Raw genomic sequence first — 57671 nt, forward strand, 5'->3', positions numbered from 1 at the left:
CCGGCGTGGTCATGTGGCTCATCATCAGGAAGCCGACGGTGTCCATGCCGAGTTCGCGCGCGTATTCGATGTGCTGCTTCGAAATGTCCGCTTCCGTGCAGTGCGTCGCCACGCGGACCACGCGTGCACCCGCGTTATACGCAGCCTTCAGGTCGTGAATCGTGCCAATGCCGGGCAGCAGCAGTGTCGCGATCTTCGCGTGCTCGACCACGTCGGCGACCGCTTCGATCCATTCGAGGTCGCTATGCGCGCCGAAGCCATAATTGAAGCTCGAACCTTGCAGTCCGTCGCCGTGCGCCACTTCAATCGAATCGACTTTCGCCTTGTCCAATGCGCGTGCGATGTCCTGCACGTTCTGGATCGAGTACTGATGACGAATGGCGTGACTGCCGTCGCGCAGCGTCACGTCGGAGATATAGAGTTTCTTACCGTTGCTCATGTTCTTTATCCTTTACCGCTTATGCCACAGCGACCATGCGTTCAGCCATACGCTCTGCCGTAGCGAGGGCTGCGCTGGTCATGATGTCCAGATTGCCTGCATATGCGGGCAGATAGTGGGCCGCCCCCTCGACTTCGATAAAGATCGAGGTCTTCAGGCCGCTGAACTTGCCGAGACCCGGCACGTTAATGGGCGCCGATTCCGGAATCACATCGAACTGCACCTTCTGCTTCAGACGGTATCCCGGCACATAAGCATTCACAGCCTTCGCCATCTCATCGATCGACGCCTCGATCTTCGCCTGATCTGCGAGATCCGAGAGCGTGTACACCGTATCGCGCATCATCACCGGAGGTTCAGCCGGGTTCAGAACGATGATCGCCTTACCCTTCGCGGCGCCGCCGACGGCTTCGATCGCCTTCGACGTCGTTTCAGTGAACTCGTCGATGTTCGCGCGCGTGCCCGGACCGGCCGATTTGCTGCTGATGGACGCGACGATTTCGCCATAGTGGACCTTGGTCACGCGGGACACGGCAGCCACCATCGGGATCGTTGCCTGTCCACCGCACGTGACCATGTTGACGTTCGGCGCATCGATTTGCGCATCGAGGTTCACCACGGGCACGCAGTACGGACCAATCGCAGCCGGCGTCAAATCGATGACGCGAATGTTCGGTTTGTGCTGACGCAGCAATGCGTCGTTCTTGATATGTGCACCCGCCGACGTGGCATCGAACACGACGTCAATGTTTTTGAAAACCGGCAGGTTCACCAGACCCTGGGCACCTTCGTGGGTCACTGCGACACCCAGACGCGCGGCGCGGGCCAAGCCGTCCGAATTCGGGTCGATGCCAACCATCGCCCCCATTTCCAGATGCTTGCCGTGCCGCATGATCTTGATCATGAGGTCCGTGCCGATATTGCCCGAGCCGATAATCGCGGCCTTGAGTTTTGCCGTCATGTGTACGTTCCTGAAATGCGTTATTCGAAGCGAGCCCGGACATTGCCCAAGCCCGAGATACTCACGGTGTATGTATCCGGCTCCGTGACGGCGGCCATGGGGCCCAAGGCTCCGGTCAACACGATGTCGCCCGCCTTCAGCGGTGTACCGAGTTGGGCCATGCGATCGGCCAGCCATACGGCAGCGTTCAGCGGATTGCCTAGGCAAGCAGACCCGGAACCCTGCGATACCGATACGCCGTCGCCACGCACCATCGTCATCGTCGCTGCACACAGGTCTACGTTGGCCAGTGAGACCGGACGTGAACCCAGAACAAAGGCTGCCGACGAGGCGTTATCTGCGACGGTGTCGACGAAGCGGATATCCCAGTTGCGAATACGGCTATCCACGATTTCGATGGCCGCCAGCGCGTAATCGGTTGCCCCGATGATGTCGGCATAGGTATGACGCGTCTGCGTCAGATCGCTCTTGAGCACGAGTGCGATTTCAGCTTCGACTTTCGGCTGAATGAATTTCGAAAGCGGAATTGGCTGAGCATCGCCATAGGACATCGAGGCAAACAGCGCCCCGAAGTCCGGTTGATCCACGCCGAGTTGCTTCTGCACCGCCAGCGACGTGAGGCCAATCTTGCGGCCCACGACGCGCTCACCGGCGGCAATACGGCGATCGACGTTGATCTGCTGAATTTCATAGGCACTTGCGATATCGTCAAGAGCGATTTCTTCCCGCACCGGTTCGATAACCTGACGGGTGACCTCGGCCTGGCTCAGACGCTGTGCAATCGCGTCCATCTTTTCCTTTGACATCATCTCTTTCGTCTCTTTCTTCCGGCTCAGTTCAAAGGTTTTGCGTGCATGCACGCAAAACCGGCAATCCACTCGGGAATCGGCTGATAGAAATCCAACTGCGCTTCATAGGCACCGAATGCCGACAGGGCACCGAACGCTGCGACCCACGTACGGATTTCGTGCGCCGACTTTCCGCCGTCGCGCGTTATCTCCTCGTTGCTCATCCGATCCACGGCCATCAGATCATTTTGCAAGCGGTTGAGGAACGCCAAATCCCACTCGGGATTCAACGCGCGCATGTTCGGTGCGTCTCCGGCAGTGAAAGCTTTGGCCGCGTTGATTACGCGTTCCTGGCGCGCGTTCCGTTGTTCCGGAGTCAGATTGCGTCCCGTGTGGATCAGGCGTTCTGCGATCTCCAGCGACGCCCCCGCCAGCTCGGGAACGGGAGGCTCATGGGAAATGCCGCCCGAACCCAAAATCAACACCCGTTTGCCGGTCTGCTTCAGGAACTCACCGATGGCCTTGCCCAACAGACGCGAACGCTTGAGGGTTGCCATCGGCGGTGCCACGGAATTGATAAACACCGGCACCACGGGATAAGAATCCAGTCCGCCCGTGACCTGTTCGAGCGCTTGCGCCGCACCGTGATCGACAAGCATCCGATACGAAATCGACACGTCCACTTCCGCCGCAAGCACACTATCCGCCATGCGCTTTGCCAGATCCGCATCGATCGGCAATTCGCCCGCAAGGCTCTTGTAGTCCCCAATCGCAGTTGCCGCAGCGCCAATGCAGAACGGCGGCATCATGTCGTAGAAGAAGCCGTTGTAGTGATCAGGAGCAAACACGACGACCAGTTCCGGGTCGAACGCACGTACACGCTCCCGTGAAGCCGCGTTGACCCGTTCGACTTCCATCACCACGTCCGGCGATGGGTCGAAGTAACCGTGAAGCGGTGTATGCGACAGACATTCGAGAAGAATCGGCATTTCCTGGTCCTGCTTAAACGTTGCTCTTGCGCTTGAACACCAAGCGTGCAACACGGGCTTCATCCGTTCCTGCTTCCAGCTTGTGCGTCGTCAGTTGAAGTACATCGCCGTTGAGTTCGGCAAAGCGCTTCTGTTCGCCTCCCACCCAATTCGGGAACAGGCTATGCCGGACCTTGTGCGTCACCACGTTGCCCTGAACTTCGTAATCACCCGCATACGTCAGGTACGTCATGTACGCCTGAGCTTTTTCCGCATCCGACGCATTCCACTGGCCGCCTGTCGTGAATGCTTCGCGGCCCTTCTTGCCGATCGCGCAAAACATGCCGTTCACCCCGTACTCCATGAAGCCTTCCAGTTCCTGGCCCATCGGATAGGTGACCCGGCCATCGTCATAGATTTGCTCCCAACGCTGGACTTCCCAGCGTCCCGCAATGTCCAGATTTTGGATTTCGCTCATAACACTTCTCTCAGTTGCATTTCAATTTGCTGCGATGGCCGAATCGACGAGGAAGTCCACAACCAGCTTCGCGAACGCCTGTGCCTTTTCGATTTGCACCCAATGGCCGCATTCGCCAAACACGTGAAGATCAGCGTGCGGAATGAGGCGCACCATACGCTCCGACCATTCAACCGGAATCACCTGGTCATCACGGCCATGGATCAGAAGCGTCTTGTGTTCGATCGATTTCAGCTTGCCTTCCGGCAGCGCGAGCATTTCCACGCCCTGTTGACGCGGGGCCGGGAATAGCCTGGAGAAACGATCCTGCACGTCCGCACGAATCGATGCCTCATAACGCATACGGACCAGATCGTCATTGATGATCGAATGGTCATATGCAAAGACCTCCATCAGACCGCGCATGGCTTCCAATGAGGGTTCATAGCCCCACACCTTTTCGAGGCCCGCGCTGATCGGCGCCGAGATGCCGGCTGCGCCCATCAGAACCAGGCGGTTGACGCGCTCCGGATGAGCCGTAGCCAGTGCCAGTGCGATAGCCCCGCCGAACGAATTGCCGACCACCGATACCTTGTCGATATTCAGTGCATCGAGAAGATCGATCAGCGATTTGACCCAGGCAGCCGGATCCAGCTTCAGATCCGACGGGCACTTCGTGTAACCGAAGCCGAGCATATCGGCGGCCACGACACGAGCCTTCTGACTCAGCGTCGGGATGATCCCTCGCCAATTAGCCCATGCAGTGACGCCGGGGCCCGATCCGTGAATCAGCAGAATGACATCGCCCTGTCCCTGGTCGTGATAGTTGAGCGTGTAGCCGTCCAATTCGATCTGGTTGGCAATTTCCGGACTAGCGGAGACATTCATTTACTGTTCCTTCTGCGTGTTAGGGAGAACGACAGGCGCACGCATACCTTCGGCAGCCAGCCGTTTGAGAATTTGTCGCGCTTCCTCGCGCTTTTCATCGGGGAGCCATGTGCGGTCATGGCCCCAAAGACTCATACCCTTGAGTTCTTCGACTTCCCAGTCCGGACCCACCGTGCGCGTGGCCCAACCGAGTTCGAACATCCAGCCATCCGGGTTCTTCAGATAGAACGAAGTGGCGTGATCATTGATATGACGACCCAGCGTGACACCGATGGACTCCGGGTTCATCAGCGCCGTATCGTAGGCACGACCCACGTCATCGAAGTCGTTGTATTCGAGCATCAAATGATAAATAGCCGACTTTCCACCGGTATGGGCGATACCAATCGTGTGGTGCCTTGGATTGCAATGGAGGAATTCAACCTTGAACGGCTTGTATGTGTAATCCGTGAGGCTCATGCCCAACACGTTTCGATAGAGATTCGAAGTCTCCTCGAAGTGCTCCGTAATGAACGCCACATGACCCAAGCCCATCTTGCCCATGCGGAATCCACCAATCGGCCGGCCGGGCGCGAATTCCGTATCAGCATCTTTCAAACCGTACGCGATCTCCAGCCGGACACCATCATGGTCGCGGAAGTGAATCATGTCCTGGACGCCTCGGAACTCGATTTCGTCCGGCGTCCCTTGCGTCGTTTTATAGCCGGCCGCTTCGAGAGCAGCCGCGCACGCGATCAATGTCTGCTCGTCAGCGACCTCGAAGCCCATACCCATCGTGGACTCGCCTTCAATAGCGGTGACAACGAAACGTTGAATCTTCTCGTCAGCGCGAAGTCGCATGGTCTTTCCGGCTTCGAGCACGTCCACCTGCAATCCGACATGTGTCGAAGCCTGTTCAGCCCATTCCCGCATACGCGGTGTTTCCACCACGATATAGCTGAGTGCATTGATCAATTTAGACTCCTCTTTTAAGGGCGAACGCGGCCAAAAACACTTTCCAGCAAGATGCCAATCGCTAACATGCGACGATCCGATCCCCGACGGCCATCGAATTCCATGCCTACCGGCATACCCGTACGGGAGCCACGGCCAATCGGTAGGTTGATGCCCGGAAGACCGGCACTCGCCATCGGTTCCGTGTTTTGGATCAGGTGACGGAAGTTCTCTTCTTCGTAGATGCTATCGTTCGCCAGCGGCGCAACACACGCCGTAGTGGGGAACATCATTGCATCCAGAGCGTGGGTGTCGAACATCTCGTTGTACCGCGCGCGCAGCTTGTCGCGTCCGCCGCCCACAGCCTGTGCGGAGTCATAGAGGGGCGCGACGTCGACCAGTTCGCCCTGTGCAACCGGAAACTTGCCGGGCAACACCCAGTTTTCATAAATCCACTTCACATCCGGGCTGTCAATCTTCGATGCGATCTGTTCGATGGTCATCCGATGCCCGTTTTCTTCCAGATATTCCGTCATGCTGGATCGGGACTCTCCGATCACCACCTGGAATCCAACTTCCGCATTCAATGCGGCGAGGCCCGATTCGCCGAGTTCCACGAAAGTGACACCCAGTGCCTTCAACTTTGCCTTTGCCTGCTCCGCGAGCTCTCGCGTGTCCTCGTCCAGATTCAGCCAAAACTCCGCGGGAATTCCGAAGCGAAGCTCATGCAAAGATAGGTTGGGCAGTTCGGTTTCGCCGGTAATCACTTCGTCCAGAAGCGCGACATCGGTCATTGCCAACGCCATCGGCCCCACCGTATCGCGCGATTTCGCAATCGGAATCACGCCCGCGCCGGAATAGCGGTCTTGCGTGGGTCGCAGTGAGGGCACGCCATTGAGCGACGGAGGAATGCGCATGGAGCCGCCCGTATCCGTACCCAAGGCTGCCAGTGCCATACGCGCGCCCAACGCCGTTCCGGAGCCCGAGGAGGAGCCGCCGGCAACGCGAGTGCTGTCGTACGCATTGCGCACGCCGCGATTCGGCCCCGTGTTGAACGCGCCGTTGTACCCCGTCGCCCCGTACGCCAATTCGTGCATATTGGTTTTTCCCAATACGATCGCGCCGGCCGCACGCAGTCGGGCAACCGTGGGAGCATCCGTGGCCGGTACAAATTCTGCAAATGCCGGAGTGCCCGCGGTGCAGCGAATACCTGCACTGTGGATGTTGTCCTTGATAACGATGGGGATGCCGCTCAAGGGGCCCAAACGGGCCCCGCTAGAACGCTGCGCATCGGCTGCAGCCGCAGCCGCCAATGCACCTTCAGCGTCAACGGTAACGAAGGCATTCAGATCCTTACCCTCGTCGATGCGTTCAAGGCAAGCCTGTACCAGTTGCGTACTCGTCATCCGGCCGTCTTTGAAGGCTATCTGAGCTTCCGCGATCGTCAGGTCAGTCACGTTCCGTTTGTTCTCTTGCATTGCCGGACTCCCCTGTGAATACTTAGCCGCCGAACGCAGCGAAGGCCACGTCCTTATTCGTTTCAGGGCTCGGGAACGCAGTCTTGCTGTGGCACAGGCCCAGGTCCAGAAGCATCTCGCAGTACTTGTATGCGACGACACCAGGATTCAGCACAGGCACGTTGAGATTCCTGGCCAGGAACTCGTGAGACTGGTGCATCGTCGTCGAACCGAGAACCAGAACGTCCGCGCCGTCTTCGGCGATCGCCTTCTTGCCCGCCTCCAGCAGAGCGGCGAATACCACGTCTTCCTTGCCTTGAAGGAGTTCCTGCGTATCGGGACGCACACCGATGTCACGAATCGAAGCCAGGCGACCTTCGAGGCCGTATTCTTTGGTCGTCTTCTTGTACAGCGCGTGCCACTGCGGCCACATCGTGAGCACGCTGAATTTATGGCCCAGCGAGCAAGCGAGGTGGAACGACGTAATGGCCGGGGCCATCACCGGGATCGAGAGGCGCGAACGCAGTGCATAGAGGCCGGAATCCGAAACCGTGTTGATACAGACAGCATCGAAGCCTTGTTCTTCAGCCTTGACGCCTGCTTCGATAACGGCCATTTCCATCACAGCCATGTCGAGATACGAATCAGCCAGCGTCATGACTTGACCGGCGCCGACGAACTCCACTTCGATGTCCGGACGCTTCATCGACGGCGGGAGTTGCGACTCCACCAGCGGGCGCGTGGCTTCGCTCATCGGAACCGGGAAAATCATCTTGATACGCTTCATTTCGTCTCCTGTGCTACCTGATTTGACGGGGCTCATTGGGCCCCGGTATCAAAGTCCTAAAGACCCAAATCTTGTCGCGAACGCGTGAGCGTATCGATCACCGCGTAAAGGATCTTTTCGGCGCACGGCATCAGATCGGGCACATAAGTCGCACCCATGCCACCCAATCCTTCGGCAACAGGAAGCGGAGCACCTTGAGCGGGCCACGGCCAGCCAATGCGGGCCGTCGGGATACCGTAGCGACGCAGAGCTGCTCCGTCCGTTTGTCCCGCCAGGTAATCCGGGGTACCGTGGGGGCGCCCCTCGATATGTTCCCAGCCACGCTTGGCCGATTGGATGATCCAGTTATCCGGATCGGTAGTGCCGCCGGGGACCGAACCGTACATTTCCCAGTCGAGTTCGATCTCGGGCTTACGAGCCTTCAGGTCATCGATAAACGCGGCGAATTGCGCCTTCACATCCGCAGGGCTGACGCGGGGGTTCACACGAACATCGAAAAAGATATCGGTTACCGCCGAAGGGAATGCCGGTCGTTCGATCTGGCCGCCACGAACACCCGCAATCCATCCGTGCGGCGCGATCACGCCCGACGTATTACGCTCGGTATAGCCGGGAAGCCAGGCTTGCAACTCCTGAATGACCGTTGCAGCGGGAACCACCGATGAACGGAAACCCGGGACATCATGCGGAATGCCCGCATAGCCCATGGTTCCACGCACACGAATCTTGAACCATGCCATGCCCGGTTCTTCGTGGTAGACCCAGTTCCACGGCTTCATGATGATTGCGAAGTCGGGATACATACCGCGATTCAGCAGTCCCAATACGCCATTGGACATGCCCGAATAGCGCTCCTTGATATCGACAGGCATGCCGCCATCGGCCATACCCAACAACAGATTGCCCTTTAGCGGAATGCCCGCTTCGAGGATCGCCGTGCAAACTTCGGTATGCGTGGCGATCATGCCCTTCGGATTCGAAGCACCAAGGCCAAAGACCCAGTCATCAACCTGCTGAGCGTACGGTTGCACATCGGCTTCTTGACCCTCGCCGGAGAGAATTTCTTCTTCGAGAGTACGGTCCAGATGCGTGTCCAGCGGTGCGTAGAGAAGCAGCGAAGCACCATTACCCTCACCCCGGATTTCGCCCATCACCGAACGACTAGCAGGAGACAGATCATGAGCCTTGGTTTTGAGGCCGATCGTTTCCATGTGATGCTGCAGATACAACGCAGCGTCCTTGGTCGCGCCCGTAGGGCTATGGATGTTGGTCAGTTCAAACAGGAGCTTTTGAAGACGCTTCGGGTTCAGACTCGCCTTCGCCTTCTCGTACCATTCGGCCTGCTGTGCCGAGAACGGCACCTGTTTCGTGCGTTTGAATTCCATGTCCGCGCTCCTTAGTTCGATGCGACAAATTGTTCGGCGAAGATGTTTTCTGGCTTCATGCCCAATTCGATCAGGCGCGTGGTCGCCGCATCAATCATCGGTTGCGGGCCGCACAGATAGGCAACCGAATTCGGATCCTTGACGTCGTCTTCCTTGAGGGCCGCGACCGGCGATCCCAAGTGCAGGCCGTCACCTTCCTGTGCGCCGCGGTCCACGCAGATGCGCGCTTCGAGCTTCGGGAGCCACTGTTGCCGAAGTTGAATATCGTCCAGCGAGAACAGCACTTCGGGCACAGCGCAACCGAAATTGAGCAGCATCGGTGGGCGTGCACTCGACTTGCGAATCGTGTCGATCATCGAGAGCATCGGAGCCAAACCCGTACCACCGGCCACGAAAATATGTGGAGCACGTTTCGACTCTTCACGCAGGAAGAACGCGCCATAGGGGCCCTTCAGCTGCAGAACCTGGTCGACCTGAATCTGCGTTTCCAGGAAGGAGGACATCGCGCCATTGCGCAGCAGACGGATCAGGAACTCCATTTTCGGAAGATCTGCCGCATTGGAGGATGGCGAGTAGGAGCGCAGAACGCCCAGGCCCGGAACCGTGATCTGGAAGAACTGACCCGGACGGAATTCCGCCCACGAACCTTCCGCGAGTTCCAGCGTGAGCTTGACGACGTTCGCAGCAATTCGCTCAACGCTGTTGACGAACGCATTGAGTTCCTGTGCGACCGATGACCCTACTTCGCTACCGTAAGCCACCGAAAACGTAGCGTCCGATTCGGCTTGGGTCACGCACAGAAGACGGCTACCGGATGCGAATTCGCTAGCCAGCAGCGTCGAACTTGCGCCCGGGATATTGCTTGCCTGACCCTCCTCCAGCTTGCAGGTGCAACTGGCACACGCGCCCGCGCGGCACTGATACAGCACGGGAACTTCCGCTTTGATAGCGGCATCCAGAACATTTTCGTTATGGTCAGCCGCGAAGGTTCGGCTCACGCCATCCGCAAAATTGATCGTAATCTGATGCGCTTGATTCATGACGATTCAAATACTATAGAGAGTCTGTCTTTATTCAGGGCGACTGAAACCGTTCCTCAGCAGATCACGGTCATTTAAAATTTGTCGGTGCCTGACGGTGCCAATCGGTCACTTTTTGAATAGCCATCCCGGCGCGGGCCACTGTCACCTCGCCATATTTGCGCCCAATGAATTGGCCACCAATGGGCATACCGTTTTCAGTAAAGCCGATCGGAAGTGCCATCGCAGGGTGACCACTGACATTGAATGGAGCCGTGAATTGAATCAGGCGTCGATTGGCTTCAGGATCTCCTGCCAAGTCAGCCAACCGCTCGAAAGTTGGAGCCGCATAGGGTTGCACCGGAGCCAAAATCAGATCCACTTCGCACAAGAGCGCGTCCATAGCTCCGTTAAAGCGGCGAGCTTCCAAAAGAATCCGTTGATAGTCCATTGCGGAGAGTTCGCGACCTTGATCAATCAGGCGACTCAAGGCAGGACCGTATTCCGATGCACGAACCGGATAGGTCGATTCGTGCGCCACCGCGGTCTGAACACCGCAATGGAGTTCCCAGTTTCTGCTGACATCGCGGGTATCCGGAACTTTGACACTGATGACCAAGCCGCCCGCGTCGATAATCATTGCGATGACGGTCTCGAGTTGACGATGGATAACCGGATCGACCCCTTCACTGATCCAGGACTCATCGACACCGATACGCAAGCCCTTGAAGTTCTCTTCGATCGGCGGGACGTTCAGCCCCAGATGAGGGAGCGACGTCGAATCCTTCGTGTCGTGTCCTGTTACAGCGGCGAGCAAAATCAGCGCATCACAAGCGGAACGCGCAATGGGTCCGACATGATCCAGCGATGAAGCCAGTTCAAATGCACCGAAACGGCTCACGCGACCCCACGTGGGCTTGATACCCGTCAACCCGTTTGCCGCCGCGGGAAATCGAATGGAACCCCCAGTGTCGGTTCCCAGAGAGCCATAGCAAAGTCGAGCAGCGGTCGCCACGCCACAGCCCGTGGAGGAAGCCCCCGCCCAGTGACCCGCACCCCACGGATTAACGGCATCCGGAATGGAGGGGTGATTGATGGCAAAAGCGCCTTCCGTCATCTGCAGCTTACCCAGCATCACAGCGCCGGCGTCATGCATCAACTGCACCGCGGTCGCGTTCTGCATGGGGATCCTTTGCCCGTGGATCGGCATACCGCCCGAAGTGATGATGCCAGCAGTATCGAACAGATCTTTATAGGCCAGAGGAATGCCGTGGATCGGCGAACGGATTTGACCACGCATCAATTCCTCTTCAGCCTCCTTCGCCTGCTGAAGCGCGAGATCCGGAGTAACCCGCGCATAACTGTGCAGAGTCCCGTCAAGGGCCTCGATGCGTTTCAACTGCGCCTGGGTAACTTCTACGGGACTGACTTTTCGACTGCGAATCAACAGCGACAGGTCGTGTAATTCAAGATTATGCAAATCGCTGGGCAGGCTCATAACACGGACTCTAGTTCGGATCTAATGCGTTATGCAGGTAGGTAGGTTCCGCTACCGATCGCAAGCTTAGATATTGAATAATTAAGACTGGCGCACTCAAAGCTCAGAGGTTCATTTCGGAGAAACTCACTGACCAAGCCTGAGGCGCCGGGGTATTACAAGCATTGCAGGACCGGGGAGTCCCACTCTAAAAGGAATCCCTGACCGATTTAGAACCAGACCTGATCGACAAAGTACGCCGGACGCTTTCCATCCGCCGTATCCTTGAAGCGCGTGCTGTGGGTCTTCACCGCACCGTAGACACCCTTGCCCGGCTTCGCGATGCCACGATTGTGGCGCGACGCGAGCTTGCGCCATGTGACCGGCGAAATATCGGTCGAGACCAACTGCTCGTTGTCCCAACCCGTGCCGTCAGCGTAGAAGTGCTGCATTGCTTCGCGAGCGTAGAGATCGCAGTCGTTGAAGCCGTGCAGGCACAGTTCCTTGTAAACGCGGTCGAAACGGTACTTGTACCTTTTGCGGTCTTCTTCAGTCGGGCAGATCTTGACCAGCACTTCCCAGTACTCGTGCGTGTCGTCCGTGATCGGAACGTACCATTCATACTGGACCACGTGCTCTTCCGGCCAATTTTCGACCATCAGTACGCCGGGGAGAACGACCGAGGTACGGTAGAAGCGACCCTTCAGGTTGTCGATCTTGAGGCCCAGTTCCTTGTTCTCCAGGACCGGCGCCCACTTTTCCGTGAAGAGCCATTGCATCATGCCCTTCGGACCCGTTTCGTCTTCAACGACCTGAATGCAGTCGTCGGTGACCGGAAGGATACCGAGCGGGAGCACCCAATCATTCACGTGGACAATCGAATTGTCCTTGTGAACCAGGATGTGAGCGTTATCGAAACCATTTTCGCAAGCAATACGCCAGTTGCCGAAGCCCGTGCGGTGCATGCCGTGCGCAACTGCGTCCTTGTCGAGAATCGACGGGGTATCCGGCCACAGCGGGTGCGGGAAGCGCTCGTTGTTCTCCGGGAAGCGGAACGGCAGGTCGTCCGACAGCGGCGGAACGTCTTCGAGCGGGAAGTCGTCTTCGCGAACGAACACGAACACCATGCCGGCGACTTCTTCAACAGGGTACGTGGTGATGCCGGTCGTGCCGATCAGTTTGTCGTCCGGGTTCGCAACGATGGTCGAGAGTTTGCCGTCGTCCAGATTGAACGTGAAGCCGTGGTACCAGCACGTGATGGTTTCCTTGTTGAAGCACATCGGCTTCTCGGAGAGACGAATACCACGGTGCACACACTGATCCTTGACGGCGAAAACCTTTCCGTTGACGCGACGCAGTACGATAGGAACCCCAGCGATTTGAATGCCCTTCACGCTCGGCACGAGATCTTCGTCGCTGTCGCCTTCGACTTCCACGAGTTCTTTGCTGAACACCGCCGGGTACCAGTGGTTGATGAAACCCCAAGCTGCATCCTTGTACGGCTGATACTGGCTCTGCGATTTCGCATCGTTGTAGCGCGAATCGCTGATACCGTGTTGAACGACACGGCGGCGAACAACCTGTTCTGTCATTTAAGTCTCCGAAACTTAGAGGGACGATCTCTACGGGGTATTGTCAGCACGGGCATTCTTTCGCGCCCGTTCATTGGTTGAACCATTCTCGAAAGACTGACCGTACGGATAGGTTATCGGGATGCCCGTTTCCAGGCACTCCGAGAACTACAGGACTATCCAAAGACCACAAGAAATAAGGGGCGGGGTTTCCCTAATTGGAAGACCACCGCCCCTCTATTCCTTCTCGTCGCCTCTCGAGCCATGGATGCGTAGGGACCTCGATGGAACAGTAACGGCCCGCATCAGCACGGCACGACGGATGTATCGGATGAAGAGTGGTGATCGCCGCTTCACACCTGATCTTGATGAGCAGGGGCGGACCGCAGCACCGCTATGAATTGCGCGAGATGTTCAACGCGCTGCGCCGAATCGTGTGCGCGCGTGCACCGTGGCGTTTTGCTGCCCAACGACGTTGCATCGGGGGAGATGGTTTACCAGCGAATACGACGCTGGATATAGGCGGATTGTTTGGAGGCCATCGTGAAGATAGGAGTGCGCGCGGGTCTCGGCGAGGTGGCGCGTCAGGTTCCGCGGGAAAGGCCCTGCAAAGTGCCGTCCGCCGAGCACGGCGATACTGGCGAGGAGCCTGCGCAGACGGCACCCGACGAAGGGATCGAGCTTCAGGTAATCAAGCTGCCGGAGGCGAAAAAAGAGGTCCGTTTGCCGCCGCGCCGTCGGGTGGTCGAGCGCAGCTTCGGTTGGCTCAATCGCTTCCGCCGATTTGCCAAAGACTACGAGTGGTCCCGAACCACTGGCTCGCCTGCCCTTCGTCTTTATTCGCGTGCGCTTCACAACCCTCAACGGAGGGCTTTTCTCATCGTGCGAGAGTCTCGCTCGGACTCTCACCAAATCGGCGCTTATAATCGGTTGCAAAATGCCCTAAGTGGGCAAATCCCCACTGATGGGCCACCGAGGTTACGGTTACCTGGCCCGCATTACAGGATAGCAATTGCTCCCTGACTCGCTGAAGTCGAACCTCCTTCAGAAATATCATGGGTGAGCTATTGCGATACTTCCTGAATCCCGTGTACAACGAACTCGTGCTAACGCCCACGTGCTCTGCAATATCGGATACTGCAATCGGCTTGTGGGCGTTCTCTTCAATGAAGGCTTCGGCTCGGCGAACAAACGCCGGGGCCACCATGCGCTCGTCGCCGATGCGTCCTTCCGATAAATTGCTATGCTGGCTCGCGAGCAATAGAGAAACCATCATTTGCTCTATCTGAGCATCTATCAACGGAGAGTTAGGAATGTTCTCACCGCCCAGATAATCTATCAACCATGAAACCGTGCGTGCCCATCTTTGCCCTACGGCAGTATCAAGCGGCATCGCCGTGTCGAATTCAACCTGTTTCGGCCCGCGGTGGCCCAGATATTGCGCGGCTTGACGCTCCAACAAATCACGCTCGATTCGCAGAATCAGCTTTTCAGTGTTCTCCCCATGCACAAGCTGGATCTGTTGACCCGCGTTGAGAACGGAACCGACACTCGATGACGTGTAAGTCACCTCGGAACCTCGCACGATGCACTCACTGCCGCACAGAGGGATCTGAATCAGGTAAAAACCATCGAATTGACTTGGATTAATCGTAATTTCGCCGCCATAACTCATGAAACCCACGCCCAGGCCGCCTATCTTTCGATAGTACATTTGGGCATTGATTTCATCTTTCCGCTGCAAACTGATAATCTCATTGTCGCAAAAAACGCGTTGCCCCCAGAGTCGTGCCTGTTCTATGTCTCGTGTGTGGAAATCTTCGAAGTTGGGAAGCAGTAAGCCACTCCTCTTATTGCCGGGCATATCCATATAACCTCTCTCATCTTCCCGGAATTTTCCAAATAATACCGACATAGTGTCAATACGTACTTGTCCCAACTGGTTCCCTACATTCTCCGCGGAGTGCAGGGAATCCTCTTACTTTTACGAACGACTAAGACTGAGATTGCGAAATAGCAGCCGCAGAACCAATCTGTTGCCGGTGCGCGAATTTTTGAATTTTTCCCGTGGACGTTTTAGGCAATTCGCAGAATTTAACAGCCTTCGGCACGTTCAAACCGGCCAGGACCGGCTTGCAGTGGGCAGTAATATCGGATTCCGATGCTTGTTGACCGGGCCTGAGCTCCACAAAGGCGCAGGGAACTTCGCCCCATTTCGCGTCCGGTTGTGCAACAACTGCCACCACTGCCACTGCTGTGTGACTATGGATCGCGTCTTCAACCTCAATACTGGAAATATTCTCGCCGCCAGAAATGATAATGTCCTTCGACCGGTCTTTGGGTTTTACATATCCATCAGGGAACGGAAGCAGGTGTTCGAAATTCGAGTCACCACTGGCAATGAAGTCTTCATATTCGATATCATTTGGCATTGCGCCGTGATCAATGTCCGACTCGAAATCCTGAACACAGATAATTTTTATTTCCGGGAAACACTCCCGAACCCGATCAGCTATTGCCGCGAATTCGGTATCTACGATTAAAACTTTCGCCTCACCGTGCTCGATCATGTATAGGATCGAGGCTTCCAGGCGCGTATTGAGAGCATTCAAAACTGCGCCCGCCATAGGAACGCCGAAGTGGATCTCAACCATGGCCGGGATATTTGGCAGCATCACTGCCACCGTGTCGCCGCGTTTGATACCCAACGAGGCCAGGGCGCTAGCCAGCCCAACACAACGCTCGAATGTCTCACCCCAAGTACGATTTACTCGCCCGTAGACGACAGCCGGGAGCCCTCCATAGACCTCGGATGCGCGGACCAGGAAATCGATAGGGCTCAGCGCCACATGGTTGGCGTCCCGGCGCTGCAACCCTCTTTCGTAGATGCTCATCCTGTCTCCTCGGAATTGATTTCTCTCCTGGCCGCCCGGACGGCCAGGAGGATAAACCTCCTTCAAGGGGTCGGGTTTGTTGATGGCAGGGTACCGTTCGAGGGCTCAGTGGCGCTATCCGATGCGTGCATTGACTATCCGAAAACCGCAGCATTTTCGGTCCAATGGCAACAGAAAGGCTGCGCAGCGAAATTGAGGCTGCCAGCGCGATTCTGCGATCCGGGAGTAATCGTCCTTTTCGCTGAAAAACTGGCGGCCTGTCTTATTTTCACCTTTAAAATCAATGCCATGCACGTTCCCCGAATCTCCGGGCCTGATCTCTTTCGAGCAAGTTCTCGCGCTTTCACGCGCCCGCTGTTCACGTGCACGCCGTGTCCTGCCGGCATAAATCCTATTCCTGGTGACCTCTGAATCGCCCATAAATCCGCTTCTATACTGGGGCTTCATATTTCATGAGGAGACGCGCCGATGTTGATGGACGCCAAGGACTCGATTTATAGCCCGACGCAAGAGGGTCTGATTTTCCCGCGAGAACCGACATTTTCCAGTTCCGCCGAGGAGCGCCGCTATCGCAAGGAACACCTGGCGGCCGCGTGCCGGATCTTCGCCCGGCACGGGTTCAGTTTTGGCTTCGGCGGACATCTCACGGTCCGCGACCCCGAGCATCCGGAACTCTTCTGGACCAATCCAATGTGCGTGCCATGGTCGCGCACGAAGACCTCGCAACTCGTGCTCGTCGATCACTCAGGTACCGTGATCGAAGGCAAATATGCGGTAAATCGCGCAGGCTATGTGCTGCATTCTGCGATTCATGCCGAGAATCCGGACGTCATCGGTTCGTGCCACGCGCATACCGCCAACGGCGATGCATGGGCCGCGATGGGCAAACCGCTCGATTACGTGACGCAGGACGCCTGCATGTTCTACGGCAGTCATACGGTCGTGCGAGACGGGGCGGGCAAGGTGCCAGTGGCGAACGAATCGGGCAATCCGATCGCGCGCGCGTTCAACGATCACAAGGCGATCATTCACCAGAATCACGGCCTGCTGACTGCCAGCCGCCACAGCATCGATGACGCCGTATGGACTTTCATCGCGCTGGATCACTGCTGCAAGATGCAGTTACTCATGGACGCGACCGAATCTCGCCCCGTACCGATCGACCCGGGATTTGCAGAGTACTCGCACGAGCACCTCGGCAATTCGTTCATCAGTTGGCTGCACTTCCAGACCATGCTATACGAGATCAACGAGGAGGAGCCCGACTACCTCGACTGAGCCTGTCGCGTTCCCCCAGGACAACGGCGGCGTGCCGCGTTGGACAGAATGCATGCCGCCCCGAAAGCGCTAAAAAAATTTCCACATTGGAGACATGCATGGAAGCGCTATATGGCGACGATACCGTCAAGCAGACTGACGCAAGCCGAACCTATTACCGAGCCTATTGGAGGCTGTTGCCACTACTGTTGATTTGCTACCTCGTCGCTTATCTGGACCGTGTCAACGTCGGCTTCGCGAAGCTGGAGATGCTCGATGCCCTGCACTTCGATGACGCGATCTACGGGCTTGGTGCCGGTATTTTTTTTGCCGGATATTTCTTTTTCGAGGTACCGAGCAATCTGATCATGCGCAAGGTCGGCGCGCGCAAGTGGATCGCGCGCATCATGCTGACGTGGGGTGTGATCTCCGCGGCGACGGTGCTGGTCAAAACGCCAACGATGTTCTATATCGCGCGGTTTCTGCTCGGCGCGGCCGAAGCCGGTTTTGCGCCGGCGATCATGTATCTTCTCACGCTATGGTTTCCCGCGCGCTATCGCGGACGCGCGATGTCCATCTATGTCATGGGCGCGCCACTGGCGTTTGTCGTCGGCGGCCCGATATCGGGGTACATCCTGCACGCGGCCGCCGGCAGTAAGATGCTCGCCCCGTGGCAATGGCTGTTTCTGATCGAGGCGATTCCGGCGGTTGTGCTCGCCTTCATCGTTCTGGCCTTTCTCGATGACGATCCCGCCAGATCGCGCTGGATCACCGAGGAGGAGCGACATCTCGTGCTCGCCGAAGTCCGAGCGGAGAACGCGAGCAAAATCGATCATTCGAGCGTTAGGGCGTTTCTCGGCAACCGCAAGCTGTGGGAGTTCTGCGGAATCTTCTTCTGCCTGATCATGGGTCTGTACGCGCTCGGCTTCTGGATGCCGTCGCTGATCAAACGCAGCGGTGTGATCGATCCATTGTCGATCGGGCTCTATTCCGCGATACCGAACATATTTGCTGCTTTGGCGCTCTATTTGTCGAACCGCAGCGCTGACCGCACTGGCGCGCGACGCGTGCATTTCGCGTTGTTCATGGTTATCGGGGCCGCGGGACTTGCGACAAGCATGTGGCTTTCGGCCGGTCCGATCGTAACGGTGCTATTTCTGTCGGTTGCGGCGGCAGGTGTCTATTCCTGCATTGCCCTCTTCTGGGCGTTGCCGACGAGTATGTTCGTCGGTGCGTCGGTGGCGGCGGCGCTCGCCTTCATCAATTCAGTGGGCAATATTGCGGGCTTCGTATCGCCATATCTGGTCGGCATGCTCAACGTGATGCTCGGCCGCGCCGATGTGGGCATGTATGTCATCTCGGCCTTTCTGATTCTCGGGGCGGCGGCGGCCATGCGCTTGCCGAAATCTCTCGACGACCGCTAAGGCGGATGCTCAGGCGGCCCAAGGCGGCCGCTTGAGCTTTTCCGCCACATAGTCGATGAACGCCCGCACGCGCGGGTGCAGTGACGAATCGCGCGGATATAGCGCATAGATCGCGGTATCGTCACTCGGCTGAAAATCCGTCAACAACGGCACGAGCATGTTGCTGCGAATCGAAGGCAGCACCATATGTTCCGCCATGCGTGTGATACCGACGCCCGCGAGGCACATGTAGACGGAACTCACGCCGCTGCTCGTCTGGAAGTTGCCGTTGATGAGCATTGACGTGCGTTCACCGTCGATCACGAAAGGCCAATGGTTCAGATGATCCATCGGGGGCTCCCACATCAGGCAGTTGTGCCCCGCAAGATCGGCGGGCACGGTGGGCATGCCATGCCTTGCGATATAGGAAGGCGAAGCGGTCACCACACGTTGCAAATGGGACAGCTTGCGGCTCACGAGATTCGAGTCTTGCAGGCTACCCATCCGGATTGCTACATCGAAGCCCTCTCCAATCAGATCCGCGAGCGTGTCAGACAGGGATAGGCGCACGCGCAGTCTGGGGTATCGCTCGAGGAAACCGGGAATAAGCGGCACGATCTGATCCATGCCAAACGACGTCGCAACCGTTACGCGGATGGCGCCAGACATATGCTGGCCCGCGCGTGAGAGCTGGGCTTCAGCGGCGTCGATGTCGTCGAGGATGCGCTTGCACGATGCGAGATATTCATGACCTTCCTGCGTAAGCTGAAGGCGGCGCGTCGAGCGTCTTAGCAGCGATACGCCAAGGCGTTTCTCGAGACTCGATATGGCTCGGCTGACGTAAGGCTGCTGAAGTTGAAGCGCGAGGGCAGCATGGGTGAAGCCACCCGTCTCCGCGACGGCTTTGAAAATTCTCATCTCGACGAGACGTTCGTCCTTCATGTAGTCGGTGCGATGCAATGCGGGGAGAAGGCTGGGATCATAGCCAGCTATGTCGTTGCGTTCTACCAGGGGGTTGCACGGATACGGCTTTTCACTCATTGGCCGACACGGTCGCGCGAGATCCCGCGAGGCGTCGCGCGCGGGCCGTGGGCCGCGTTGACCCGGAATGGACGTGACGGGACTGAAAACGGCACTGGCGTCTTGCCATAACACCAGCGTCCCTGCTGCTCTCGTTATCGTTGTACTGGTCGAGCAGCCCATGCAGGGTTCGTCATTCCCTTGCCGCTGGCTTGACCATCCCCTCCAGCCGATAAAACTCGATCTTGCGATAGAGCGTGCTTCGCGAAACACCAAGGGCGCGTGCGGCCTGCGCAAGGTTGCCGTGCGTGTTGTGCACGGCGCGTGCAATGGCCAAACGTTCCGTCGCCTCCAGACTTGCGTCCTCGTCGCGCAGCGTAGGAATGGCCTCGGACACCGAGATGTCATCGAGCAACTCGGCAGGCAAATCGTCGAGCGACACAGCAGTTTGGCTGGACGTCAAAAGCATATTCTCGATTACGTTGCGCAGTTCCCTAACATTGCCGGGCCACGAATAGGCACGCAGCACCGCCATGATCTCCGCGCTCAGTTGTCGTTCGGGGACACCGTGGTGCAAAGCGAGCTTGCGGTTGAAGTGCTCGACTAGCAGATCGATATCAATGTCCCGCTCGCGCAGCGGCGGAATGCGTATGCGCGTAACACTGATCCGGTAATACAGATCGCGGCGGAAGCGACCGGATTCGACCTCTTCGCGCAGATTGCGGTTGGTCATCGCCAGCAGACGCACGTCGACGCGGCGTGGCTGCGTGTCGCCCAGCCGGTAGATGACGCCCTCTTCCAGCACACGTAACAACACGGGCTGAAGGTCGAGCGGCATCTCGCCGATCTCGTCGAGACACAGCGTCCCACCGTGAGCCAGCTCGAATCGGCCCGCACGCCCTTCCGTTGTCGCGCCAGTAAAAGCGCCACGCACGTGACCGAACAGCTCGCTGGCAATCAGCTCTTTCGACGCCGCCCCGCAGTTATAAGCGACGAATGGGCCGCCTCCGCCCTCTTCACCATGAATCGCGCGCGCGAACAGTTCCTTGCCAACCCCCGTCTCACCCTCGATCAGCACCGGTACTCGCCTTCTGGCAAGCTGACGCCCGCGATTGACTGCGGCCAGCATCGACGCACTTTGTCCCTGGATTTGCGCGAAGCAATTACGCTGCGGATCAGCCTCTCCGTTGCGCTCCGCGACTCGCACAGTGACGAGACGGGTTCTTGCGGGCACGACTAGCATCGCCCCAATCGTGTTGCCGTCAACGACGACAGGGTTGAACCATTCGGCGCTCAATCCCGCGGGTAAATGTTGCACCCAGTCCTCGACCGCAGAGGTCTCGCTCATCCCCGGGAACCGCTCGCCGATGCCGACCGGCAAGCTGACTCTGCCCGTGGTATGCACGAGCCGGCCACTGCGGTCGATAGCAACCATCCCGGTCACATCCGACGAAGACACGCGATGCAGGCAGAAGGCCAACAGACGCATATGCTCGCGAGCGGCCTGCTCGGCAAGCACCATTTCGATCTGCCGCGCGGCGGTCAACGCCAACGTGAGGTTATTGATCTGATAGGTGGAAGGCGGTCCGGATATATCGAGTACACCGATCACCGCGCCAGTGCCCGGCTCGCAGATCGGCGCTGCCGCGCAACTCCACGATTTGATGCCTTCGCAGAAATGCTCCGATGCATGGATATAAGTCGGCTCACGGGTTGCTAGCGCGGTGCCTATACCATTGGTGCCGGCCCTGCCCTCGCCCCAGTCGCCGCCTATCGTCAGGTGGATTTTTTCCCCGGCCGCCTGCGTGCGCAAATCGCCCGCCGCTTTAAGGATGACGCCGTCCTGATTCGTGAGCAGCAGGATTGAATGTGAGTCAGCGAAAAGGTCGGCCGTAACCGCGAACAAACGGTCAGCAGCTGCCAGCAAGTCGCGATGCCGCCACAGCAGCGCCGCGACTCCGTCGCCGTGTACCGCAATCGGCGCTGAGACCGCGGTCGGACTAACGCCGGACTGCAAGCTGCGTTGCCATGAGTCGATGAGCGCCGGCGGCGCAGAGGTCGACGGCTCGCCGGCCAGAAAACGCTCCCACGCGAGCATCGTGCGCCGGTCGGAATGGCGGAGGTTAGCGCGCTGCGCATTCGCCACGATGCCACGCATTGTGGCCTGATCGCCTAGACCCAACATGCTGCCAAGCTGATGTCTCCTCGCCACACTTTCCTCCAGGGCGATGGGTCAAACGCGGAACCAGGCTCTGCAACTGGCTTCGTCTTGACTAGCTAGAATGTTATGGTTGGATATATCGTGCGGACTTCGATTTTTCGAACGCAACAGCTAACGCGGCCCTAGTATATGCCTCGATTTTCAACGAGTCTTTTGGGGGAAACACGGTTCACACATCGGATCGCCTCCGATTACCGGCCTCGTTTGTTAATCCTTTAGCCAGCTAGTTGTCGGTTAAACGATAAGACCGCCAGCGTAGAGAACGTGGCGATCACCGTCATTGCTACGCAATCCGCGTAGCAGCCCCGAATGCAGGAACGACGTGCGAGGGACGCAATCAACCATCCGTGCTCTGCCCTTTCCTCCCGCAATTCGCAGGAGTGGCCGCTCGGGGAGGCACGGATAGCAATCACGCTATTGTTTTCATGATCGCGCCGGCGACGCCGTGCAAAAACGGAGCGATCGCTGCCCTCGCATCGTTCATCAAAATGGACATCCCCCATAGCGTGATGCTCCAGCCGAGTGCAATCTTGAGCAGGCGCTTCGAAGGTATCGCGCCAAGATGCCGGACTGTCATCGCGATCGCGTCGAAATGGCGACCCGTTTCTGTAGCCATCGTTCGTCTCCTTCAGCCCCCAGCGGCCCGGGTCGTACCCGGCGGCGGCCTTGCTGTGCGGGTCTCCGTGGCTCCGGAGACCCGCTATGTCAGTCTGATGGGTTATGGCCGGCCAAGTCGTTCGGCGCCAGCGCCCAGCGCCGGCCCGGCGGTCGGATCGATCGTCTCTGGCTTCCTGGCGATCAGCGTCTGCGTGGTGAGAATCAGCCCTGCTACCGAGGCCGCGTTGCGTACCGCGCTGTAACTGACCTTCACCGGATCGATGATGCCTGCTTCAGCGAGGTCGACGAAGGCGCCGCGACGTGCGTCCAGACCCATACCGGGTTTTGCCCGCACCGCTTCGCTTACGATGGCCGTGCCGTCGAGGCCGCAATTCGTCGCGATGTGAAAGAGCGGCTTCGCCAAGGCAGCCTGTAGCAGCCGTGCGCCTTGCTGCACGCTGCCATGGCTGCGTGCAATAACGCCCTCCAGTTCGGACGAGACCCGCAACAAGGCCATGCCACCACCCGGCACAACGCCTTCGGCAATCGCCGCGCGCGCCGCGTGAATCGCATCGTCGATCAGATGCAGCCGACGCTTCTGTTCGACCGGCGTTGCGCCACCCGCGAGAATCAGCGCGGTGCCGCCCGACAGTTTTGCAAGGCGTAGCTGAAACTTGTCGCGCTCGACGTTTTCCGGTGCCATTTCGTACTGGCGCGCCACTTGCTGACGGCGCGCCGCCACCGCCGCCGGATCGCCACCGCCAGCCGTGATGATGGTCTGGTTCGAGGAGACGCGTACCTGGCGCGCGCTTCCGAGGTCGCTCAATGCGGTGGCTTCCAGCTTCCCGCCCAGGTCGCGGGCAACGACCTTGCCACCTGTAACAATCGCGATGTCCTCGAGCATTGCCTTGCGCCAGTGTCCGTACTCCGGCGGATGAATCGCCGCCACGGGCATGCCGCCGTTGCCGCGCCATGCGAGCAGGGTCATCACGCAAGCTGGCGCTACCTCTTCAGCAATAATCAGCAGCGGCCGTTTGCTCTGAGTCGCGAGCGCCTGAAGCGCCGCGACTTCTTCCTGCGACTGCAGCCGCTGGTCGGTCATCAGAATGAGGGGGTTGTCCAGCACAACCTGCATTCTTTCGACGTCCGTCACCATGTGGTGGGACAGGTAGCCGCGATCGAAAGCCATCCCGTCCACCACTTCCAGACGGGTTTCGACGGTAGTGCCGTATTCGACATCAACAATCCCGTCGGCGCCCACCCGCTCCAATGCTTCAGCCACCAGCTTGCCGGTGAACTCGTCGTTGGCTGCCACCACCGCCACGGCTCGGACTTCTTCACTGCTGCGCAGCGGCGTCGCAATGCGTTTGAGCGCGTCGATTGCCTCGTTGACGGCCAGGTCCAGACCTTGCACCAGTTCAACGGGATTGGCGCCCTGCGCGAGGCAGGCGAGACCGTCCTGCACCAATGCGTCGGCAAGAACGGTCGCGGTGGTCGTACCGTCGCCGGCGACCTCGTTGGTCTGCCTCGACACTTCGCGCACGACTTGCGCGCCGATATTCTCGAAGGGATCTTCGAGTTCGATCTCACTGGCGATGCTGACCCCGTCGCGTGAGATGATCGGCGAGCCGATTGGCCGGTCGATGATTGCGTTCATTCCGCGAGGGCCGAGCGTGCCTCGCACCGCCTTTGCGAGTTTGGCGATGCCTCGACCTAGCGCCATGCGCGCGTCGTCGTCATGCAGCATGATATTCGGCATGATCCTGTCTCTCCTGATCCGGTTAACTTCGATCGCTGTTTTTTTACTCTGCCGCTCCGGACGCCTGTCGTGCTGGCGAGAACGTTCCTGCTGGCTTCGAACCGTCAATGCGGACGAAATGGACCGGTTTTATCTCGACCGCCGGCGCGGGGGCGCAGCTTTCGCCATAGCGCGCAGCCAGCAGACCGCGGCACAGTGCGCCGTTGAATTCCGCATTGACGCCGACCCTTCGCAAAGCACGCAGGTAGGCACCCAGTTCGTCTGCGTTCAGCGGACCACCTTCAGAGTCGACAAAAGCCGGTTCATCTCCCTGCGCTGCTTCGTCGGGACAGTGCCCCACTACGAAACGCCGCTCGCGATATCGCGTTACGAGGCGCCGGGTCTTTCCATCGTCCGCGCTCGCGAGCGCCAACGCCGAAAGCTGCGCCAGGCTCAGTTGCACTAGCATCGCCGGCTCACTGCCCTGTTTCAGCAGCCAGCTCAAAAGCGCTTCCTGTCGCCGCTGAAACGCCTTGACGAGAAATATGCGCCGCACGTCCTCCACCTCGCCATTGGCGTCGCTGCCAAAGGTCTGCTGGAACGTCCGTCCAGCGGCTACGCCTCGATTGATCTCGGTGGCATACATATGCTCGTCGAGCGTGATCACGAAGTTGGTCACCCACGGCAAGCCCACTATCGCCCGGCGCATGTCGTCCGCCATCAGGTAGGCGAAGTTGGCCGCACACCAGTAGGTCGGCAAGCGGAAGCCGATCGATACGCAGCCGCCATCGACCTCCACTGCGGTTACGAATCCCAGCTCGGTCACCGACTCATCGAGTTCAGGGTCAGCAACCGCTTCGAGTCGGGACCAGACCTCGGCGACCCGGCTCGAAGCGCCCTTCGACACGATTGCGGCCGGCGCCTCGCCCGCGTGCGGCGTGCTCATGCGCCAACCGCTGCCGGTTGCTGGACGACCTCCAGCAATCCCTTTTGCGCCTCGATATCGATGCCATACAAGCGCGCAGCGTTGAGCCCCAGGATCTTTTTCTTGGCCGTCAACGACAACTGCACACCGGTTTCCTTGCTAACCGACTCGGGCAATTCGAAGGCCATGAACTTTTCGATCAGCCATTTCGGCGACCAGATGCCATAGTCACTGCCGTAAAGGATCTTGTCCTCGCCGATCCAGAACAGCAGCTCGGAGATCACATGCGCGAAATACTCAGGCCGCAAATGGATGAACGGCAGCACCACGGCAAGACCTCCGTAGACGTTCGTCTCCTGGGTCGCGATCCAGCAGAAATCGTCGAGCCGCGGCAAACCACAGTGCTCGACAATGAAATTGAGGTTCTGAAAGCTGGTCGCGGCGTCGTCGATATCGGCCACGTCGAACGCGTCGCGATTCAGCGGCAGAATCGTCGGCCCCTTGTGGACATGGATGTTCTTGATCCCCAGCTTCTCGCAGCGCTCGAAATAGCGTTGCACACTGGGGTCCGACAGCTTGTAGCCCTTGCTGTCGCCACGCCATTCCGCCGTGTAAAGCTTGACGCCCTGAATCTTGTAGAGAGACGCAAGCTCCTCGAGGCGATCGAGTCCTGCCTCCCCATCGCGTGGATCGAACGCGCCGTTGACGATAAAGCGGTTCGGATACTTTTTCTTCAACACGTAGTTGGCCTCAGTCGTGTTGAAGCCATTCTTGTAGAAGTCCGTCAGATAGGTTGGCTGACAGATCGCCATGTCGTCGTAACCGTTGACGAACAGGTCGTTATACATTGCTTCTTCCCCGTACTTGTCGAACTTCTCTTTGGGCCACAAATACTCCTTGGGGCTCAGATTCGAGTGGTACGCGTAGAAGCAGTCAATGAATTGCTGGCCGTGCACGTTTTTAACGTTGGCCTTGCTGCCGTCCCATAGATGAACATGTCCGTCGATGATGAAGATTTCTTCACCGTCCGTGGTTCGATACATGGCATTCGTCTCCTTGATTGTGGGAGCGGCCCGTCGCCGTAGCGGGAAACCGGCCGCCTGTCTGGCTGGCGGTGTGTCCGCTCACTCGTAAGCCATCGCATCGTCCATATTGCCGAACAGTATGACTGTCTCGTCGTCGATCATCACCATTCGCCCATAGTGGGTGGAGGTGGAGATCTCGAACAGATGCGGCGTCATTTCGCGTCCTAGCACTTCGCTGATTTCCCCCATCTTGAACTCGATCTTGCCCTGCCCGTCGATGCGGATCATCGCCGGCAGATACGTCACCGTGATGCCCGGCTTGGCGGACATCAGTTCGGCAATCGCCCGGGCCTCGACGCTGTCGTTCATCGTCACGCCACATTGATGCGAGATCGTCTGTTCGAAGCGGACGTCCTTCATCGACTTGAAAATATTGTCGGTATGCACTGACATTGCTTACTCCTCCGCGGTTGGTTCGAATGGTTCGAGTAGCGCTCAGGCGCGGATCGACGAAGGAAAGTGAACGCCAATTTCTCTGGCGATCATTTCTGCCCGCTCTATCGCGCTGTTCAGACAGTCGTTGAACTGGGCGGTCTTCACATGCGGAATCGACCAGATCGGCTGCAGCTGCTTTGCTGCGTCCAGGGCCAGCGCGCCGTGCTTCTCGAGCCATTCGGCGAACAGCTTGCGATTGGCTTCGCCGTGCTGCGGGTCGTTCGCGAGCATATGGAACAGTTCGACCGCATTGGCCAGATTGCGCTCGTAGTCGCCTTCGGCCGCCGACACGACGGTCGGTGTCAGAAAATCGTTTTGCGCGGCCGCGACTTGCATGACGAATCCGCTGCGAAACAGATCCGCGACAAGCGGCTCGAATACGATGTTCACGGCAAAGTACTTCTCGAGAAAATCGGTGGCCCCGCCGATGGTCTCCACTGCCCGGCGCGTGTCTTGCCAGATTGGGTCGGTGAGCCAGTGCTGCTTGCCGGCATCGAGGTCGAGATTGGGCAGATCCAGTGCGATCTCGCCGAGGTAAAGCGTCAGGTCCTGAGCAAAGCGCAGCTTGTACGACGAGTTCGTCAGAATGGCGCTATTGATCATCTGCGTATAGCCGTAACGCTGCGCATGCATGGTGGCGGTGCCAAGACCGAACTCCGCATGCTTGTAGGCGCTCAGATGCGCTTCCAGCACCTTGATCCACGTCCTGTCGAAGCGCTTCACCGCCCCTGAGCGCCGCGCGTTCTGAATCGCGCCGGTGATCATGCCGATGATGGTCGACTGACGCTGGTAATGCGTGCGCTCCCACTCTTCGTCGACGGCGCGGAACTTGTGCCAGTCCGAGCTTTTGGCCGCCGTCCAGGTTTGCGAATACGTCGGAGTGCCGTCAGCGAATGACAGTATCCAGTCTTGCAGAAGATATCGATTCGGATCGGGCTGAACGTCCACCGTCATGTCTTCGTAGTGGCTCGCCTTGCGTCCCTTCGGCTCGAAGTAGTTGTACTTGCGGCTGTCCCAGCCTGCGAACTGGGCTGCGCCGGCCGCTCCCGACTTCACCGGCGACTGCTCTGCCAACGTACTCATGTCAATCCTCCTTCGTGTTTCGGTTATGGACACTTCAAACGGGCGTCGTGTCAGATTCGATTAGCGAACTGCCTGCGTAAACTTGTCGAAATAAAGTCGCTCGGGTGCAACACCGGCCATTTGAAGAACCGGCATTACCGCCTCGATCATCGGAGTCGGACCGCATGCGTAAGCGTCGATCTCGCCAGCGAGCCCTCCTTCGCGCAAGGTGCGGCCGACCACCTCGTGGATAAAACCTGTTTCGCCCGTCCAGCCGTCGTCCGGTTCGGCATTCGAGAGCGCCGGGATAAAGCGGAAATCCGGCAACGTCTGCTCGAGATCCGCGAATTCGTCGAGATAGAACAGATCGCGCCGACTGCGCGCGCCGTAGAAAAAACGGATCGGGCGTTCTTCCCCGCTTTGCACGTGATCGTTGAGAATCGACCACAGTGGCGACATCCCCGAGCCTCCGCCCACGAGCACCATCGGTCCGGGCTGGTCCTCGCGCCGGAAGCAGGTCCCGTACGGCCCCTTCGCGACCAGCCTGTCGCCTGGCTTCAGCCCCCCGTCCAATTGCGACGAGAACGCCCCGTTTGGATATTTCTTGATGATGAACTGCAGCGTCGATTGGCCGTCAGGCGTATTCGCCATCGAGAACGATCGCGTGATGCTCGTGCCTGGAATCGTCAGGTCCACATACTGTCCGGCCCAAAAGCGCAACGGCCTCGACAACTTCACTTCCAGCAGCCTGATGTCGTGCGTGAGCGCGGTGATCTTCGTGAGCGTCGCGTCATATTCGCTTACCGCGATCGAGCGGCGCATCAGGTCTTCGTCGTAATTCAGCAGTTCGACGGTCAGATCGCTGTAGGCGAGCGTCCGGCACAGCAGGATATGGCCGGATTCGCGTTCGTAGTCGGGCAATGCGAACGTCGAATAGTTCTTGAGTTCGACATCACCCTCGACCAGCAGCGACTTGCAACTGCTGCACTGCCCCTCCTTGCATCCATGCATCACCGCGATGCCCTGACGAAACGCGGCATCGAGCACGGTCTCGCCTTCTGCCACCGACATCTGCACACCGACCGGCTCGAAGTAAACGGTATGGAATATCTTGTCGTCGCCTGTGTCCGCCATTTAGTGCCTCGCCTCGCGCTTGTCGCTCGTCCTTTGCTCATGACCCAGTCCGGCGGCGCACTACGCGCCGCCGGACCAGACGCCTTGCTCAATTCACCGGATTGATCTTGAAGCCGGCGCGATACTCGGCAATGTGCTTCTCGCGCTGTTCCGGTGTCATGCCCCGTAGCAACACCAGCGGGCTTTGGATCGTGTAGCCGCGCACATGATCGAGCGTCCACATCTGCCTGTCGTCGAAGCGTAGATGCGGCTGCGGCACGAGCGTCTTGCCGTCGCTGCGCACAAAGCCAAGATCCTTGATGCAATCGGCCAGATCCCAGCCGTGGTAGCACTCTTCCCATTGACGGCGCCCGCTGAAGCGACCCATTGCCGGAGTCGGCCTGCCTTCGTATTCGTCCGCGAACGCGACCTTATGCGTCCAGCGGCACAACTCCGAGCAATATGTGTACAGTTGGCCGTCAACTTCGTCGACCACGAAGTCTTCGCGAATCAGGCAGGGCACGAGACAACTCCAGCAACGGTGCGGATACACGTAGCCGTTTTCCTGATCGAACAGCATGTTGGTTTCGCCCGGCACGCTCTTCTTCGCGTACCACTTCCAGTAGTCGCCGAATTCGGCGTACCAGCCGGGGTACTTGTGCTCGAACCATTCGAAGTCTTTCTCGGTCTGCGCTTCGATACGCCAGAAGTTGACGGGCCAGCCGACCGAGAAGAACTGCGCGACCTTGTGGACATAGTTCTGCTTGACGATGCGATCCCAGGCGGCGGCGACGTCGTCGTGATGAATCTTGATGCCGTACTTCTCCAGCGGCAGCATGTAGGTGCGGTAGTAATCCTCGTAGATCCAACGGTGCCACAGCTCGGCGTACGATTCCTTGTTCTTGTCGCGATTCGTCGTGCCGTACTCGATGAAGGTGCCGATAGCGGCATCGACAATCGCGTGGTTCTGCCAGAACGCATAGCGCAGGTCGCGCTCGAGCAGCAGATGGTTGTCCGGATCGTTGATGATCGACATCACCAGCGAGTGACCATTGCCGATATGCCGGCTCTCATCCGACTGCACTGACAGAAACACCGTCGGCAACGCATAGTCGCCGTTACGCGCGGCTTCTGATGGCATCGCGACGAATAGCGTATTCGTGAACGCCGTCTCGGCCACCACCTGCAGGAACACGTTAGCGGCAGTAACCGCATCACCGGTGAGGAACCCTTCCGCGAACTGACGGCCGATCGTCGTGGCGTAGCACTTGCCAAACGCGGCTTCAGTGATATCGAATCCGGCCGGATCGATGTAGTTTTCCATGTACCACTTCTTCAGGTTCATCTGAATCGTGGAGTGCCGGAACTCGTCGACCATCTGCATCGTAAAGCCGGTGCGCAGTTCTTCGCCCGGTGCGAGCCGCCCAAGCATCGCCATCGAACGCGCCGCCGAAATCTCGGGGAACGGAATGATCGCAAGGAACAGCTTCATCCATTCCACCCAGCGGGGCTCGACGTTGCGGAACATGTCACCGCGCAATGCTGCGTCGAGTGCACCGTATACGCGGTTATCCTTTTCCTCCTGCATCGGGAAATAAGAGCGCAGCACCTGTTTCATCGGGTCGCGAGGCGCCTTGCTGATCTTGTAGTCCGTCGGGAAGGTCATGGCCTCCTGGACGTAACTCGGAGTCCAGCCTAGATCGGCGACGCGGCGTGCCGCTTCGCCAATACTGATCCCGCGCTGGGACGTGATCTTGTTGAGCGTTAATCCATCAGACATTGAGCTCTCCTAGTTCCATTTCGGTAACTGTCGGAATGCGACGCTTCGGGCGGGGCCGGCTAGCGCCAGGACCAGTCAACAACACGGGCGGGCCGTCTCGTTGCCAAGCGAAAAGCTCGGGAGATGGAATCGAAGAACAGGTCTGCCGGACCCGTCTTCACGATCGTGTCTCCTGCTGTTTTTCGATTTGCGCTTCTTGACGTCAACGCTCTCGGATTGACCTGCGCTTATAGAGCGATATGCGTGCCAGAAGTATTTCTTTGCTCTACATCAAAGCCTGGTAACGCGCCGAGGCTTCCGCTAAAAAATCTCGCAGTGCGCCATGTTTTGTTCTGCGACAACCTCGCTTCCCGATGCTGTCCGATATTGGGACGTTTGGAGCCGGACGTCGGGTTCTCGATCTACCTTCTACCGGGCAATGCTGCCGTGGCTTTCAGCCGTAACAATCACGCTCTTGTCAGCATCGCCGGGACCTTTTCCTTCAGCGACAAAACGTGCAGTGAGAATGAGCGCTCCCAGCGCGAAATCCTTGCCATACGCTTCGATCATCTCGTCTGCCACGGCTCCAAGGCGCTCGAAAAACTGCTCTTTTGAAGGATGTGCGTCGTTCATGGTTATCTCGGTCTGGATATGTGGGGGACACGGCACGGCGCGTTCACCTGCGGCGTCCGAAGCGGAACAGTTCGTCCGGCAAAAACACCAGCGCCAGTTCGCCAGCCTCGGTTCCCAGCGCGAGCCGCCGACCGTCCGGCGACCAGGCCAGCGCGCTGACCGCACTGTTGCCAGATCCCTTGACGAACAGCATGTCGCTACTGCCTGGCTGACACAGCAACACTACGCCGCTGTAATAACCGACCGCGATCAGCGGATGAATCGGATGACAGACCACCACGCTCACCGGCGTTTTGCCCGCGATGCCGCTTTCATGCGGCCCGGCATCTGCACCGGGCGGATCGAAACGCCAGCACACCGCACGCATGCCGCCGCTCGTGGCAAGAAAGCGGCCGTCGGCGGAAAACGATAACGAGCGAGGCTGCCCGAGGTAGCCACCCATTTCGATGTCGGCGCCGTCAGCCAGCCGCCAGCCATGCAGCGCGTTCTCCTCCATGCCGCTCACGAGATAGCGGCCGTCAGGGCTCCACGCCACGTTACGGTGAAAGCCCCGCCACGCGAGTTCACGCTCGCGGAGCGTGTCGGCCGCCCAAACCGTGACGCCACCGTGATGCGAGATCGCCAACTGCGTACCGGACGGATCGAAAGCCATGGACGTTGCTGAACCGGACAGCATCAGGCAGGCAGGTTTCGGCCCCAGCCAATGGACCCTGCGGCCACACGCATAGGATCGGCCACCCACCGGGCTCGCGGCCACGCGATCGATCCATGCGCCGACCTCATGCGCGACGAGTGCGCTCGTGCCATCGAGACGCAGATGGACGAGACGGCCGTCGTCGCCACCGCTGAGGAAGCCGCCCGCGGGATCAGCGGCAAGCGCCAGGCAGGTGCCCTCGTGCACGCTGAAGCGTGCGAGCGGGGCCGGTGGCGCTTGCGCTTGCACGAACTCGACGCCGCCACCGCTCTCGCGTGGTTTGAGTCGAGGGCCGCCCTCCCAGACACCCGTAGCGAGCGCAAGCGTGCCGTCGCCGAGTGCGAACCCAGCGCATTGCCCCGAGTCGTCCCATACGACTTCGACGACGGACGCGTCGGTTTCCCAGCGCGCCCCGAGCAGATCGATCAGAACATGCGGCGCGTTCATGCGTCGATCTCGCAGTACCTGATGCTCTCGCGCAACTCGCGCCGGTCGAGATTGCGGCCGATAAACACCAGCCGGCTGTCACGCTGTTCGCCGTCTCGCCACGGCCGGTCGAAGTCGGTATCCATCGTCATATGCACGCCCTGAAACACGAAGCGCCGCTCCGATCCGGCGAGATCGACGATACCTTTCGCGCGCAGCAGGTCCTGGCCTTGTTCGACCACGAGTTGCTGCAGCCAGGAAAGGAAGCGCGTTCGTTCGAGCGGCCGCTCGACACGCAGCGAGACGCTATCTATACCGTGAGTGTGGTGACCTTGTTTGAAAGAGGCGCCGGCACGCAGCGGCACGTAGCGGTTAGTCCGCTCGCCGCGTGTCCCATTGCTGTCTTCCCCCTGCGATGCGGCAAGCTGCAAGCGCTTCAGATCGAACGCACCTCGATCGAGCAGCACGGCAAGCGGTATTTCACAGCGCACACTGGTCATCCGTTCGGCAGTCGGATTGATGCGCCGAATGGCGTCTTGAACCGCAACGAGATCGACCGCGTCGACGAGATCGGTCTTGTTGACCAGTACGATATCGGCCTGCGCGAGTTGCTCCGCCGCCTCACGGCTGTCCGCAATGCGCGCTTGCAGATGCGCGGCATCGGCCACGCAGATCACGCTGTCGAGTCGCGTGCGCTGCCGAATCTCATCATCGATAAAGAAGGTTTGCACCACCGGCGCGGGGTCGGCCAGACCGGACGTTTCGATCAGAATCCCGTCGAAACCATCTTTGCGCTTGACCAGAGCCGACACCACACGAATCAGATCGCCGCGCACCTTGCAGCAAACACAGCCATTGTTCAGTTCGATGACCTCGTCTTCCGCGCCGACGACGAGACCACCGTCAATGCCGATGGTGCCGAATTCGTTGACGATCACCGCATAGCGTCGGCCGTGCTGCTCGCGCAGAATCCGATTGAGCAGCGTGGTTTTGCCAGCGCCGAGAAAACCGGTGAGCACCGTAACCGGGGTCCGATTCATTGCCAGTCCCCTTGTGTGCCGGACGACGCTCGGCTGTCCAGTTGGGCCAGTTCGTTTTCAAGCCGGTCCCGAGCGGATTCGATTGCCCGCAACTCGCATTCGGCCTCGCCGAGGCGCTCGCGCAATTGCTCGATACAGGCCGCTCTTGCTGGCGAGACGCCATCGCGCTCTTCGCTGGCCAGTGCGCACGCCAGTTCGGTCTCCGCGCCCGCACGTCTGCTTTCTCCGCGCAAGTGGCGCGAATTGACTTCGGTCAATGCGATAACCAGGTGCATGCGCCTGAAAAGCGAGGCGGCGTCGCGCTCAAGAGTCACGGCAATCTCCCCACGCCAAGGTCGTTCTGTCGAGACGGTTACGGAATCAACACCGCGCGGCCCTTCACCTTTCCGTGATGCAGATCCTTGAGCGCCTGGTTCGCGTCGCTCAGACGGTACTCGCGTGTCGCCAGATGGACGAGGCCGCGGTCGGCGAGCGCCATCAGCTCGACGAGCTCGGGATAGGTGCCAACCAGATTGCCGACGATGGTCTTCTCGCTGGTGATCATGTCGATCGTCGGCAACTCGATCTTTCCGCCATAACCGACGATGTAGTAGAAGCCAGCGTTGCGCGTCATCGCGAGGCCCTTGGCGACCGCCTCGCCTTCGCCGACAAAATCGATGACCGCTTCCGCGCCGTTGCCACCCGTCAGTTCGAGCACGCTCTCGACTTCATTGCCGTCCCCCTTGACCGTATGGTGCGCGCCGCATTCCTTTGCGAGTTGCAGCGCAATGTCGGAGCGGTCAACCACGATGATTTCGGCCGCGCAAAGCGCGTTTAGAACCTGAATCCCGATATGCCCCAGACCGCCGGCGCCGATCACGACGACAAATTGTCCGGGCAGCAAATGGCGCGATGCTTTTTTCGCGGCTCGGTAGGCGGTCAAGCCAGCGTCGGTATACGGCGCGACGTCTTTCGGCGCCAGCGATTTCGGCAACTGGATCAGCGAACGTTCGCCAGTCGTCAGATATTGCGCGTAGCCACCGTTCGCGTTGATGCCGGGAAACTGGCTGTCTGTGGCGTGCATATCGTCACCGCGCCGGCAGGCGAGGCAATGTCCGCTCGTGACCAGCGGATGGCAGATGACCGGGTCGCCCACCTTGACGCTCTCCACACCGCGGCCCACCTCTTCGACCCAGCCGGCATTTTCATGGCCCATGATGTAGGGCAATGCCACATCGACCTTGCTGCGCCAGATGCCTTCCACGATGTGCAGATCGGTGCGGCACACGCCTGCACCGCCAATCCGGACGATGACATCGGTCGGCCGCACGATCTTCGGATCGTCGACATCTTCGTAGCGCACGAATTCTTCGCGAGTCAATGACTCGTCGTACTGATGCAGCACAGCAGCTTTCACTTTTTGTCTCCTCCGTTCATGTATGGCCAGGAAAATGCACGAAACATCGGACCGGTGTTTTTGCGCGCGGCGATACGACTAGGCAATGTCCATGCCAAAGGAGAAGAAAGTAACGGAGCGGTCCTCAGCGGGCGTTCAGGCAGGAAAGCGAGGGGGCAGCTGGAGCAGCGAAGTGTCGCAAAATCGGACGTTCACAGCGGATCGACGTTGGCGGGATGTCTGAAAATGGGACGCATCGAGTGTGAGGGGCTCGATTGCATTTGGGAGGACTGGTCGCTCAGAGAGCGAAGTGCGCGATGTCAGCTAGAAAGACTGACGCCTGGATAGATCCAAGGCTTGCGAGAGAGTGATGGCAGGGGAAGAAGGATTCGAACCTTCGAATGCCGGAATCAAAATCCGGTGCCTTAGGCCAGCTTGGCGACTCCCCTACGTAGGGGCGAGATCCTACCAGAGGATTCGAAAAGAGCAAAGGGTCGCGCGGATCGGGTGAGACGTTTTTGCTCAATGGTGATCCACCGGTCGCGGCCTGAGAGGCTCGCCTCCACGGCATTCGAGAGCCGCCCGGTCCCAGCCGCCGAGATCCGCGGCGGCTTGATACGTGCTATCGAGAAAAGCCATCAACGCTCGCTCGGGGTCGTCCGACGTGCGGACGTGTTCGTACGGAAGGATGAATTCGCCCAGCTTGTCGTCGAAATAGGCGCCGCTCGGCAGGGGTGTTGCCTTGGAAAAGCCGTCAGGCGACGGGTACGCGTAAGAGTAAAACGCCGGAAAAGGTACCGCCGGTCCCCCCGGCCAGAATCCGGCCGACGATACTTCGTGGCTGTAGGCTTCGCGCGTCACCTCATCGGGTAGCGCCGGAACGCCGCCGGGATGAAGAGGCGCGCGGCGTCCAGAAAAACGCGTAACGGCGAGATCGAAGCTGCCCCAGAAAAAATGGACCGGGCTAACCTTGCCGATATAACCGGTACGAAACCGCTCTAGCACACAACAGACCGTGACGAGCGCTCGAAAGAAGCGGGTCACGGCATCCGCGTCGTACGGGCGCGCTGCATGGTCGTCCTGGAACGGCACGGGGTTCGGGATCTCGTTGGGTCGGCCGTGAAACACGGGCTTGCCACCGAGTTGCGCAACCAGATCCAAAAAGTGCGCGTGGAATTGTGCAACCGACATGGGTGCGAGCGCGAAGTGCGCCTTGCGTCCGTCGGCAGCGCTGCCGACCACCCGATGCTCGAGCAGGTCGAACTCGATCTCCACGCCGCTCGCATCGGGGACAAGCGACGTCGTCAGGCCCCGCGCGCTGACGTACAACGTAGCGTGCCACGAATGATTCAGCCACGGGGTTCGGGCGAGCTTGTACTTGCCGGCGATTTGCGTGTAGAGGTGCAACGCAGCGCATGTGTCGCGCCAGCCGTCGTACGGAATATCAGTCCAGTTCGCGCTCATACCGGCTCCATCAACTGTCCGTCTGTGTCGTCGCCAAATGACGCGCGCCCCAGTCCTTCAAGGTGCGCTGGTCGCTGAATGACCTTACGCCAGACGCAAAGTCTTGTCACCTGTCGCGCAATCCGGCGGCTACCGGCTGCGCAGGGGTGCTCGCCCACAAGGTTCAGCCGAGCGCGGTCTGTGCGTGCACGGATAAAAAGTGTTTGACAGACTATCTTAAGATATATATCTTAAGATGCATCTTACGACATTCATGGGAGACTCCCAGATGCGTCATCCTCACCGTTTTTCCGGTCCGCACGGTGCGCAGAACCGTTATCACGCGGGCTTCGGTCATCCGTCGCCGCGTGCGGGCAATGTCGCCGGCCGCGGCACTTCCCCTGACCCTCGTCACCGCTTCCTGTTCCACGTGTTGCTTCACGGTTTCGGCCTTCATCACGAGCGGCGCTGCGGCGGCCGTGGCTCACGTTTCGGCGGTCATGGCGGCCCCGGCGGCATGGGTGGATATGGCGGTTTCGGCAGCGGCCCGGGCGGCTTCGGCGGCGACGGCGATGGCTTCCCGCGTGGCCGCAAATTCAGCTCCGACGATCTGCAACTGCTGCTGCTATCGCTGATCGACACGCAGCCGAGTCACGGCTACGAACTGATCAAGGCGCTCGAAACGCGCTCCAACGGTTTCTACAGCCCGAGCCCCGGCATGGTCTATCCGGCGCTGACCTATCTCGAAGAACTCGGCTACGTCACCGTGCAGCTCGAAGGCAACCGCAAGCGCTATGAGCTGGCGGATGCAGGCCGCGAATATCTGGCCGCGAACCGCGAGCGCGTCGAGCTGATGTTCGCGCGGCTCTCGCATATCGCCCGCAAGATGGATTCGGTGCGCCGCGCGTTGGCCGGCGAAGAGCCGGCCGACGTCAGCGAAGGCGGCTGGGTGCCGGAACTGAACGAAGCGCGTCGCACGCTGAAGAATGCGCTGCTGCGCCGAGACAACGCGCCGGCCGACGAGCAGCGCCGCATCGCCGCGATCCTGATGCGCGCGGCCAGGGAAATCGAAGGCGGCAGCAACGGCGACAAAGCAAAGACCGGCAACGACAGCGCGCCGACCGTCTGACAACGCGCGCTCGTCCACGAGACAACCCGCGCATCCTCCCAAACCGAACAGGAGCACCACCCTCATGCAGGAACAACTCACTCGCCCTGATCTCGCCGTGCATCGCGTGCGGCATCCGTTGAAGTTTCGTCTGCTGCAGGTCAAACAGGTGCGCGCGCTGACGCCCCACCTGATTCGCGTCACCTTCACCGGCGACGATCTGCACGACTTCGTGTCAGCGTCGTTCGACGACCACATCAAGGTCTTCTTCCCCGAACCGGGCGCCGACAAACCGACGCTGCCGCAAGCCGGCCCCGACGGCCCGGTGTTCCCCGAAGGCATGCGGCCGACCGCGCGCGATTTCACGCCACGCCGTTTCGATCGCGACGCGCGCGAACTCGACATCGAGTTCGCGATGCACGATGCGGGCCCCGCGGCGACGTGGGCCGCGCAGGCGCAGGTGGGCCAGTATCTGGGCGTCGGCGGCCCGCGCGGCTCAATGGTGATTCCGACCGGCTTCGACTGGCATCTGCTGATCGGCGACGACACCGCGCTGCCCGCAATCGCGCGCCGTCTCGAAGAGTTGCCGGCCGGCACGCGCGTCGCCGCGGTAATCGAGGTCGCCGATCCGTCGGCGCGCATCGAGTTCACGACCCAGGCCGAGCTGCATCTCGTCTGGTGCTATCGCAGTGAAGCCGACGCGCAAACCGGCACGCGCGGCGAAGCGCTGTTGCACGCGGTGCGCGGGACCTGGCTGCCGGAGAACGGCGAAGGCTACGTGTGGGCCGCCGGCGAAGCGGCGACGATCCGCGCGGTGCGCCAGCATCTGTGCGGCGAGCGCGGCGTCGACAAAGCGCGGATTCGCGCGGCCAGCTACTGGAAACAGGGCGCCGTCGCGGTCCACGAAACGATCGACGACTGAGCTCCTGCTCGCGTGGCGCGCGGCATCAGCGGCGTACTTCGAACAACAACAAAGGGAAATCAACCGATGTACTCAATCACTGCACGGCACGAACGCCATTTGCTGTGGGTGCTCGCGCTCACGCAGTTCACGATCATCATGGACTTCATGGTGATGATGCCGCTCGGCCCGCAGATCATGAGCGCGTTCCAGATCGCGCCGGCCGCGTTCGCGACCGCGGTGTCCGCGTATTCGTGGTGCTCTGGGCTGTCGGGCCTGTTCGCGGCAACCTATATCGACCGCTTCGACCGGCGCCGTCTGCTGCTCGCTATCTACGCGCTGTTCGTGCTGTCGAACCTCGCGTGCGCGCTCGCGTCGAGTTTCGCGCTGCTGCTCGCCGCGCGCGCATTCGCCGGCATCTCGGGCGGCGTGCTCGGCTCCGTGATCATGGCGATCGTCGGCGACGTGATCCCGCTGCAACGGCGCGGCGCCGCGACCGGCACGATCATGACCGCGTTCTCGCTCGCGGCGATCGCCGGCGTGCCGGCCGGCGTGACGCTCGGCGCGCAGTTCGGCTGGGCGGCGCCGTTCTTTCTGCTGGTCGCGTTGTCGCTGCTGGTGTGGTTCGCGGCCTCGCAACAGGTGCCGTCGCTGGCCGCGCATCTGAGCCGCAGGCAGCCGCCGCTCGCGGAAGTGCTGCCCGAGCTGTGGAGACTGCTGAGCAACCCGCGGCATCTGAACGCGTTCGCGCTGACGTTCGTGATGATGATCGCGCACATGCTGGTGATTCCATTCATCTCGCCGATGCTGGTCGCCAATCACGGCGTCGCGCCGCGTCAGCTGTCGTGGCTGTATATGGGCGGCGGTGCGGCGACCTTCTTCACGTCGCGGCTCGTCGGCAGGCTCGCCGACCGCTTCGGCGCGCAGCGCGTGTTCCGCTGCGCGGCGCTGCTGTCGTTCGTGCCGGTGCTGTTCGTCACGCATCTGCCGGACCTGCCGTTCTATGCGCTCGTGCTGTTTTTCCCGTGCTTCCTCGTGTTGATGAACGGCCGCATGGTGCCGATGCAGGCGCTGTTGACCACGGTTCCCGAGCCCGCCCGACGCGGTGCGTTCCTGAGCGCGAACAGTGCGCTGCAGGCGCTCGGCACGGGCACCGGCGCGTGGCTCGGCGGGCTGATGCTGAGCACGTCGGCCGATGGCCGCATCGCCGGATATGGAACCGTCGGCTGGACGGCGGTGGCGGTCGCGTGCGCAGCGGTGCTGTGGGTCTCGCGTGTGAAGGCTGCGCCGCGCGAAGCGGCGCCGGCCAGCGACGCTGGCGCGACGATGCCTCGTGCTGCTGGCATCGAGGCCCACATCGCCGGCGAAGGTTAGCGATGCCGCGCCGCGCGCTACATCTCGTCGTCGGTGCTGCCGGTCAGCGCGCGCCGCGCGGCTTCGCCCTGTTCGTGCGACGCCGCGTAAAACACCCGCGCCCGGCCAATCACGATTTTTAGCGTCGCGATCACGGGCACCGCGAGAAAGATCCCCGCGACGCCGCCAAGCTGGTCGCCGGCGAGCAGTCCGACGATCACCAGAAACGGACTGACCTCGACGCCTTCGCTCATCAGATACGGATTGAGCACGTAGTCTTGAAACAGCCGGTACAGGCCGATGAAAATCACCAGCCACAACAGGTGCGGATAGCCGCTGAACACCGCGACCACCAGCGTGATCGCGACTGCGGCCAGCGGCCCCGCGAACGGCACGAATTCGAGCAGCCCCGCGCTGACCGCGAGCAGAAACGCGTACGGCACGCCGAGCAGCGAGAACGCGACGCCATAGCCGAACAGCGTGGCGAGCGACAGAAACAGCAGCGCGCGCACGTACTTCGACAGCAGCACGTTCACATCGTCGACGATCTCGCTCCACAGCACGCGATGCCGCCTGTTCAGCAACGCGAGAAACGCGTCGCGCATCCGTTCGCCGTCCTTGATCAGCAGGAAGCTCAGGATCGGTATCAGCACCAGATAGATCAGGTTGCTCGCCGCATGGACCACTCCGAGCCCGAGACTGCGCGCCAACGGCACGGCCTTGTCGGAGCCGGTCTCGATCTGGCTGCGCACGAAATCGACGATCCGCTCGCGCAGCGGTTCGAGAAAATGCGGCAACGGGAAACGGTTCGGCACGTCGGTGCGCAGCAGTCCGGGCAATTGCGTGAAGAGGTGCGTCGCCTGATCCTGCAATTCCACGCCGAACAGCGAGCCGACCACCGCGAGCAGTGCGACCACGACGACGAACACGACCGCGATCGACATGACGCGAGGCACGCGGCGCGGCCTCACGCGTTCGACCAGCGCGACCATCGGGTAGATCAGGTAGCTGAAGAACACCGCGAACACGATGACTAGCACCGTCGTCGACGCGACATAGATGACGAAAAACAGCAGCGCGAGCAGAGACGCGGTCCAGACTTTCCTTGCCGCGCCGACGTCGAATCCCAGCATGAAGCGTCCTCGAATGAGCGATGCGGTACCGACGCAAAGACCGCGCCGGCTGACTCTGGACCGTAACAGAAATTTACACGATACGTGTGTCGAACGCCGCGCCGCGAGGGCGCGACGCGGCGAGCACCGACGGCGTGCGAGGCGCTATGCACGTGGTGCGTCAATGCACGGCTCGCGTGCCTGACTCTTGATGCGCCCGAAACCGGGCAGTCCGGCTAGATGAAGCTGGAATACACGAAACCGCGACGAAACCGCGACGCGCTAGCTTTTCACGCGCTCACGTTCCTCTTCAGCTTCTTCGGCGATTCTCGCCTGTATCCTGCCGGCGATTTTCTCAGCCGCTCCTTCGGCCTGCTTCGCGCGATTGCCGGTGACCTTGCCAATCGCTTCCTTGACCGAGCCCTTGAGCTCCTTCGCTTTACCTTCTACACGATTCCTGTCCATGATGCCTTCCTGCTGGGTTTGACTGTTGGAGTTGCCTGCTGGCGTTGCAACGAAACAGCCAACGTACGGCGCGACGCGCCTCGTGATGGCGCGAATCGCTTCTAACCACGCGATTCGCGTCGGAGCAACCTGAAAATTCCTAGCATGCAGCGTTCCCGACACCCACTGCGCCGCGCTTCGTCACCTCACAGTGACGGCGCCCTTCGCGGCGTCGTTGGCGGCATCCTTGCCGTGAGCCGGATCGGGATGACCATCTTTCGAGCCGTGAAAGATATGCTTGAAAAGTTCCTTGTTCTTTGCGCCATTCAAAAGGTTCCGCAGCGCGGCATCGTCATCCGCGGGCTTGAACGAAAGCACTCTCTTGCGGTAGCGCTCCCTGCGTTCGTCGAGCATGTAGTTCGCCGGTAACGGTAGTTCCCGGCTGCCCACGTCGAGATCGATGCCCTCGAAGGTCAACAGCCCCGCATCGTGATTGATGAAGCACGCGGGAGGCTTGGTCCGGTCGATCACATAGACGCACTGCCTCTGCAGATTGCCGGCGTCCGGCAGCTTGCCGCGGAAGATCTTGTCCCGCAGGAATGCGCACATTTCTTCCCAGCACACCTCGGTGGATTTTCCCGCCGCGCAAGACCGCAAGATTTCGGCCTTCAGAATGTCCTCTGGCACGGCATAGTAAATCGGATAACCGGCCCTCAGGTAAAGTTGTAGTTGCAACACTTCGTAACAGCGCCCCAACGCATGGATCGACGGTACGAGTAAAGACCTTTCATCCGACTCGTCACCTTCGCCGGGCCCGGTCGCCGTCTGGCTGCGAATCGACGGATGTGCCGGCAACCCGGCATTCTCCGGTTCCGGCTGTCCGCCGCCCCACAGGATCAGATCGCGAAACAGGATCATCGGCAAGAATGAATGGACGATCAGATCCGTCGACGCCCGGCGTTTGGCGCGCTCGTTCGCATCGGCTTCCACCGGCAACGTGGGCTGCCACTTGCGCGACGAGCGCACGATATCGCCGATCGCCTTCGCCACGCAGATGCCGTTCGGCAGTCCGCCGCCCTCCTCGTCGGCCCAGGTCTGCACCAGATCCCACGGCTCGCCGATCGGCACGCCGAGGAAGTACAGGCCGAGCGACACCGCGGTCAGCAACTCGACATAGAACTGATTCGCCTGATAAGGCGCTGCGGGAATGCCCCGCATCAACTGCCGGTCGGCGAGCAGCTTCCTGCCCGATCCGACCTTGCACAGCGCGCTGGCGCAGGCCTTGAGCCGGTCGACGAGAGCGCGCACGTCGCGATCGGCAAGCGGCGACTGTCCGCCGACCAGATGGTGCCTGACCATCAACGAAATCGGCGTCGTGAAATTCGAGCGGTCCGTGGTTTTCGTCGGCACCACGATGGACATCACCAGGTTGCTGATGATCTCCAGGTCGGCCAGCATCGCATCGATGGAAGCGCTCATCATTCGACCTCCGCTGCTATCTCTTTGATCGACGGATCGTGTTGGCCGTCGATCGTCGCCGTCTGCCTCGGCTCGGACGCGGCGATGATCGCCACGGCATACCGGATCAATCCCTTGCAGCGTGCCGCCAACACTTTCTTGCGAATGCCCGACGGCGCGTCTCCCTCGTTCGCCCACTCCTTGAAGCCGAGTCTTTCGAGTATGTGATCCTCGTTCTGACCGAAGGTGGCCGCGCCGTCCGCGGGTATGGCGTGATGGGCGTCGGTCAGGCAGGTGCAGATGTACTCCTCGGCGGTCGAGCCACGCGCCGCCAGCGTTTGAATTTCTCGCTTGGCCCAGCGTGCGAGCGATACCGAGATCTCATCCATGTCGTGCGTCAGGTTGCGCACCTTGACGTCTTTGCCGCGATCGTCGCCGAGGATCTGATAGACGGTCCGGTCGACCACGTGCAGCCACAGCGAGGTCTGCGCGATGCGGATCTTGTGCTCGCACACGACCTCTTTCGAGTCGCCTTGGAGCGCGCGCCGTACGTGCCACAACACGACGTAATGCCATACGAGGCCAATGAACTTGCCAAAGAAGAGTGCCTTGTCCTGCATCGATTCGCCGTCGAACTCGGGATATTCGAGCGGCGTAACCAGCGTCATCTTCGTGCGCGCGCCTTCTTTCAAGGTCCGATAGAGCGTCGCCGCGGGGCTGCTGCAATACTCGTCCCACGACTCGCGCGCCCACCATTGCTTGTCGATATCGAAGAAACGATAGATCGAGAAAATGCCCTTTTCCGACTCGTGAACGTTCGCCGCGCCGCCCCGAGCCTGCAGCGCCGCGCCAGGCTGCAAACGCTTTCGCTCGTCCGCGCGGGACTGGTCGCGATTCGGGTCGCGGTTCGGGTCGCGATAGGCGTCGTAAATCACGCGAAGACCGTAGCGCGTGCCCATCGCGTTATCGATGCTGGCCACCTTGTCGCTGAGTTCCTTGCGGATGGTCTCGAGCACCGCTTCCTGCTCATCGACGAGCTTGCGCTGCTGTTCGAGCGCGGAATAGTGTTCGGCGGCCACGTAGATGGCGGCGAGCGCCAACGCGAGTACGACCGCATCGGTATAGCCCTCCCATATTTCTCCGCCGAACAGCAATACCGCGGGGAAATAGCAGAACACGGGAATCCACCAGCGCGACACGAACCACTTTCGCAGGATGCCGATTACCCCCTTCAAACGGGAGATGCTTTCGGGCGCGGGTTCCCCTTCCTCTTCCGCGATACGTTTCCGCTCTTCGAATTCACGCTCGGCGATGGTCCGAGCCCGCTCTTCCTCGCCACGGCAAATGTGGACATAGAAGACCAGGAACGTGAAGGCCGTGACCAGCAACGCAAGCAGCCAGCTCTCGCCTATGCTGGTTGCGCGCTCCTCGTCGCTGACTTCCTTCATCACCGCGGCGATCTTTCTAAAGCACTCGATGCCGGGAGGAAAGCAATTCGCATCCGGCACGCGATGCGAAAACGTAAGTACCCAGTAGACAATGCTCCCAGCCACAACCGCAATGCCGCCTAGCGCAGTGAGGACGAGCTTTTTTGCACTGGGACCCTGCTCGACGCGGGAATCGGGCTTGTCGCCGAAGAGTTCGGAGCGGCGATTCTCATCTGACGGCTTTTCCATGCGCATTGCCTCCTGACCCGATCAAGAGCACGAGAATGCGGGAAACGGTGACGTGCGAACGCACCGTAGGTCGGAAGAGCGCCCGTGATGAGGGCTATGGGCAGGCTTTGCCAGTCGGGACGGGGCTGAACTCTCTATCTAAGATTGCGCCCGGGAGGATGTCAATTAACGCGCGTGGTCTGTGTGCGCCAAACAACAATCGGCACCGGGCGCCTGATGGGGGGGACGTTGGGAGCCGTGATGACAGGTAGAGCTAAGGGCGCTCGCGCTCCAGGCTGGCGCGCGGACGCCGGGCGACGCTCCTCGCGCACACCTTGCGGCATGCGCGATGCCGCGCAAGTCAGTCGCCACGCTCCGCGCCCAGCGCCGCCAGCGGATGCGCGTCGTCTTGCCACGGCGAACTCAGGAAATGCCGCACGCGCTCGGGTTGCACATCGGCGAGCGTTGCCGGCGACCAGCGCGGCCGGCGGTCCTTGTCGATCAGTTGCGCACGGACACCCTCGCGGAAATCGCCTTCCTCGATCGCGCGCTTCACGATGCCGAGCTCCATCCGGAAGCAGTCGGCGAGCGTCATCTGCCGGCCGCGCAGCAGCGCTTCGCGCGTCACGTGCAGCATCGTCGGCGAATGGGCGGTCAGTGCGTCGTAGGTCGCTTGCAGCCATTGCCGTACTTCGCGCGGCGGTTCGCGTTCGAGGTCCTGACGCAGCGTCGCGACGATGCGCTCGACGCCCGAGCGCCGGTCGAAGTGGCGCAGTATCAGCTGCGTCAGCGCGCCGAGCGGCGCGTGCGGCACGATATTGCACGGCGGCTCGAACACGGCGCGCAGCGCGTCGATGCGCCCGGTGTCCGACGTGTCGTGCGACATGCGCTGCAACCGCTCCTCGAAGCTCGCGAGCCAGTCCGCCGGCACGCACAGGTCGGCCAGTTGCAGGCGCATCGCATCGGCGCCCGCTAGCGTCGCGCCGGTCAACCCGACATACAGCGCAAGCTCGGCCGGCATCACGTTCAGAAAGCGGCTCGCGCCGACATCGGGCACGAAACCGATGCGCGTCTCCGGCATCGCGATGCGGCTGCGCTCGGTCACGATGCGCAGCCGCGCCGCCTGGCCGAGGCCCATGCCGCCGCCCATCGCAATGCCGTCGAGCAGCGCCACCACCGGCTTCGGAAACGTGTGCAACGCGTAGTCGAGCCGGTATTCGTCGACGAAAAATGCGAGCCAGCGCGGGTCGCCCTGGGTCGCGAGCCGATGCACTTCGCGCACGTCGCCGCCCGCGCAAAAGCCCTTGTCGCCGGCGCCCTTCAGCACCAGCGCGACGATCCCGGGATCGGTGCGGCAATGCTCGACCAGCACGGCGAGCTCGCGCACCATCGCGTGCGACAACGCGTTGAGCGCGGCGGGCCGGTTCAGCGTGATGATCGCCACGCGGTTGACGACGCGAAACAGCACGTCCGCTTCGGCCTGCGTATTCGACGCGTCGCGCGTTTCGACCGCAACGCTTTGCACAGTGCTCATCGCTGCGTCTCCCGTGGTGCATGGCCCGTCTGCCAGCGCGGCGCGCGTTTTTCGAGGAACGCGTTGACGCCCTCGCGCTGATCCGCGCCATCGAACAGATCGACGAAACGCTCGCGTTCGAGCGCGAGCGCGGCGGCGCGCGGCACGCCATGCCGCGCCTGATGGATCAGCTCCTTGCTGAAGCTGACTGCCTGCGGACTCAAACCGGTGACGCGCTGCGCCATCTTCAGCGCGGCTTCACGCGCGGCGCCGCGCTCCACCACTTCTTCGACCAGACCGATGCGCAGCGCGCTCGCCGCATCGACGCGCTCGCCGGTCAGGATCATCCGCTTGGCCCAGCCTTCGCCGACCAGCCACGGCAGCGTCTGCGTGCCGCAACCGCAAGGCAGCAGGCCGACCGCGGTCTCGGGCAGCGCCAGCACCGCATGCTGCTCGGCGATGCGGAAATCGCATGCGAGCGCGCATTCCAGACCGCCGCCCATCGCGAAGCCGTTGAGCGCAGCGATCACGACAGGCCGCGCATTCTGCAGCGTTTCGAACGCCGCGCCGAAACGCGCCGCCGCGGTGCGTGCGACTTCACGATCGCCGTCGGCGAACGTGTTCAGGTCGGCGCCCGCGCTGAAGAACTTCGGGCCGTCGCCGGTGATCACCAGCGCGCGCACGCGCGCATCGGCGTTCAACTGCTCGATGGTACGTTGCAATTGCAGCAGACCGTCGGGCGTGAAGGCGTTCGCGGGCGGCCGTTTCAACGTGATCAACGCAACGGCGCCGTCGTGCGCGTAATCGAGCTCGATCATTGCGTGCCTCCCTGGCCGTCGCCGCCGCGGTCTCGCGAGCGATACAGCTTGATCACCGCCGAAAAGTCCAGACGTCCGGCGCCGTTCGTGCTCATCGTTTGATAAAGCTGTTGCGCAAGCGCGCCGAGATAGACCGGTTGACGCACGCCGCGCGCGGCATCGGTGGCGAGGCCGAGGTCTTTCAGCATCAGGTCGGTGCCGAAGCCGCCGGTATAGCCGCGCGACGAAGGCGCGGTCTCGATCACGCCCGGCATCGGGTTATACGTGTCCGAACTCCAGCAACGCCCGGTCGACGTATTGATGATGCTGCCGAGCACCTTCGTGTCGATGCCGAGCGCCTCGCCGAGCGACATCGCCTCCGCGACGCCCGCCATCGAGATGCCGAGCACGAGGTTGTTGCAGATCTTCGCGACCTGGCCCGTGCCGGTATCGCCGCAATGCACGATGTTTTTTCCCATCGCCAGCAGAACGGGTTTCACCTGCTCGTACGCGCTCGCGCTGCCGCCGACCATGAAGGTCAGCGTGCCCGCCGCCGCGCCGCCCGTGCCGCCCGACACCGGCGCATCGACGAAGCTGTTGCCATGCGCCGCGGCGAGTTCGGCAAACGCCTTCACGCTGGTGGGATCGATCGTGCTCGAATCGATGATCGGCACGCCCGGCGCGATGCCGGCGAGGATGCCGTCAGCCGCGACGAGCACGCTGCGCACGTGAGCCGCGGCGGGCAGCATCGTGATCACGCATTCGACGTCGCTCGCGGCGGCCTTCGGCGAGGCCGCCGCCTGCGCGCCCGCGTCGACGAGCGTGCGCACGGCCTCCACGCTGAGGTCGAACACGTTGAGGGCGTGGCCCGCCTTCAGCAGGTTCAAAGCCATCGGCGCGCCCATATTGCCGAGTCCGATAAAGCCTATTTTCATGATGTCGTCTCCGTGTGTGCCTTTAGCGCAATTCAACGCAGGCGGATCGTCGTGTTGACGCCATCGTTGACGGTGTCGTCGTCGAACCAGCGCGCGGTGACCGTCTTCGTCTGCGTGTAGAACTGCACGACCTGCTTGCCGTACGGACCGAGATCGCCGAGCTTCGAGCCGCGCGAACCGGTGAAGCTGAAAAACGGCACCGGCACCGGAATCGGAATATTGATGCCGACCTGGCCGATATCGATCTCGCTCTGGAACTTGCGCGCCGCCGCGCCGCTTTGCGTGAACAGGCCCACGCCGTTGCCGAACGGGTTCGCGTTGACGAGCGCGATCGCATCGTCGAGCGTCGCGACGTTGACCACCGCGAGCACCGGCCCGAAGATTTCGGTGCGGTAGATTTCCATCTCGGTCGTGACGTCGTTGAATACCGTCGGGCCGATGAAGTTGCCCTGCTCATAGCCCCGCACGCTCACATCGCGGCCGTCGAGCGCGAGTGTCGCGCCCTCCTTCACGCCCGCGTCGATCAGACCGAGAATGCGTTGCTTCGCCGCGCGCGACACGACCGGCCCGACATCGGTGCCCGGCTCGTGCCCCGCGTTGACCTTCAGCGTCTTCGCCTTCGCGACGAGCTCGGGCAGCCACTCGCGCGCGGCGCCGACCAGCACCGCCACCGAAGTCGCCATGCAGCGCTGACCGGCCGCGCCGAACGCGGCGCCCGCGAGCGCGTTGAGCGTCTGTTCGCGATTCGCGTCGGGCAGCACGACCGCGTGGTTCTTCGCGCCCATCATCGCTTGCACGCGCTTGCCGTGTTCGCTGCCGAGGCGATACACGTGCGTGCCGACCGCCGTCGAGCCGACGAACGAAATCGCCTTCACCAGTTCATGTGTGCACAACGCATCGACCACTTCCTTGCCGCCGTGCACGACGTTCAGCACGCCCTTCGGCACGCCGGCTTCGAGCGCGAGTTCGACGAGCTGCATCGTCGACAGCGGGTCCTGCTCGGATGGCTTCAGCACGAAGGTGTTGCCGCACACGAGCGCCATCGGGAACATCCACAGCGGGATCATCGCGGGGAAATTGAACGGCGTGATGCCGGCACAGACGCCGAGCGGCTGACGCAGCGTGTAGGTGTCCACGCCACCCGCGACGTTCTCGGCGAACTCCCCCTGCTGCAAGGTGCCGATCGAACAAGCATGCTCGACGACTTCCAGACCGCGGAAGATGTCGCCCTCCGCATCGGGAATCGTCTTGCCCTGCTCGGCCGACAGCGTCTTCGCGATGCGCGGCATCTGCTCGCGAATCAGCGCCTGGTACTTCAGCATGATGCGCATGCGCGCGCCGATCGGCGTGTCCTTCCACGTTTTGAACGCCGCGTGCGCGCTGCGTACCGCCGCGTCGACTTCAGCGACGGTCGCGAACGGCACGCGCGCGAGGACCGCCTGGGTGGCCGGGTTCACGATGTCGCGCCACTCGGTCGTCTTCGATTCGACGAACTCGCCGTTGATCAGCAGTTTGACGGTAGCAACGGCGCCGGCAACGTCGCGGCTGGTCTCGTTCGAAGCAAGGGTGCTCATGCTGAAACTCCTGTGCGATGGCCGCGCGGCGGCCGGACAGCGATAGAGAAGAAAAAACGGTGCCCCGACGCGTTGAATCCGAAGCTCGAATTCGACGCGTGCGATTCAAAATCGGGGCGGCAAAACCAGCAATGGCGAGGAATATAGACAGTCAACGTAAGTCGGGGAAATCCTCTTCCCAGTACTCGTCGGGCAGACGCGCGGGCTCGGCCGCGCGCTCCATTTCGCGGCGCCGCAACTCGACGCGGCGGATCTTGCCGGAGATCGTCTTCGGCAGTTCGCTGAATTGCAGACGACGAATCCGCTTGTACGGCGCGAGTTTTTCGCGCGAGAACGCGAACACCGCGCGCGCGAGTTCGGGACCGGCCTCATAGCCCTGACGCACGGTGACGAACGCCTTCGGCACCGACAGACGCAACGCGTCCGCGCTCGGCACGACGGCCGCCTCGCCGATCGCCTCGTGTTCGATCAGCACGCTTTCGAGTTCGAATGGACTCAGGCGATAGTCGGACGACTTGAACACGTCGTCCGAACGGCCGACATACACGTAGTAGCCGTCGTCGCGACGCAGCGCGACATCCGACGTGCGATAGAAGCCGTTGCGCATCGCCTGCGCGGTCGCGTTGGCGTTGTTCGCGTAGCCGGTCATCAGGCCGAGCGGCCGTTCGGCGAGCGGCAGTGCGATTTCGCCTTCGGTCACGGCCTGGTCGTCGGCATCGAGCAGTTCGACGCGGTAGCCCGGCAGCGGACGCCCCATCGAGCCGGCCACGACCGGCTGGCCCGGCGAATTGCCGATCTGGCAGGTCGTCTCGGTCTGTCCGTAGCCATCGCGGATCGTGATGTCCCACGCGTGCCTGACGCGTTCGATGACCTCCGGATTCAGCGGCTCGCCCGCGCCGACGATCTCGCGCAGCTTCACCGGATAGTCGCCGAGCGGCTCCTGCACGAGCATGCGCCAGACGGTCGGCGGCGCGCACAGCGTGGTCACGTTGAAACGCACCAGCGCGGCGAGCGTGTCTTTCGGTACGAAACGCGGGACGTTGAACACGAACACGCAGGCCTGCGCGTTCCACGGCGCGAAGAAGCAGCTCCACGCGTGCTTGGCCCAGCCCGGCGAGCTGATGTTCCAATGGATATCGCCGGGTTGCAGGCCGATCCAGTACATCGTCGACAGATGCCCGACCGGATAGCTCTGATGCGTATGCTCGACGAGCTTCGGCTTCGACGTGGTGCCGGACGTGAAGTACAGCAGCATCGGATCGCTGGCGTGGGTGACGCCGTCCGGCGTGAAATCCGGCGACGCCTCGTACGCGCCGGCAACATCGATCCAGCCGTCGCGCGGCGCGCCGACCGACAAGCGCGTGAGCGGCACGTCGAGCGCATCGAATTTGCCCAGCTCCGCGCTGTCGACCACGGCGAACTTCGCGCCGCCGATCTGCACGCGGTCGCGCACGTCGTCGGCGGACAGCTGCGTGGTGGCGGGCAGCACGATCGCGCCGAGCTTCATCGCGGCGAGCATCACGTCCCATAGCTCGACGCGGTTCGGCAGCATCAGCAGCACACGGTCGCCCCGACCGACGCCCGCGCCGCGCAGAAAGTTCGCCATCCGTGACGAGCGCTCCGACATCTGCGCGTACGTCAGGCGCAGGCCGTCGCTGGAAGGATCGTCGACGATCCACAGCGCCGGGTTGTCGTTGTTGCGAGCGATCTGGTCGAAGTAGTCGAGCGCCCAGTTGAACTCGCCGAGCGCCGGCCATGTGAATTCGCGGTACGCGCGCTCATAGTCGGTGCGATGGCGCACTAGCAGATCGCGCGCTTCGAGAAAGGCTTTCGCTGCTGTCATCGTCGTCTCCAGATTGGCGCGGGGCGCGCTCGGTTTTTTTACCGTGGCGGGCTAAGCGAGCATCCACGGCCAGGCTATTGTGCGCTCAAACGCCGCCCTCAAACATGGCGCGCGATCACCATCCGCTGCACTTCGCTCGTGCCTTCGTAAATCTGCGTGATGCGCGCATCGCGATAGTGGCGCTCCACCGCATAGTCCTCCAGATAGCCATAGCCGCCATGAATCTGGATCGCGTTCGAGCAGATCTCCTCGGCCAGCTCCGACGCGAACAGCTTCGCCTGCGACGCCTCCGACAGACACGGCCGCCCCGCCGAGCGCAGCCGCGCCGCGTGATGCACGAGCAGCCGGGCGGCGTTCAGCCGCGTCGCCATGTCGGCGAGCATGTTCGCGATCGTCTGATGGTCCTTCAGTGGTTTGCCGAACTGTTCACGTTCGCTTGCGTAGCGGCGCGCGGCATCGAACGCCGCTCGGGCGATACCGACCGCCTGCGCGGCGATGCCGATGCGCCCGCCTTCGAGATTCGACAGCGCGATGCGCAGACCCTCGCCCGGTTCGCCGAGCAGGTTGGCCTCGGGGACCGCGCAGTGATCGAGCGAGATCGGACAGGTATCGGACGCGCGAATGCCGAGCTTGTGCTCCGGCCGGCCGACGTCGAAGCCCGGCGTCGAGGTCGGCACGATGAAGGCGGACAGGCCGCGCTTGCCGCGCTCGGGATCGGTGACCGCGAACACGATCGCGAGACCGGCGCGCGCGCCGTTGGTCACGAACTGCTTGCTGCCGTTCAGAATCCACTGTCCGTCGCGCCGCTCCGCGCGGGTGCGCAGATTGTTCGCCTCGGAACCCGCCTGAGGCTCGGTCAGGCAGAACGCGCCGATCGTGCGGCCAGTGGCAAGCTCGCGCAGATAGCGGTCTTTCTGCGCGGCGCTGCCGAAGTTCAGGATCGGCGCGCAGCCGACCGAGTTGTGCACGCTCATCAGCGTCGCGCAGGCGGCGCAGCCGGCCGCGATCTCTTCGAGCGCGAGCGCGTAGGCGACGTAGTCGGTGTAGCAGCCGCCCCACTCGGCCGGCACCATCATGCCCAGAAAGCCGAGCTCGCCCATTTGCGCGACGACCTCGGCCGGCAGTTGCGCGTCGCGATCCCATTGCGCCGCGTGCGGTGCGAGACATTCGGTGGCGAAGTCGCGCGCGGCGTCGCGGATCATCCGTTGTTCGTCGGTGTAGAAGCTGTCCATGACTGCGTCCTCGCGGGTGCTGACGGCCGTGCAGGCGATCTCGGTGATGCGGCAAGTGTAGGCAAGCGGCCCGCGCCACTCGATGCTCGCTGCGCTCACATTTGCTGAGCGCATTTGCCATACTGCTACCATGCGCATGCATGAGGCCTCGTCTTTTCAGGGGCTTCATGAACCACGAGCCAACCGATGCTGAGCGCTTTTGCCAGAGAAACCGGATTCCGATGAAAAGCGACAAAGGCACGATCTCCGTCAGTCTCGTCGAGGAAACGCTCGCGCTCGCGACGGCGCGCGGCCTCGATGCGGGTACGTTCGCCGAAGCGGCCGGCATCGCCGCGCCGATGCTCGCGTCGCCGAAAAGCCGGGTGTCGTCGGCCCAATACGGCGCGCTGTGGGCCGGCATCGCGCGCGCGCTCGACGACGAGTTCTTCGGCCAGGACTCGCATCCAATGAAAAGCGGCAGCTTCATCGCGATGACGCAAATGGCGCTCGGCGCGCGCAACGGCGCGCAGGCGCTCGCGCGCGCCGTCGGCTTCCTGCGGCTGGTGCTCGACGATCTCGGCGCAACGATCGACACCGACGCCGAGCGCGTGCGCCTGAAGTTCGTCGAACGCGCGGGCATGCGCAAGCCGGCGATGTTCGCTTACGCGACGTATTTCATCCTCGTGTACGGCCTCGTGTGCTGGCTCGTCGGCCGGCGCATTCCGTTGCTCGAAGCGCGCTTTCGCTGCGCCGCGCCGCCGGCCGCGCACGAATACCGGCTGATGTTCTGCGAGGACATGTATTTCGACGAGCCCGAGTCCTACGTCGATCTCGACCCCGCGTTTCTGGCACTGCCGGTGATCCAGACTTCGCGCTCGGCGCGCCCGTTTCTGCGCGATGCGCCGGGTAGCTTCATCGTCAAGTACCGCAATCCGGGTTCGCTCGCCGCGCGCGTGCGCAAGACGCTGCGCGCGCTGCCGATGTCGGGCTGGCCCGCGGCCGAGCAGATGGCCGCCCGCCTGCACGTCGCCGAGGCGACGATGCGGCGGCATCTGAAGCAGGAGGGCCACACGTATCAGTCGATCAAGGACGCGCTGCGGCGCGACATCGCGATTGCCGAACTGCAGCGCACGCAGCGCACGATCGCCGATATCGCGAACGCCGTCGGCTTCGCGGAGCCGAGCGCGTTTCATCGCGCGTTCCGCAAATGGACCGGCATGCGCCCGACCGACTATCGGCCGGCCCGGGCAACGGGGCTCGATCTCACGCGTCGCGCCGAATCGGACTAAGCTTTAAGCGGCAACAGGCCAGCCTTGATCGAGGTATGGGCCCGCGCCGCCGGTTCGCACCGGCTGGCGCGACGGCCGTCAGCGATGAACACGACTCCGCGTCTCCCGCTCCGGCAGTCCGGTCCGCGCAGGCCGCTTATCCGCGGCGGCGTCGTGGGCCGTTTGATGCGCGGCATCGCCGTGCTCGGCGTGCTATGCGCGTTCGGCTTCGCGACGCGCGAAGCGTTGGCGCCGCTGCAAGCTGCCCATGCGGCGAGCGCGGCCAACGTTGCTGCCGTGACCGCGAACAGCGTCGAGGTGATTCCGGTGAATGGCGCGATCGGGCCGGCCAGCGCCGATTTCATCGTGCGGGGTTTGCAGCGCGCGGCCAGCCAGCACGCGCAGCTCGCGGTGCTGCAACTCGATACCCCCGGCGGCCTCGATACGTCGATGCGGCAGATCATCAAGGCGATCCTCGCGTCGCCGGTGCCGGTCGCGACCTTCATCGCGCCGAGCGGCGCGCGCGCCGCCAGCGCCGGCACCTACATCGTCTATGCGAGCCATATCGCGGCGATGGCGCCGGGCACCAACCTCGGCGCCGCGACGCCGATCCAGATGGGCATCGGCGGCAACGAACCACCCGCCGGCGGCCCGCCGGGAATGCCGGGAACCCCTGGAACACCGGGAACGCCAGCCACCCCTGGCACGCCGGGACTGCCGGACATGCGCACGCTGCCCGGCGGCGCGTCCGGGCCCGCGTCCGCGCCTGCGTCGCCCGGCGCGTCATCCGAAGCCTCCAGCGCGCTGCCGCTCGATACCCAATCGACCGAACTGCGCAAGCAGGTCCACGATGCCGCCGCCTACATCCGCGGCCTCGCGCAGATGCGCGGCCGCAACGCCGACTGGGCCGAGCGCGCGGTCCGCGAAGCGGTCAGCCTGTCCGATGAAGAAGCGCTCGCGCAGCACGTCGTCGATATCGTCGCGCGCGACGTGCCCGACCTGCTGCGCCAGGTGAACGGCCGCACGGTCGTCACGAGCGCCGGCAGTGTCACGCTGCAGACCGCGCATGCGCCGCTGATCACGCTCGAACCCGACTGGCGCAGCCGCTTCCTCGCCGTGATCACCGATCCGAGCGTCGCGCTGATTCTGCTGATGCTCGGCATGTACGGCCTGTTCTTCGAATTCGCCAATCCGGGCTTCGTGCTGCCCGGCGTGGTCGGCGCGATCAGCCTGCTGCTCGGCCTGTTCGCGATGCAGATGCTGCCCGTCAGCTATGTCGGCCTCGGGCTGATCTTTCTCGGCATCGCCTTTCTGATCGGCGAAGCCTTCCTGCCGACCTTCGGCTCGCTCGGGTTCGGCGGCGTGGTCGCGTTCGTGGTGGGCGCAATGATGCTGATGGATACCGACGTGCCCGGCTACGGCATTCCGCTGCCGCTGATCGCCGCGGTCGTCGTGTTCAGCGCCGCGTTCGTGCTGGGCGTGTCGCGGCTTGCGCTGCGCGCGCGGCGGCGGCCGGTCGTGACGGGCTCGGAGGCGCTGATCGGCTGCGTCGGCGTGGTGCTGGACGGCGGCTTGCTGCCCGAACCCGAACACTCGGCCAGCGGCCCGCTGGGCGGCTGGGCGCGCGTGCACGGCGAGCGCTGGCGCGTGTCGAGCACGACGCCGGCGGCGCCGGGGCAGAGCGTGCGCGTCACGGCGCGCAACGGCCTCACGCTGACCGTGGTGCCCGTCAAGCCGGCCGCCCCGTTACAAGGACAAGGAGAACCCTCATGATCGGCTTCACATTCGGCTTCGGCAGCATCCTGATCCTGCTCGTGGCCGTGCTGATCGCATCGTCGGTGCGGATTTTTCGCGAGTACGAGCGCGGCGTCGTGTTCATGCTCGGCCGCTTCTGGAAGGTCAAGGGGCCCGGCCTGGTCCTGATCATTCCGGTCGTGCAGCAGGCGGTTCGCATGGATCTGCGCACCGTCGTGTTCGACGTGCCGACGCAGGACGTGATCACGCGCGACAACGTGTCGGTGAAGGTCAACGCGGTCGTGTATTTCCGCGTCGTCGATCCGGAGAAGGCGGTGATCCAGGTCGCGCGCTACTTCGAGGCGACCAGTCAGCTGTCGCAAACGACGCTGCGCGCGGTGCTCGGCAAGCACGACCTCGACCAGCTGCTGTCGGAACGCGAGCAGTTGAACACCGACATCCAGAAGGTGCTCGACGCGCAAACCGATGCGTGGGGCATCAAGGTATCGATCGTCGAGATCAAGCACGTCGATATCAACGAAACGATGATCCGCGCGATCGCGCGTCAGGCCGAAGCCGAGCGCGAGCGGCGCGCGAAGGTGATTCACGCGGAAGGCGAGTTGCAGGCGTCGCGGCAGCTGCTAGAAGCAGCGCAGACCCTCGCGCGCCAGCCGCAGGCGATGCAGCTGCGCTATCTGCAGACGCTGACGACGATCGCCGCCGACAAGAACTCGACGATCGTGTTCCCGCTGCCTATCGACCTGGTGAGCGCGGTGATGGAACGGTTCAACAAGCCTTCGGCCTGATAGGACGAGATTTGTCAGGATACCCATTTGGCATCGACTAGCGTCGAAGTTTGGAAGTTTTAAGCAAACCCGCCCGCTCTCCGCGTTGCTTGCGCTCACGTGGGTAACGGGGTTCGCGGCGGGTTCGATCTGCCGGCAGAAATGGTGCGCTGCTTTCTAACGCCTTACTCGGCGCGCCGAATAACGACCAGGCCCGGCTGTTTTCCGCTCCGCAGGAGCCCGCCATGAATCTGTTCTCCCGCATTGGACTCGGCGCGCTGGTGGCCGCCGTGAGTATCAGCACCGTCTACGCGCAAGCGGTGATGCAGCCCACCGACCCGTCGGCGCCGAAAACGCGCGCCCAGGTCAGAGCCGACCTGATCGAATGGCTCGCCGCCGGCTATGATCCGAACGACTGGGTCAACTATCCGGAGAATGCGCAGGAAGCCGGGCGCATCGTCGCGCAACGCCGCGCGGAGCGGCAAGGCCTCGCCCCGACGACAGTGCAGTAAAGCAGTCGCTGCCGCACCCGCAGCCTGAATGCCGCCCGCCGCGGGCGGCATGGGAATCCTTTGCGTCGCGGCAAGGTATCATCCCGTCCCTCCCCCAACGCAGCACACCAGCCGCACCTAGCCGGAACCCGCACCATGCCAATCTGGGTCGATGCCGACGCCTGCCCGGCCGTCGTCAAGGACATGCTTTATCGCGCCGCGCGCCGCACCGGCATGCCGCTGACGCTGGTCGCCAATGCGTTCCTGCGCGTGCCGCCGTCGCCGCTGATCCGCGCGATCCAGGTGCCGGCCGGCTTCGACGCCGCCGATCAGCTGATCGTCGAGCGGGTCGTCGCGGGCGACCTCGTGATCACCGGCGACATCCCGCTCGCCGCCGCCGTGCTGGCAAAAAACGCTCACGCGCTCGATCCGCGCGGCAACTGGTACACGCCCGGCACGATCGAAGAACGGCTGCGGATGCGCTCGATGCTCGACCAGTTGCGCGCGAGCGGCGTCGACACGGGCGGTCCGTCCGCCTTCAGTGCGCGGGATGGCAAGACGTTTGCTGGCGAACTCGATCGCTGGCTCGCGCGTCATGCACCGCGCGGTGATGCGCCGGCGCCACAGTCGCCCGGCAAACCGCGCGCCTGACGGGCCCGGGCGGCCTGCCGGCGCGGCCGCAAGCGACGGGGCGCCGCCGTTCGTGTTTACAATTCCGCGGTAACGCCGCCGCGCGGCCCGTTTTGCCAGGCCGCGCGGCGACAGCCTCAATCACAAAAACACTTTCCGAACGACGAAAGAGAAAACCCGCCCCATGGACTCGATCAAACGCTACTTCGGCTTCGACGCCGTCGGCACCGACCTGCGCACCGAAGTGCTAGCCGGCGTGACCACCTTCCTGACGATGGCCTACATCATCTTCGTGAACCCGGCGATTCTCGGCGACGCGGGCATGCCGAAGAGCGCGGTGTTCGTCGCGACCTGCATCGTGTCCGCGCTCGCGTCGCTGATCATGGGTCTGTACGCGAACTACCCGATCGCGCTCGCGCCCGGCATGGGCCTGAACGCGTACTTCGCGTACACGGTCGTCAAGGGCTTGGGCTACACGTGGGAGGCCGCGCTCGGCGCGGTGTTCATCTCCGGCTGCCTGTTCCTGATCGTTACGCTGTTCCGCGTGCGCGAGGTGATCGTCAAGGGCATTCCGCATTCGATCCGGATCGCGATCACCGGCGGTATCGG

Annotated in this window: 51 protein-coding genes, 1 tRNA gene and 2 pseudogenes (1 of these 54 running past the window's edge); 12 read left to right on the forward strand and 42 right to left on the reverse strand. The window is 61.6% G+C overall.

Features of this window, described 5'->3' with window-relative positions:
* From mhpE to GCT19_RS06655, 13 genes and pseudogenes are all read right to left on the reverse strand, one after another.
* Positions 1–439: pseudogene (gene mhpE, locus GCT19_RS06595) on the reverse strand (4-hydroxy-2-oxovalerate aldolase); the annotation flags it as partial.
* 19 nt (positions 440–458) lie between these two features.
* The gene (locus tag GCT19_RS06600; RefSeq protein WP_018434438.1) at positions 459–1400 is read right to left on the reverse strand and encodes an acetaldehyde dehydrogenase (acetylating); all 942 of its coding nucleotides are present in this window, start codon (positions 1398–1400) and stop codon (positions 459–461) included.
* Positions 1401–1420: 20 nt separating this feature from the next.
* The gene (gene mhpD, locus GCT19_RS06605) at positions 1421–2209 is read right to left on the reverse strand and encodes a 2-keto-4-pentenoate hydratase (RefSeq protein WP_408582374.1); all 789 of its coding nucleotides are present in this window, start codon (positions 2207–2209) and stop codon (positions 1421–1423) included.
* Between the two features lie 23 nt (positions 2210–2232).
* Entirely contained in the window at positions 2233–3177 is a 945-nt protein-coding gene (locus GCT19_RS06610; RefSeq protein WP_152851425.1) for a 3-carboxyethylcatechol 2,3-dioxygenase, read from the reverse strand.
* A gap of 13 nt (positions 3178–3190) precedes the next feature.
* Complete coding sequence (locus GCT19_RS06615) at positions 3191–3634, reverse strand: lipocalin-like domain-containing protein (RefSeq protein ID WP_152851426.1); 444 nt, start codon at positions 3632–3634, stop codon at positions 3191–3193.
* Positions 3635–3655: 21 nt separating this feature from the next.
* Positions 3656–4501, reverse strand: a complete 846-nt coding sequence (locus tag GCT19_RS06620) for an alpha/beta fold hydrolase (RefSeq protein WP_152851427.1) — start codon at positions 4499–4501, stop codon at positions 3656–3658.
* Positions 4502–5455, reverse strand: a complete 954-nt coding sequence (locus GCT19_RS06625; RefSeq protein ID WP_184128260.1) for a VOC family protein — start codon at positions 5453–5455, stop codon at positions 4502–4504.
* A gap of 14 nt (positions 5456–5469) precedes the next feature.
* The gene (gene iaaH / locus GCT19_RS06630; RefSeq protein ID WP_152851428.1) at positions 5470–6912 is read right to left on the reverse strand and encodes an indoleacetamide hydrolase; all 1443 of its coding nucleotides are present in this window, start codon (positions 6910–6912) and stop codon (positions 5470–5472) included.
* A 22-nt stretch (positions 6913–6934) separates the two neighbouring features.
* Positions 6935–7678, reverse strand: coding sequence for an aspartate/glutamate racemase family protein (locus GCT19_RS06635; RefSeq protein ID WP_018434431.1), 744 nt, complete (start codon positions 7676–7678; stop codon positions 6935–6937).
* Between the two features lie 56 nt (positions 7679–7734).
* On the reverse strand, positions 7735–9063 hold the full coding sequence (locus GCT19_RS06640; protein ID WP_152851429.1) for a M20 family metallopeptidase: 1329 nt from the start codon (positions 9061–9063) through the stop codon (positions 7735–7737).
* An 11-nt stretch (positions 9064–9074) separates the two neighbouring features.
* Entirely contained in the window at positions 9075–10103 is a 1029-nt protein-coding gene (locus GCT19_RS06645) for an FAD-binding oxidoreductase (RefSeq protein ID WP_152851430.1), read from the reverse strand.
* 70 nt (positions 10104–10173) lie between these two features.
* Positions 10174–11580 carry an amidase gene (locus GCT19_RS06650; protein WP_152851431.1) on the reverse strand — a complete coding sequence of 469 codons (1407 nt, stop codon included), beginning with the start codon at positions 11578–11580 and terminating at the stop codon, positions 10174–10176.
* Positions 11581–11789: 209 nt separating this feature from the next.
* Positions 11790–13151 (reverse strand): Rieske 2Fe-2S domain-containing protein, encoded by a 1362-nt coding sequence (locus GCT19_RS06655; RefSeq protein ID WP_152851432.1) that lies wholly within the window; start codon positions 13149–13151, stop codon positions 11790–11792.
* 297 nt (positions 13152–13448) lie between these two features.
* Between GCT19_RS06655 and GCT19_RS45075 the strand changes: the two are divergent.
* Positions 13449–13965, forward strand: a pseudogene (locus tag GCT19_RS45075) (transposase); the annotation flags it as partial.
* 42 nt (positions 13966–14007) lie between these two features.
* On the opposite strand, the gene GCT19_RS06665 reads toward GCT19_RS45075, so the two are convergent.
* Positions 14008–15000: an AraC family transcriptional regulator gene (locus tag GCT19_RS06665; RefSeq protein ID WP_152851433.1), complete on the reverse strand. Its 993-nt coding sequence runs from the start codon at positions 14998–15000 to the stop codon at positions 14008–14010.
* A gap of 124 nt (positions 15001–15124) precedes the next feature.
* A complete protein-coding gene (locus GCT19_RS06670; RefSeq protein ID WP_152851434.1) occupies positions 15125–16024 on the reverse strand; it encodes an AMP-binding protein in 900 nt (299 codons plus the stop codon).
* Between the two features lie 468 nt (positions 16025–16492).
* Here GCT19_RS06670 and GCT19_RS06675 point away from each other — a divergent pair, with 468 nt between their 5' ends.
* Positions 16493–17302 (forward strand): class II aldolase/adducin family protein, encoded by an 810-nt coding sequence (locus tag GCT19_RS06675; RefSeq protein ID WP_018434424.1) that lies wholly within the window; start codon positions 16493–16495, stop codon positions 17300–17302.
* Positions 17303–17400: 98 nt separating this feature from the next.
* Positions 17401–18705, forward strand: a complete 1305-nt coding sequence (locus GCT19_RS06680; RefSeq protein WP_152851435.1) for an MFS transporter — start codon at positions 17401–17403, stop codon at positions 18703–18705.
* A 9-nt stretch (positions 18706–18714) separates the two neighbouring features.
* Here the strand turns inward: GCT19_RS06680 and GCT19_RS06685 are convergent, their stop codons facing one another.
* From GCT19_RS06685 to GCT19_RS06765, 17 genes are all read right to left on the reverse strand, one after another.
* On the reverse strand, positions 18715–19626 hold the full coding sequence (locus GCT19_RS06685; protein WP_026228486.1) for a LysR family transcriptional regulator: 912 nt from the start codon (positions 19624–19626) through the stop codon (positions 18715–18717).
* 271 nt (positions 19627–19897) lie between these two features.
* Entirely contained in the window at positions 19898–21862 is a 1965-nt protein-coding gene (locus tag GCT19_RS06690; RefSeq protein ID WP_227717656.1) for a sigma-54-dependent Fis family transcriptional regulator, read from the reverse strand.
* A 472-nt stretch (positions 21863–22334) separates the two neighbouring features.
* On the reverse strand, positions 22335–22541 hold the full coding sequence (locus GCT19_RS06695) for a hypothetical protein (protein ID WP_018434420.1): 207 nt from the start codon (positions 22539–22541) through the stop codon (positions 22335–22337).
* A 102-nt stretch (positions 22542–22643) separates the two neighbouring features.
* The gene (gene groEL, locus GCT19_RS06700; RefSeq protein ID WP_018434419.1) at positions 22644–24281 is read right to left on the reverse strand and encodes a molecular chaperone GroEL; all 1638 of its coding nucleotides are present in this window, start codon (positions 24279–24281) and stop codon (positions 22644–22646) included.
* A 43-nt stretch (positions 24282–24324) separates the two neighbouring features.
* Complete coding sequence (locus GCT19_RS06705; protein ID WP_018434418.1) at positions 24325–25206, reverse strand: iron-sulfur cluster assembly protein; 882 nt, start codon at positions 25204–25206, stop codon at positions 24325–24327.
* Positions 25203–26228, reverse strand: coding sequence for an amidohydrolase family protein (locus GCT19_RS06710; protein ID WP_152851436.1), 1026 nt, complete (start codon positions 26226–26228; stop codon positions 25203–25205). The genes GCT19_RS06705 and GCT19_RS06710 overlap by 4 nt, the downstream gene beginning before the upstream one ends.
* An 81-nt stretch (positions 26229–26309) precedes the next feature.
* Complete coding sequence (locus GCT19_RS06715) at positions 26310–26663, reverse strand: MmoB/DmpM family protein (protein WP_152851437.1); 354 nt, start codon at positions 26661–26663, stop codon at positions 26310–26312.
* Positions 26664–26705: 42 nt separating this feature from the next.
* Entirely contained in the window at positions 26706–27788 is a 1083-nt protein-coding gene (locus tag GCT19_RS06720; protein WP_152851438.1) for an aromatic/alkene monooxygenase hydroxylase subunit beta, read from the reverse strand.
* Between the two features lie 60 nt (positions 27789–27848).
* Positions 27849–28901, reverse strand: a complete 1053-nt coding sequence (locus GCT19_RS06725) for an NADH:ubiquinone reductase (Na(+)-transporting) subunit F (protein WP_152851439.1) — start codon at positions 28899–28901, stop codon at positions 27849–27851.
* Between the two features lie 88 nt (positions 28902–28989).
* Entirely contained in the window at positions 28990–30660 is a 1671-nt protein-coding gene (locus GCT19_RS06730) for an aromatic/alkene/methane monooxygenase hydroxylase/oxygenase subunit alpha (RefSeq protein WP_026228484.1), read from the reverse strand.
* A gap of 408 nt (positions 30661–31068) precedes the next feature.
* Entirely contained in the window at positions 31069–31272 is a 204-nt protein-coding gene (locus GCT19_RS06735) for a hypothetical protein (protein WP_018434412.1), read from the reverse strand.
* Positions 31273–31315: 43 nt separating this feature from the next.
* Positions 31316–32413 (reverse strand): WD40 repeat domain-containing protein, encoded by a 1098-nt coding sequence (locus GCT19_RS06740; protein ID WP_152851440.1) that lies wholly within the window; start codon positions 32411–32413, stop codon positions 31316–31318.
* The gene (locus tag GCT19_RS06745) at positions 32410–33432 is read right to left on the reverse strand and encodes a CobW family GTP-binding protein (protein WP_152851441.1); all 1023 of its coding nucleotides are present in this window, start codon (positions 33430–33432) and stop codon (positions 32410–32412) included. Before GCT19_RS06745 ends, GCT19_RS06740 begins: the two co-directional genes overlap by 4 nt.
* Entirely contained in the window at positions 33429–33746 is a 318-nt protein-coding gene (locus GCT19_RS06750; RefSeq protein WP_321576771.1) for a hypothetical protein, read from the reverse strand. Before GCT19_RS06750 ends, GCT19_RS06745 begins: the two co-directional genes overlap by 4 nt.
* A gap of 38 nt (positions 33747–33784) precedes the next feature.
* On the reverse strand, positions 33785–34828 hold the full coding sequence (locus GCT19_RS06755; RefSeq protein WP_184250163.1) for an NAD(P)-dependent alcohol dehydrogenase: 1044 nt from the start codon (positions 34826–34828) through the stop codon (positions 33785–33787).
* Positions 34829–35178: 350 nt separating this feature from the next.
* A tRNA-Gln gene (locus tag GCT19_RS06760) sits at positions 35179–35256 on the reverse strand.
* 73 nt (positions 35257–35329) lie between these two features.
* Entirely contained in the window at positions 35330–36271 is a 942-nt protein-coding gene (locus tag GCT19_RS06765) for a DUF5996 family protein (protein ID WP_152851443.1), read from the reverse strand.
* 268 nt (positions 36272–36539) lie between these two features.
* On the opposite strand from GCT19_RS06765, the gene GCT19_RS06770 reads away from it, so the two are divergent.
* The 3 genes from GCT19_RS06770 (at position 36540) to GCT19_RS06780 (ending at position 39633) form a co-directional block, all read left to right on the forward strand.
* Positions 36540–37379, forward strand: a complete 840-nt coding sequence (locus GCT19_RS06770) for a PadR family transcriptional regulator (RefSeq protein WP_152851444.1) — start codon at positions 36540–36542, stop codon at positions 37377–37379.
* Between the two features lie 64 nt (positions 37380–37443).
* Entirely contained in the window at positions 37444–38280 is an 837-nt protein-coding gene (locus tag GCT19_RS06775; protein WP_152851445.1) for a siderophore-interacting protein, read from the forward strand.
* A 66-nt stretch (positions 38281–38346) separates the two neighbouring features.
* Positions 38347–39633, forward strand: a complete 1287-nt coding sequence (locus tag GCT19_RS06780; protein WP_152851446.1) for an MFS transporter — start codon at positions 38347–38349, stop codon at positions 39631–39633.
* 17 nt (positions 39634–39650) lie between these two features.
* Here the strand turns inward: GCT19_RS06780 and GCT19_RS06785 are convergent, their stop codons facing one another.
* The 10 genes from GCT19_RS06785 to GCT19_RS06830 all read right to left on the reverse strand — a co-directional run bounded on the left by GCT19_RS06785 (position 39651) and on the right by GCT19_RS06830 (position 52175).
* Positions 39651–40745, reverse strand: a complete 1095-nt coding sequence (locus GCT19_RS06785) for an AI-2E family transporter (protein ID WP_018434403.1) — start codon at positions 40743–40745, stop codon at positions 39651–39653.
* Between the two features lie 261 nt (positions 40746–41006).
* Complete coding sequence (locus tag GCT19_RS06790; protein WP_013091995.1) at positions 41007–41189, reverse strand: CsbD family protein; 183 nt, start codon at positions 41187–41189, stop codon at positions 41007–41009.
* A gap of 180 nt (positions 41190–41369) precedes the next feature.
* The gene (locus tag GCT19_RS06795; protein WP_152851447.1) at positions 41370–42650 is read right to left on the reverse strand and encodes a hypothetical protein; all 1281 of its coding nucleotides are present in this window, start codon (positions 42648–42650) and stop codon (positions 41370–41372) included.
* Positions 42647–44302 (reverse strand): hypothetical protein, encoded by a 1656-nt coding sequence (locus GCT19_RS06800; RefSeq protein WP_152851448.1) that lies wholly within the window; start codon positions 44300–44302, stop codon positions 42647–42649. The genes GCT19_RS06795 and GCT19_RS06800 overlap by 4 nt, the downstream gene beginning before the upstream one ends.
* 340 nt (positions 44303–44642) lie before the next feature.
* Positions 44643–45815, reverse strand: a complete 1173-nt coding sequence (locus GCT19_RS06805) for an enoyl-CoA hydratase/isomerase family protein (protein ID WP_152851449.1) — start codon at positions 45813–45815, stop codon at positions 44643–44645.
* The gene (locus tag GCT19_RS06810) at positions 45812–46612 is read right to left on the reverse strand and encodes an enoyl-CoA hydratase (protein ID WP_152851450.1); all 801 of its coding nucleotides are present in this window, start codon (positions 46610–46612) and stop codon (positions 45812–45814) included. The genes GCT19_RS06805 and GCT19_RS06810 overlap by 4 nt, the downstream gene beginning before the upstream one ends.
* Entirely contained in the window at positions 46609–47526 is a 918-nt protein-coding gene (gene mmsB / locus GCT19_RS06815; protein WP_152851451.1) for a 3-hydroxyisobutyrate dehydrogenase, read from the reverse strand. Before mmsB ends, GCT19_RS06810 begins: the two co-directional genes overlap by 4 nt.
* Before the next feature lie 32 nt (positions 47527–47558).
* Positions 47559–49100, reverse strand: coding sequence for a CoA-acylating methylmalonate-semialdehyde dehydrogenase (locus GCT19_RS06820; protein WP_152851452.1), 1542 nt, complete (start codon positions 49098–49100; stop codon positions 47559–47561).
* Between the two features lie 151 nt (positions 49101–49251).
* A complete protein-coding gene (locus tag GCT19_RS06825; RefSeq protein ID WP_152851453.1) occupies positions 49252–50943 on the reverse strand; it encodes an AMP-binding protein in 1692 nt (563 codons plus the stop codon).
* Positions 50944–51041: 98 nt separating this feature from the next.
* The gene (locus GCT19_RS06830) at positions 51042–52175 is read right to left on the reverse strand and encodes an acyl-CoA dehydrogenase family protein (RefSeq protein ID WP_026228480.1); all 1134 of its coding nucleotides are present in this window, start codon (positions 52173–52175) and stop codon (positions 51042–51044) included.
* Positions 52176–52396: 221 nt separating this feature from the next.
* Between GCT19_RS06830 and GCT19_RS06835 the strand changes: the two genes are divergently transcribed.
* From GCT19_RS06835 to GCT19_RS06860, 6 genes are all read left to right on the forward strand, one after another.
* The gene (locus GCT19_RS06835) at positions 52397–53443 is read left to right on the forward strand and encodes an AraC family transcriptional regulator (protein WP_152851454.1); all 1047 of its coding nucleotides are present in this window, start codon (positions 52397–52399) and stop codon (positions 53441–53443) included.
* A gap of 84 nt (positions 53444–53527) precedes the next feature.
* The gene (locus tag GCT19_RS06840) at positions 53528–55195 is read left to right on the forward strand and encodes an NfeD family protein (RefSeq protein WP_152851455.1); all 1668 of its coding nucleotides are present in this window, start codon (positions 53528–53530) and stop codon (positions 55193–55195) included.
* Positions 55192–55962, forward strand: coding sequence for a slipin family protein (locus tag GCT19_RS06845; protein WP_013092006.1), 771 nt, complete (start codon positions 55192–55194; stop codon positions 55960–55962). Before GCT19_RS06840 ends, GCT19_RS06845 begins: the two co-directional genes overlap by 4 nt.
* 224 nt (positions 55963–56186) lie before the next feature.
* Positions 56187–56453, forward strand: coding sequence for a DUF4148 domain-containing protein (locus GCT19_RS06850; RefSeq protein WP_013092007.1), 267 nt, complete (start codon positions 56187–56189; stop codon positions 56451–56453).
* A 135-nt stretch (positions 56454–56588) separates the two neighbouring features.
* Positions 56589–57083: a YaiI/YqxD family protein gene (locus tag GCT19_RS06855; protein WP_018434392.1), complete on the forward strand. Its 495-nt coding sequence runs from the start codon at positions 56589–56591 to the stop codon at positions 57081–57083.
* Positions 57084–57246: 163 nt separating this feature from the next.
* Positions 57247–57671: the beginning of an NCS2 family permease gene (locus GCT19_RS06860; protein WP_018434391.1), read on the forward strand. It continues 877 nt past the right edge of the window; only the first 425 of its 1302 coding nucleotides appear in the window; it begins with the start codon at positions 57247–57249; the stop codon falls past the right edge of the window.

The sequence above is a fragment of the Paraburkholderia atlantica genome, assembly GCF_009362785.1.
Lineage (GTDB): Bacteria > Pseudomonadota > Gammaproteobacteria > Burkholderiales > Burkholderiaceae > Paraburkholderia > Paraburkholderia atlantica.

What these genes read in the sequence shown, in the direction of transcription:
- GCT19_RS06600 (WP_018434438.1), bottom strand. Translation starts at nt 1,400, where the DNA reads ATGACGGCAAAACTCAAGGCCGCGATTATCGGCTCGGGCAATATCGGC.
- mhpD (WP_408582374.1), bottom strand. Translation starts at nt 2,209, where the DNA reads ATGATGTCAAAGGAAAAGATGGACGCGATTGCACAGCGTCTGAGCCAG.
- GCT19_RS06610 (WP_152851425.1), bottom strand. Translation starts at nt 3,177, where the DNA reads ATGCCGATTCTTCTCGAATGTCTGTCGCATACACCGCTTCACGGTTAC.
- GCT19_RS06615 (WP_152851426.1), bottom strand. Translation starts at nt 3,634, where the DNA reads ATGAGCGAAATCCAAAATCTGGACATTGCGGGACGCTGGGAAGTCCAG.
- GCT19_RS06620 (WP_152851427.1), bottom strand. Translation starts at nt 4,501, where the DNA reads ATGAATGTCTCCGCTAGTCCGGAAATTGCCAACCAGATCGAATTGGAC.
- iaaH (WP_152851428.1), bottom strand. Translation starts at nt 6,912, where the DNA reads ATGCAAGAGAACAAACGGAACGTGACTGACCTGACGATCGCGGAAGCT.
- GCT19_RS06635 (WP_018434431.1), bottom strand. Translation starts at nt 7,678, where the DNA reads ATGAAGCGTATCAAGATGATTTTCCCGGTTCCGATGAGCGAAGCCACG.
- GCT19_RS06640 (WP_152851429.1), bottom strand. Translation starts at nt 9,063, where the DNA reads ATGGAATTCAAACGCACGAAACAGGTGCCGTTCTCGGCACAGCAGGCC.
- GCT19_RS06645 (WP_152851430.1), bottom strand. Translation starts at nt 10,103, where the DNA reads ATGAATCAAGCGCATCAGATTACGATCAATTTTGCGGATGGCGTGAGC.
- GCT19_RS06650 (WP_152851431.1), bottom strand. Translation starts at nt 11,580, where the DNA reads ATGAGCCTGCCCAGCGATTTGCATAATCTTGAATTACACGACCTGTCG.
- GCT19_RS06655 (WP_152851432.1), bottom strand. Translation starts at nt 13,151, where the DNA reads ATGACAGAACAGGTTGTTCGCCGCCGTGTCGTTCAACACGGTATCAGC.
- GCT19_RS06665 (WP_152851433.1), bottom strand. Translation starts at nt 15,000, where the DNA reads ATGGATATGCCCGGCAATAAGAGGAGTGGCTTACTGCTTCCCAACTTC.
- GCT19_RS06670 (WP_152851434.1), bottom strand. Translation starts at nt 16,024, where the DNA reads ATGAGCATCTACGAAAGAGGGTTGCAGCGCCGGGACGCCAACCATGTG.
- GCT19_RS06675 (WP_018434424.1), top strand. Translation starts at nt 16,493, where the DNA reads ATGTTGATGGACGCCAAGGACTCGATTTATAGCCCGACGCAAGAGGGT.
- GCT19_RS06680 (WP_152851435.1), top strand. Translation starts at nt 17,401, where the DNA reads ATGGAAGCGCTATATGGCGACGATACCGTCAAGCAGACTGACGCAAGC.
- GCT19_RS06685 (WP_026228486.1), bottom strand. Translation starts at nt 19,626, where the DNA reads ATGAAGGACGAACGTCTCGTCGAGATGAGAATTTTCAAAGCCGTCGCG.
- GCT19_RS06690 (WP_227717656.1), bottom strand. Translation starts at nt 21,862, where the DNA reads ATGCGTGGCATCGTGGCGAATGCGCAGCGCGCTAACCTCCGCCATTCC.
- GCT19_RS06695 (WP_018434420.1), bottom strand. Translation starts at nt 22,541, where the DNA reads ATGGCTACAGAAACGGGTCGCCATTTCGACGCGATCGCGATGACAGTC.
- groEL (WP_018434419.1), bottom strand. Translation starts at nt 24,281, where the DNA reads ATGCCGAATATCATGCTGCATGACGACGACGCGCGCATGGCGCTAGGT.
- GCT19_RS06705 (WP_018434418.1), bottom strand. Translation starts at nt 25,206, where the DNA reads ATGAGCACGCCGCACGCGGGCGAGGCGCCGGCCGCAATCGTGTCGAAG.
- GCT19_RS06710 (WP_152851436.1), bottom strand. Translation starts at nt 26,228, where the DNA reads ATGTATCGAACCACGGACGGTGAAGAAATCTTCATCATCGACGGACAT.
- GCT19_RS06715 (WP_152851437.1), bottom strand. Translation starts at nt 26,663, where the DNA reads ATGTCAGTGCATACCGACAATATTTTCAAGTCGATGAAGGACGTCCGC.
- GCT19_RS06720 (WP_152851438.1), bottom strand. Translation starts at nt 27,788, where the DNA reads ATGAGTACGTTGGCAGAGCAGTCGCCGGTGAAGTCGGGAGCGGCCGGC.
- GCT19_RS06725 (WP_152851439.1), bottom strand. Translation starts at nt 28,901, where the DNA reads ATGGCGGACACAGGCGACGACAAGATATTCCATACCGTTTACTTCGAG.
- GCT19_RS06730 (WP_026228484.1), bottom strand. Translation starts at nt 30,660, where the DNA reads ATGTCTGATGGATTAACGCTCAACAAGATCACGTCCCAGCGCGGGATC.
- GCT19_RS06735 (WP_018434412.1), bottom strand. Translation starts at nt 31,272, where the DNA reads ATGAACGACGCACATCCTTCAAAAGAGCAGTTTTTCGAGCGCCTTGGA.
- GCT19_RS06740 (WP_152851440.1), bottom strand. Translation starts at nt 32,413, where the DNA reads ATGAACGCGCCGCATGTTCTGATCGATCTGCTCGGGGCGCGCTGGGAA.
- GCT19_RS06745 (WP_152851441.1), bottom strand. Translation starts at nt 33,432, where the DNA reads ATGAATCGGACCCCGGTTACGGTGCTCACCGGTTTTCTCGGCGCTGGC.
- GCT19_RS06765 (WP_152851443.1), bottom strand. Translation starts at nt 36,271, where the DNA reads ATGAGCGCGAACTGGACTGATATTCCGTACGACGGCTGGCGCGACACA.
- GCT19_RS06770 (WP_152851444.1), top strand. Translation starts at nt 36,540, where the DNA reads ATGCGTCATCCTCACCGTTTTTCCGGTCCGCACGGTGCGCAGAACCGT.
- GCT19_RS06775 (WP_152851445.1), top strand. Translation starts at nt 37,444, where the DNA reads ATGCAGGAACAACTCACTCGCCCTGATCTCGCCGTGCATCGCGTGCGG.
- GCT19_RS06780 (WP_152851446.1), top strand. Translation starts at nt 38,347, where the DNA reads ATGTACTCAATCACTGCACGGCACGAACGCCATTTGCTGTGGGTGCTC.
- GCT19_RS06785 (WP_018434403.1), bottom strand. Translation starts at nt 40,745, where the DNA reads ATGCTGGGATTCGACGTCGGCGCGGCAAGGAAAGTCTGGACCGCGTCT.
- GCT19_RS06790 (WP_013091995.1), bottom strand. Translation starts at nt 41,189, where the DNA reads ATGGACAGGAATCGTGTAGAAGGTAAAGCGAAGGAGCTCAAGGGCTCG.
- GCT19_RS06795 (WP_152851447.1), bottom strand. Translation starts at nt 42,650, where the DNA reads ATGATGAGCGCTTCCATCGATGCGATGCTGGCCGACCTGGAGATCATC.
- GCT19_RS06800 (WP_152851448.1), bottom strand. Translation starts at nt 44,302, where the DNA reads ATGGAAAAGCCGTCAGATGAGAATCGCCGCTCCGAACTCTTCGGCGAC.
- GCT19_RS06805 (WP_152851449.1), bottom strand. Translation starts at nt 45,815, where the DNA reads ATGAGCACTGTGCAAAGCGTTGCGGTCGAAACGCGCGACGCGTCGAAT.
- GCT19_RS06810 (WP_152851450.1), bottom strand. Translation starts at nt 46,612, where the DNA reads ATGATCGAGCTCGATTACGCGCACGACGGCGCCGTTGCGTTGATCACG.
- mmsB (WP_152851451.1), bottom strand. Translation starts at nt 47,526, where the DNA reads ATGAAAATAGGCTTTATCGGACTCGGCAATATGGGCGCGCCGATGGCT.
- GCT19_RS06820 (WP_152851452.1), bottom strand. Translation starts at nt 49,100, where the DNA reads ATGAGCACCCTTGCTTCGAACGAGACCAGCCGCGACGTTGCCGGCGCC.
- GCT19_RS06825 (WP_152851453.1), bottom strand. Translation starts at nt 50,943, where the DNA reads ATGACAGCAGCGAAAGCCTTTCTCGAAGCGCGCGATCTGCTAGTGCGC.
- GCT19_RS06830 (WP_026228480.1), bottom strand. Translation starts at nt 52,175, where the DNA reads ATGGACAGCTTCTACACCGACGAACAACGGATGATCCGCGACGCCGCG.
- GCT19_RS06835 (WP_152851454.1), top strand. Translation starts at nt 52,397, where the DNA reads ATGAAAAGCGACAAAGGCACGATCTCCGTCAGTCTCGTCGAGGAAACG.
- GCT19_RS06840 (WP_152851455.1), top strand. Translation starts at nt 53,528, where the DNA reads ATGAACACGACTCCGCGTCTCCCGCTCCGGCAGTCCGGTCCGCGCAGG.
- GCT19_RS06845 (WP_013092006.1), top strand. Translation starts at nt 55,192, where the DNA reads ATGATCGGCTTCACATTCGGCTTCGGCAGCATCCTGATCCTGCTCGTG.
- GCT19_RS06850 (WP_013092007.1), top strand. Translation starts at nt 56,187, where the DNA reads ATGAATCTGTTCTCCCGCATTGGACTCGGCGCGCTGGTGGCCGCCGTG.
- GCT19_RS06855 (WP_018434392.1), top strand. Translation starts at nt 56,589, where the DNA reads ATGCCAATCTGGGTCGATGCCGACGCCTGCCCGGCCGTCGTCAAGGAC.